Annotated in this window: 52 protein-coding genes and 3 pseudogenes (2 of these 55 only partly in view); 38 read left to right on the top strand and 17 right to left on the bottom strand. The window is 70.0% G+C overall.

The genetic code is table 11. The annotated features are described in order from the left end of the window. Window positions 1–641 carry the 5' portion of an IclR family transcriptional regulator gene (locus M2165_RS11305; RefSeq protein ID WP_280814728.1) on the bottom strand. It extends 217 nt beyond the left edge of the window, so the window shows 641 of its 858 coding nt (coding positions 1–641); its start codon is at window positions 639–641; its stop codon lies beyond the left edge, outside the window. Window positions 642–847: 206 nt separating this feature from the next. On the opposite strand from M2165_RS11305, the gene M2165_RS11300 reads away from it, so the two are divergent. From M2165_RS11300 to M2165_RS11270, 7 genes and pseudogenes are all read left to right on the top strand, one after another. Beyond that, window positions 848–1,918, top strand: coding sequence for an ABC transporter ATP-binding protein (locus M2165_RS11300; RefSeq protein WP_280814727.1), 1,071 nt, complete (start codon window positions 848–850; stop codon window positions 1,916–1,918). Next, window positions 1,915–2,772, top strand: a complete 858-nt coding sequence (locus M2165_RS11295; RefSeq protein WP_280814726.1) for an ABC transporter permease — start codon at window positions 1,915–1,917, stop codon at window positions 2,770–2,772. The genes M2165_RS11300 and M2165_RS11295 overlap by 4 nt, the downstream gene beginning before the upstream one ends. A 3-nt stretch (window positions 2,773–2,775) precedes the next feature. After that, entirely contained in the window at window positions 2,776–3,570 is a 795-nt protein-coding gene (locus M2165_RS11290) for an ABC transporter permease (RefSeq protein WP_280814725.1), read from the top strand. Beyond that, window positions 3,571–3,876 (top strand): (2Fe-2S)-binding protein, encoded by a 306-nt coding sequence (locus M2165_RS11285; RefSeq protein WP_280814724.1) that lies wholly within the window; start codon window positions 3,571–3,573, stop codon window positions 3,874–3,876. Further along, window positions 3,873–5,267 (top strand): FAD/NAD(P)-binding oxidoreductase, encoded by a 1,395-nt coding sequence (locus M2165_RS11280; RefSeq protein WP_280814723.1) that lies wholly within the window; start codon window positions 3,873–3,875, stop codon window positions 5,265–5,267. The genes M2165_RS11285 and M2165_RS11280 overlap by 4 nt, the downstream gene beginning before the upstream one ends. Continuing rightward, window positions 5,264–6,443: pseudogene (locus tag M2165_RS11275) on the top strand (FAD-dependent oxidoreductase). Before M2165_RS11280 ends, M2165_RS11275 begins: the two are co-directional and overlap by 4 nt. 13 nt (window positions 6,444–6,456) lie before the next feature. After that, a complete protein-coding gene (locus M2165_RS11270) occupies window positions 6,457–7,506 on the top strand; it encodes an ABC transporter substrate-binding protein (protein ID WP_280814722.1) in 1,050 nt (349 codons plus the stop codon). Window positions 7,507–7,808: 302 nt separating this feature from the next. Here the strand turns inward: M2165_RS11270 and M2165_RS11265 are convergent, their stop codons facing one another. After that, the gene (locus M2165_RS11265; protein WP_280814721.1) at window positions 7,809–9,440 is read right to left on the bottom strand and encodes a GMC family oxidoreductase N-terminal domain-containing protein; all 1,632 of its coding nucleotides are present in this window, start codon (window positions 9,438–9,440) and stop codon (window positions 7,809–7,811) included. A gap of 132 nt (window positions 9,441–9,572) precedes the next feature. On the opposite strand from M2165_RS11265, the gene M2165_RS11260 reads away from it, so the two are divergent. The 6 genes from M2165_RS11260 to M2165_RS11235 all read left to right on the top strand — a co-directional run bounded on the left by M2165_RS11260 (window position 9,573) and on the right by M2165_RS11235 (window position 14,545). Beyond that, window positions 9,573–10,490 carry a LysR family transcriptional regulator gene (locus tag M2165_RS11260; protein ID WP_280814720.1) on the top strand — a complete coding sequence of 306 codons (918 nt, stop codon included), beginning with the start codon at window positions 9,573–9,575 and terminating at the stop codon, window positions 10,488–10,490. Between the two features lie 143 nt (window positions 10,491–10,633). Continuing rightward, a complete protein-coding gene (locus M2165_RS11255) occupies window positions 10,634–11,800 on the top strand; it encodes an ABC transporter permease (protein WP_280814719.1) in 1,167 nt (388 codons plus the stop codon). Between the two features lie 2 nt (window positions 11,801–11,802). Further along, complete coding sequence (locus M2165_RS11250; protein ID WP_280817515.1) at window positions 11,803–12,615, top strand: ATP-binding cassette domain-containing protein; 813 nt, start codon at window positions 11,803–11,805, stop codon at window positions 12,613–12,615. 14 nt (window positions 12,616–12,629) lie between these two features. Further along, a complete protein-coding gene (locus M2165_RS11245) occupies window positions 12,630–13,595 on the top strand; it encodes an MlaD family protein (protein WP_280814718.1) in 966 nt (321 codons plus the stop codon). A 17-nt stretch (window positions 13,596–13,612) separates the two neighbouring features. After that, window positions 13,613–14,281 (top strand): ABC-type transport auxiliary lipoprotein family protein, encoded by a 669-nt coding sequence (locus M2165_RS11240; protein WP_280814717.1) that lies wholly within the window; start codon window positions 13,613–13,615, stop codon window positions 14,279–14,281. Window positions 14,282–14,323: 42 nt separating this feature from the next. Beyond that, complete coding sequence (locus M2165_RS11235) at window positions 14,324–14,545, top strand: hypothetical protein (RefSeq protein WP_280814716.1); 222 nt, start codon at window positions 14,324–14,326, stop codon at window positions 14,543–14,545. A gap of 7 nt (window positions 14,546–14,552) precedes the next feature. Here the strand turns inward: M2165_RS11235 and M2165_RS11230 are convergent, their stop codons facing one another. Beyond that, window positions 14,553–15,341, bottom strand: a complete 789-nt coding sequence (locus M2165_RS11230) for a Sir2 family NAD-dependent protein deacetylase (protein WP_280814715.1) — start codon at window positions 15,339–15,341, stop codon at window positions 14,553–14,555. After that, window positions 15,338–16,198 (bottom strand): IclR family transcriptional regulator, encoded by an 861-nt coding sequence (locus M2165_RS11225; RefSeq protein ID WP_280814714.1) that lies wholly within the window; start codon window positions 16,196–16,198, stop codon window positions 15,338–15,340. The genes M2165_RS11230 and M2165_RS11225 overlap by 4 nt, the downstream gene beginning before the upstream one ends. A 143-nt stretch (window positions 16,199–16,341) precedes the next feature. Here M2165_RS11225 and M2165_RS11220 point away from each other — a divergent pair, with 143 nt between their 5' ends. The 6 genes from M2165_RS11220 to fahA all read left to right on the top strand — a co-directional run bounded on the left by M2165_RS11220 (window position 16,342) and on the right by fahA (window position 23,028). Then, the gene (locus tag M2165_RS11220; protein WP_280814713.1) at window positions 16,342–17,301 is read left to right on the top strand and encodes an MBL fold metallo-hydrolase; all 960 of its coding nucleotides are present in this window, start codon (window positions 16,342–16,344) and stop codon (window positions 17,299–17,301) included. Window positions 17,302–17,348: 47 nt separating this feature from the next. Then, entirely contained in the window at window positions 17,349–18,992 is a 1,644-nt protein-coding gene (locus M2165_RS11215) for an FAD-dependent oxidoreductase (RefSeq protein ID WP_280814712.1), read from the top strand. 14 nt (window positions 18,993–19,006) lie between these two features. Further along, entirely contained in the window at window positions 19,007–19,204 is a 198-nt protein-coding gene (locus M2165_RS11210) for a DUF2783 domain-containing protein (RefSeq protein ID WP_280814711.1), read from the top strand. Between the two features lie 163 nt (window positions 19,205–19,367). Then, on the top strand, window positions 19,368–20,657 hold the full coding sequence (gene hmgA / locus M2165_RS11205; protein ID WP_280814710.1) for a homogentisate 1,2-dioxygenase: 1,290 nt from the start codon (window positions 19,368–19,370) through the stop codon (window positions 20,655–20,657). Next, complete coding sequence (locus tag M2165_RS11200; protein ID WP_280814709.1) at window positions 20,654–21,625, top strand: tripartite tricarboxylate transporter substrate binding protein; 972 nt, start codon at window positions 20,654–20,656, stop codon at window positions 21,623–21,625. Before hmgA ends, M2165_RS11200 begins: the two co-directional genes overlap by 4 nt. Before the next feature lie 137 nt (window positions 21,626–21,762). Further along, window positions 21,763–23,028 carry a fumarylacetoacetase gene (gene fahA, locus M2165_RS11195; protein WP_280814708.1) on the top strand — a complete coding sequence of 422 codons (1,266 nt, stop codon included), beginning with the start codon at window positions 21,763–21,765 and terminating at the stop codon, window positions 23,026–23,028. On the opposite strand, the gene mrdA is transcribed toward fahA, so the two are convergent. From mrdA to M2165_RS11175, 4 genes are all read right to left on the bottom strand, one after another. Continuing rightward, complete coding sequence (gene mrdA, locus M2165_RS11190; RefSeq protein ID WP_280814707.1) at window positions 23,029–24,996, bottom strand: penicillin-binding protein 2; 1,968 nt, start codon at window positions 24,994–24,996, stop codon at window positions 23,029–23,031. A gap of 65 nt (window positions 24,997–25,061) precedes the next feature. Next, complete coding sequence (gene mreD / locus M2165_RS11185; RefSeq protein WP_280814706.1) at window positions 25,062–25,583, bottom strand: rod shape-determining protein MreD; 522 nt, start codon at window positions 25,581–25,583, stop codon at window positions 25,062–25,064. Next, complete coding sequence (gene mreC / locus M2165_RS11180; RefSeq protein WP_280814705.1) at window positions 25,580–26,536, bottom strand: rod shape-determining protein MreC; 957 nt, start codon at window positions 26,534–26,536, stop codon at window positions 25,580–25,582. Before mreC ends, mreD begins: the two co-directional genes overlap by 4 nt. A gap of 164 nt (window positions 26,537–26,700) precedes the next feature. Beyond that, the gene (locus M2165_RS11175; protein ID WP_007833435.1) at window positions 26,701–27,744 is read right to left on the bottom strand and encodes a rod shape-determining protein; all 1,044 of its coding nucleotides are present in this window, start codon (window positions 27,742–27,744) and stop codon (window positions 26,701–26,703) included. 215 nt (window positions 27,745–27,959) lie between these two features. Between M2165_RS11175 and gatC the strand changes: the two genes are divergently transcribed. Genes gatC through gatB form a run of 3 tightly spaced genes read left to right on the top strand, consistent with a single transcriptional unit; the run spans window position 27,960 to window position 31,232 of the window. Next, window positions 27,960–28,259 (top strand): Asp-tRNA(Asn)/Glu-tRNA(Gln) amidotransferase subunit GatC, encoded by a 300-nt coding sequence (gene gatC, locus M2165_RS11170; RefSeq protein WP_280814704.1) that lies wholly within the window; start codon window positions 27,960–27,962, stop codon window positions 28,257–28,259. Next, a complete protein-coding gene (gene gatA / locus M2165_RS11165) occupies window positions 28,256–29,740 on the top strand; it encodes an Asp-tRNA(Asn)/Glu-tRNA(Gln) amidotransferase subunit GatA (RefSeq protein WP_280814703.1) in 1,485 nt (494 codons plus the stop codon). Before gatC ends, gatA begins: the two co-directional genes overlap by 4 nt. Before the next feature lies 1 nt (window position 29,741). Beyond that, complete coding sequence (gene gatB, locus M2165_RS11160) at window positions 29,742–31,232, top strand: Asp-tRNA(Asn)/Glu-tRNA(Gln) amidotransferase subunit GatB (RefSeq protein WP_280814702.1); 1,491 nt, start codon at window positions 29,742–29,744, stop codon at window positions 31,230–31,232. 22 nt (window positions 31,233–31,254) lie between these two features. Here the strand turns inward: gatB and M2165_RS11155 are convergent, their stop codons facing one another. Both M2165_RS11155 and pyrE read right to left on the bottom strand, forming a co-directional pair. Further along, on the bottom strand, window positions 31,255–31,944 hold the full coding sequence (locus M2165_RS11155) for a DUF4124 domain-containing protein (RefSeq protein ID WP_280814701.1): 690 nt from the start codon (window positions 31,942–31,944) through the stop codon (window positions 31,255–31,257). Between the two features lie 35 nt (window positions 31,945–31,979). Further along, complete coding sequence (gene pyrE / locus M2165_RS11150) at window positions 31,980–32,663, bottom strand: orotate phosphoribosyltransferase (protein ID WP_280814700.1); 684 nt, start codon at window positions 32,661–32,663, stop codon at window positions 31,980–31,982. Window positions 32,664–32,675: 12 nt separating this feature from the next. Here pyrE and M2165_RS11145 point away from each other — a divergent pair, with 12 nt between their 5' ends. Then, window positions 32,676–33,479, top strand: a complete 804-nt coding sequence (locus M2165_RS11145; RefSeq protein ID WP_280814699.1) for an exodeoxyribonuclease III — start codon at window positions 32,676–32,678, stop codon at window positions 33,477–33,479. A 433-nt stretch (window positions 33,480–33,912) separates the two neighbouring features. Further along, a complete protein-coding gene (locus tag M2165_RS11140) occupies window positions 33,913–36,375 on the top strand; it encodes a hypothetical protein (protein ID WP_280814698.1) in 2,463 nt (820 codons plus the stop codon). A 46-nt stretch (window positions 36,376–36,421) separates the two neighbouring features. Here M2165_RS11140 and M2165_RS11135 read toward each other — a convergent pair whose 3' ends face one another. Continuing rightward, window positions 36,422–37,288 (bottom strand): M48 family metallopeptidase, encoded by an 867-nt coding sequence (locus M2165_RS11135; protein ID WP_280814697.1) that lies wholly within the window; start codon window positions 37,286–37,288, stop codon window positions 36,422–36,424. Window positions 37,289–37,353: 65 nt separating this feature from the next. Here M2165_RS11135 and M2165_RS11130 point away from each other — a divergent pair, with 65 nt between their 5' ends. From M2165_RS11130 to M2165_RS11105, 6 genes are all read left to right on the top strand, one after another. Further along, the gene (locus M2165_RS11130) at window positions 37,354–38,724 is read left to right on the top strand and encodes an AmpG family muropeptide MFS transporter (RefSeq protein WP_280814696.1); all 1,371 of its coding nucleotides are present in this window, start codon (window positions 37,354–37,356) and stop codon (window positions 38,722–38,724) included. A gap of 99 nt (window positions 38,725–38,823) precedes the next feature. Continuing rightward, window positions 38,824–40,026, top strand: coding sequence for a beta-ketoacyl-[acyl-carrier-protein] synthase family protein (locus M2165_RS11125; protein ID WP_280814695.1), 1,203 nt, complete (start codon window positions 38,824–38,826; stop codon window positions 40,024–40,026). Next, window positions 40,023–40,859 carry a beta-ketoacyl synthase chain length factor gene (locus M2165_RS11120; RefSeq protein ID WP_280814694.1) on the top strand — a complete coding sequence of 279 codons (837 nt, stop codon included), beginning with the start codon at window positions 40,023–40,025 and terminating at the stop codon, window positions 40,857–40,859. Before M2165_RS11125 ends, M2165_RS11120 begins: the two co-directional genes overlap by 4 nt. Before the next feature lie 6 nt (window positions 40,860–40,865). Further along, entirely contained in the window at window positions 40,866–42,509 is a 1,644-nt protein-coding gene (locus tag M2165_RS11115; protein ID WP_280814693.1) for an NAD(P)/FAD-dependent oxidoreductase, read from the top strand. A 58-nt stretch (window positions 42,510–42,567) separates the two neighbouring features. Beyond that, window positions 42,568–43,290, top strand: a complete 723-nt coding sequence (locus M2165_RS11110; protein ID WP_280814692.1) for a response regulator transcription factor — start codon at window positions 42,568–42,570, stop codon at window positions 43,288–43,290. 12 nt (window positions 43,291–43,302) lie between these two features. Continuing rightward, window positions 43,303–44,481, top strand: a complete 1,179-nt coding sequence (locus M2165_RS11105; protein WP_280814691.1) for an ATP-binding protein — start codon at window positions 43,303–43,305, stop codon at window positions 44,479–44,481. A 73-nt stretch (window positions 44,482–44,554) separates the two neighbouring features. Here M2165_RS11105 and M2165_RS11100 read toward each other — a convergent pair whose 3' ends face one another. Further along, window positions 44,555–45,124, bottom strand: coding sequence for a hypothetical protein (locus tag M2165_RS11100; protein ID WP_280814690.1), 570 nt, complete (start codon window positions 45,122–45,124; stop codon window positions 44,555–44,557). On the opposite strand from M2165_RS11100, the gene M2165_RS11095 reads away from it, so the two are divergent. After that, the gene (locus tag M2165_RS11095) at window positions 45,105–45,812 is read left to right on the top strand and encodes an O-antigen ligase family protein (protein ID WP_280814689.1); all 708 of its coding nucleotides are present in this window, start codon (window positions 45,105–45,107) and stop codon (window positions 45,810–45,812) included. The genes M2165_RS11100 and M2165_RS11095 overlap by 20 nt on opposite strands. Here M2165_RS11095 and M2165_RS11090 read toward each other — a convergent pair. From M2165_RS11090 to M2165_RS11080, 3 genes are all read right to left on the bottom strand, one after another. After that, window positions 45,778–45,987, bottom strand: coding sequence for a zinc-finger domain-containing protein (locus M2165_RS11090; RefSeq protein WP_280814688.1), 210 nt, complete (start codon window positions 45,985–45,987; stop codon window positions 45,778–45,780). The genes M2165_RS11095 and M2165_RS11090 overlap by 35 nt on opposite strands. Window positions 45,988–45,992: 5 nt before the next feature. Continuing rightward, window positions 45,993–46,940 (bottom strand): branched-chain amino acid transaminase, encoded by a 948-nt coding sequence (locus M2165_RS11085; RefSeq protein WP_280814687.1) that lies wholly within the window; start codon window positions 46,938–46,940, stop codon window positions 45,993–45,995. A gap of 91 nt (window positions 46,941–47,031) precedes the next feature. Next, complete coding sequence (locus tag M2165_RS11080; protein WP_280814686.1) at window positions 47,032–47,463, bottom strand: MarR family transcriptional regulator; 432 nt, start codon at window positions 47,461–47,463, stop codon at window positions 47,032–47,034. Between the two features lie 232 nt (window positions 47,464–47,695). On the opposite strand from M2165_RS11080, the gene M2165_RS11075 reads away from it, so the two are divergent. The 3 genes and pseudogenes from M2165_RS11075 (at window position 47,696) to M2165_RS11065 (ending at window position 50,818) form a co-directional block, all read left to right on the top strand. After that, complete coding sequence (locus M2165_RS11075; protein ID WP_280814685.1) at window positions 47,696–48,190, top strand: tripartite tricarboxylate transporter TctB family protein; 495 nt, start codon at window positions 47,696–47,698, stop codon at window positions 48,188–48,190. A 13-nt stretch (window positions 48,191–48,203) separates the two neighbouring features. Beyond that, window positions 48,204–49,719 (top strand): annotated as a pseudogene (locus tag M2165_RS11070) (tripartite tricarboxylate transporter permease). A gap of 124 nt (window positions 49,720–49,843) precedes the next feature. Continuing rightward, window positions 49,844–50,818 carry a recombination-associated protein RdgC gene (locus M2165_RS11065; protein WP_280814684.1) on the top strand — a complete coding sequence of 325 codons (975 nt, stop codon included), beginning with the start codon at window positions 49,844–49,846 and terminating at the stop codon, window positions 50,816–50,818. A gap of 144 nt (window positions 50,819–50,962) precedes the next feature. On the opposite strand, the gene M2165_RS11060 is transcribed toward M2165_RS11065, so the two are convergent. Together M2165_RS11060 and radA are read right to left on the bottom strand one after the other, a co-directional pair. Continuing rightward, complete coding sequence (locus M2165_RS11060; RefSeq protein WP_280814683.1) at window positions 50,963–51,385, bottom strand: glycerate kinase; 423 nt, start codon at window positions 51,383–51,385, stop codon at window positions 50,963–50,965. A gap of 218 nt (window positions 51,386–51,603) precedes the next feature. Beyond that, a complete protein-coding gene (gene radA, locus M2165_RS11055) occupies window positions 51,604–52,992 on the bottom strand; it encodes a DNA repair protein RadA (RefSeq protein ID WP_280814682.1) in 1,389 nt (462 codons plus the stop codon). Window positions 52,993–53,090: 98 nt separating this feature from the next. Here radA and hpaR point away from each other — a divergent pair, with 98 nt between their 5' ends. The 4 genes and pseudogenes from hpaR to hpaE form a co-directional block, all read left to right on the top strand. Then, complete coding sequence (hpaR, locus tag M2165_RS11050; protein WP_280814681.1) at window positions 53,091–53,525, top strand: homoprotocatechuate degradation operon regulator HpaR; 435 nt, start codon at window positions 53,091–53,093, stop codon at window positions 53,523–53,525. Beyond that, window positions 53,522–54,160 (top strand): fumarylacetoacetate hydrolase family protein, encoded by a 639-nt coding sequence (locus M2165_RS11045; RefSeq protein WP_280814680.1) that lies wholly within the window; start codon window positions 53,522–53,524, stop codon window positions 54,158–54,160. Before hpaR ends, M2165_RS11045 begins: the two co-directional genes overlap by 4 nt. Continuing rightward, a pseudogene (locus M2165_RS11040) lies at window positions 54,157–54,913 on the top strand (fumarylacetoacetate hydrolase family protein). The gene M2165_RS11045 and the pseudogene M2165_RS11040 overlap by 4 nt, the downstream one beginning before the upstream one ends. A 39-nt stretch (window positions 54,914–54,952) precedes the next feature. Further along, a protein-coding gene (gene hpaE, locus M2165_RS11035) for a 5-carboxymethyl-2-hydroxymuconate semialdehyde dehydrogenase (RefSeq protein WP_280814679.1) crosses the window boundary here: on the top strand, window positions 54,953–55,559 show its 5' end (the start). The gene runs 857 nt beyond the window's last position; the window shows 607 of its 1,464 coding nt (coding positions 1–607); its start codon is at window positions 54,953–54,955; the stop codon falls past the right edge of the window.

Genomic DNA, 55,559 nt, shown 5'->3' with positions numbered 1-55,559 from the left:
TCGCGGTCGAGGATCGGCACCGCCACGCCGGCCATGCCTTCGAGCAGCCCGGTGTTGCGGCCCGCGTAGCCCGACTGGCGCACGCGCTCGATCTCGGTGCGCAGGTAGACCTCGTCGTAGACGCCGTACTCGCGCACCCGCGAGAGGTTGAAGCGGATCACCTCCTCGCGCTCCGCCTCGGGCAGGAAGGCCAGGATCGCGAGCGCGCCCTGCCCCACGCCGAGCGCGATGCGCCCGCCGACGTCGCCCGTGAACGAGCGGATCGGGAACGGCCCCTCGCTGCGGTCGAGGCAGACCGCATCGAAGCCGCTGCGCGCCAGCAGGAAGATGCTGTCGCCGAGGCTCGCGCAGAGGCGCAGCAGCACCGGCCGGCAGATCGAGCGCAGGTCGCCGGGATTGCCCGCACTGGCCGCGAGTGCGAAGAAATCGATGCCGAGCCGGTAGAGCTTGGTGCGCTCGTCCTGCTCGACCACGCCCTCGGCGATCAGCGACTGCAGCAAACGGTGCGTGGTCGCCTGCGTGAGGCCCACCGAACGTGCGATCTGCGTCACCCGCCCGCCCTCGGCCTGCACCGCGGCGAGCGCGCGGATCACTGCGAAGACGCGCGGCACGCCGCCGCTGGCCGCCTGGGAAGTCTCCATGCCCTGCTCCTGTGGAATTCGTCCGGCCGATTTTACGATTCATATTCCATTGATCGGAATAAATCGGAAAAAGATTCTGATTAATGGAATACCCGAGGCGGCCTGGCGCGATCGTTGCAATAGAGTGAATCGAACTTACCCGGCGATTCAGCGCCCGTACCACGTGGCGGCGCGACCCGTCGCCACGGCAGAAAGGCTGTTGTTCCATGTCATTTCTACGGCTCACCGACGTGAGCAAGTTCTACGGCGCGACCCGTGCGGTCTCGGCCATGAACCTCGCGGTGGAAAAAGGCGAATTCGTCTCGCTGCTCGGCCCCTCGGGCTGCGGCAAGACCACCACGCTGCAGATGATCGCGGGCTTCGAGGCGGTGAGCAGCGGGCGCATCGAGCTCGCGGGCCGGGACATCACCCATGCCAAGGCCAACACGCGCGGGCTGGGCATCGTGTTCCAGAGCTATGCGCTGTTCCCGCACATGACCGTGGCCGACAACGTGAGCTTCGGGCTGGAGATGCGCCGCATGCCGAAGGCCGAGCGCAGCGAGCGCGTGAAGCAGGCGCTGGCGCTGGTGCACCTGGAGGCGCATGCCGCGCGCTACCCGCGCGAGCTCTCGGGCGGCCAGCGGCAGCGCGTGGCGCTGGCGCGCGCACTGGTGATCGAGCCGCCGGTGCTGCTGCTCGACGAGCCGCTGTCGAACCTCGACGCCAAGCTGCGCGAGGAAATGCAGTTCGAGCTGCGCCAGATCCAGCGCAAGGTCGGCACCACCACGGTGATGGTCACGCACGACCAGAGCGAGGCAATGTCGATCAGCGACCGCGTGGTGGTGATGGAAGGCGGCTGCGCCACGCAGATCGACCATCCGCACCGCGTGTACGAACATCCGCGCACGCGCTTCATCTCCACCTTCGTGGGCAAGGCCAACCTGCTCGACGGCCGCGTCACGGCCTGCGGCGGACGCAGCTGCCGCGTCGAGGTGGGCCCGCTCGCGCTCGAGGCCGAAGGCACCGCCTTCCGCCCGGGTTCGCCGGTGCTCGTGAGCGTGCGGCCCGAGAAGCTGCAGCTCGTGGCGCCCGGCCGCGGCCGCATCGACGGCACGGTGCGCGAGAGCTTCTTCCTCGGCAGCCAGTGGCTCTACCGCCTGGCCACGCCCGCAGGCGCGCTGATGGTGCTCTGCCCCAACGACGGCCGCGAACCGCTCGCCGAAGGCGACGCCGCGGGCATCGACTGGCCCGCGCACTGCACGCGGCTGCTGCCGGCCGAGGAGGCGGTGGCGGCATGAGCACGACGGCCAAGACCGCGCCGTGGTGGCTCTCCGGGCCCGCGCTGCTGCTGTTCACCGCGCTGCTGGTGGTGCCGCTCGCGCTCACCGCGGTGCTGTCGTTCAACGTCTACGACCCGGCGACCGGCCCGAAGGCGGGCGAGTTCACGCTCGCGCACTACGCGCAGGTGTTCACCGATTCCTACTACCACGGCATCTTCTGGCGCACCTTCTGGATCTCGGCGCTGGTCACGCTGATCTGCGTGCTGGTCGGCGCGCCCGAGGCCTACGTGCTGAGCCGCATGCGCAACCCGTGGCGCTCGATGCTGCTGCTGGTGGTGCTGGCGCCGCTCTTGGTGTCGGTGGTGGTGCGGGCCTTCGGCTGGAGCATGCTGCTCGGGCCCGAGGGCGCGGTGAACGCACTGCTGCAGCTCGTGGGCATCGGCCCGGTGAAGATCCTCTACACCAGCGCCGCGGTGGTGATCGCGCTGGTGCACGTGATGCTGCCGTTCATGGTGATCCCGGTGTGGACCTCGCTGCAGAAGCTCGACCCCGGCGTGGAGAACGCGGCGCTGTCGCTCAACGCCACGCCCTTCACCACGCTGCGGCGCATCGTGCTGCCGCAGGTGATGCCGGGCATCCTCTCGGGCAGCCTGATCGTGTTCGGCCTGGCGGCGAGCTCGTTCGCGATCCCGGGCCTGCTCGGCGGGCGGCGGCTCAAGATGGTCGCGACGGTGGTCTACGACGAATACCTGCACGAGCTCAACTGGCCGCTCGGCGCGGCCGTGGCGCTCACGCTGCTCGCCGCCAACCTGGTGGTGATGCTCAGCTACAACCGCCTGGTCGAAGGCCGCTACAAGAAAGCGCTGGGCTGAACGATGCGCCAGAACGGTCCCCTCGCCCTCGCGTTCAACGCGCTCGTCATCGCCTTCATGCTGGCGCCGCTCGCGGTGGTGTGCATCGTGGCGTTCACGCCCGAGAACACGCTCACCATCCCGACCACGCGCTTCTCGCTGCGCTGGTTCGAGGCGGTGTTCGCGCACCCCGACTTCATGCAGTCGTTCCGCAACAGCCTCTGGCTCGCGCTGGCCTCGGCCACCATCGCCACGCTGCTCGCGGTGCCGGCCGGCATGGCGATCACGCGGCACGACTTCCGCGGCCGCGACTTCCTCAACGGCCTCTTCCTCTCGCCGCTGATCATTCCGCACCTGGTGCTCGGCGTGGCGCTGCTGCGCCTGTTCGCGCTGGTGGGCGGCACCGGCAGCTTCGGCTGGCTGGTGCTGGCGCATGCGCTGATCGTTACGCCCTACACGCTGCGGCTGGTGGTGGCCGCGCTGGTGGGCTTCGACCGCAGCGCCGAGCAGGCCGCGCTCTCGCTCGGCGCGAGCCAGGCGACGGTGTTCCGCCGCATCACGCTGCCGATGATCCTGCCGGGCGTCACCGGCGGCTGGCTGCTGGCCTTCATCAACAGCTTCGACGAGGTGACGATGTCGATCTTCGTGACCTCGCCGAGCACGGTCACGCTGCCGGTGCGCATGTACATGTACGCCACCGAGTCCATCGATCCGCTGATGGCCGCGGTGTCGGCGCTGATGGTGGCGCTCACCGCCGTGGCGATGGTGGTGCTCGACCGCGTCTACGGCCTCGACCGCGTGCTGGTGGGGCGCCGCTAGATGGCCGCGAACGCCCTGCCCCTGCTGCACCGCGTGGCCGAGCAGACCGGCCGCGAGGCCGTGCACTTCACGCTCGACGGCGCACCCGCGCGTGCGCTCGCGGGCGACACCGTGCTGACCGCGGTGCTCACGCACGGCACCCGGCTGCGGCGCAACGAGTTCAGCGGCCTGCCGCGGGCGGGCTTCTGCATGATGGGCGCCTGCCAGGACTGCTGGATCGCCACCGAGGCGGGCGAGCGGCTGCGCGCCTGCTCGACCTTCATCGCGCCGGGCATGGCGCTGGTCACCGGGGGGCGCGGCGCATGACGCTTCGTCCCGTGATCGTCGGCGCCGGCCCGGCCGGGGTGCGCGCGGCCCAGACGCTGGTGGCGCACGGCCTGCGGCCGGTGGTGGTCGACGAGGCGCCGCGCGCCGGCGGCCAGATCTACCGCCGCCCGCCCGAGCGGCTCGCAGCGCGCAGCGCGCGCACGCTGTACGGCTTCGAGTCGCAGCGCGCCGAGGCGCTGCACGCCGCCTTCGACGGCCTCGCCGGCCGCATCGACCACCGGCCCGACAGCCTGGTGTGGAACGCGCAGGACCGCTGCCTCGACGTGATGCACAACCCGACGCAGAGCAACCGGCGCGTGCCCTACACGCACCTGCTCGTGGCGACGGGCGCGACCGACCGCGTGCTGCCGCTGCCGGGCTGGACGCTGCCGGGCGTCTACACGCTCGGCGGCGCGCAGGTGGCGCTCAAGTTCCAGGGCTGCGCGATCGGCCGGCGCGTGGTGTTCATGGGCACCGGTCCGCTGCTGTACCTGGTGGCCTGCCAGTATGCGAAGGCGGGGGTGGACGTGGCCGCGGTGCTCGACACCGCGCGCCTGGCCGACCAGGCCGCCGCCGTGCCCGCGCTGCTCTCGCAGCCGGCCGTGTTCGCGAAGGGCCTGTACTACGTGGCCTGGCTGCGCGCGCACGGCGTTCCGGTGCACCGCGGCGTGCGACCGCTGCGCGTGACCGGCGACGAAGGCGAATCCCGCGTGGCGGGCGTGGCCTGGCACGACGGGCATGCCGAACGTTCGATCGAGTGCGACGCGGTGGGCCTGGGCCATGCGCTGCGTTCCGAGACCCAGCTGGCCGACCTGCTCGGCTGCCGCTTCGCCTTCGCGCCGCTGCAGCGCGCGCACCTGCCGGTGCGCGATGCGGCGGGCCGCGCCAGCGTCGAGGGGGTGTACCTCGCGGGCGACGGCGCCGGCATCATGGGCGCCGATGCGGCCGAATGGGCCGGCGAGCGCGCGGCGCTGGCGCTCCTGGCCGACAGCGGCATCGCGGTCGACGGCGCACGCGCCGCCGCGCTTGAACGCCGGCTGGCGCGGCTCGCGGTTTTCCGAAAGGGCCTGGAGCGCGCCTTTCCGCTGCCGCCGGACTGGGCGGCGCAGGCCGACGACGCGCTCGTGATCTGCCGCTGCGAGAACGTGACCGCCGGCGACCTGCGCGAGGCCGTGGCCGGCTGCGGCGCGGACGAGCTGAACCGGCTCAAGGCGCTGTCGCGCGTGGGCATGGGCCGCTGCCAGGGCCGGATGTGCGGCGCCGCGGCGGCCGAGATCCTCGCGCATGCGACCGCGCAGCCGCTGGCGCAGGTCGGCCGCCTGCGCGGGCAGGCGCCGATCAAGCCGATCCCGATCCGGCTGGCGCAGGCCGGCGAGGGAGGCGGCGCATGAGCGGCGGCCCGAAGAAGAAGCTGCGCACCGACGTGACGATCGTCGGCGGCGGCATCGTCGGCGCCTCGGCCGCGCTCGCACTGCGCCGCATGGGCCTGGGCGTGGTGCTGCTCGAACGCGACCTCTGCGGTTCGCGCTCCAGCGGCGTGAACTTCGGCGGCGTGCGGCGCCAGGGGCGGCCGCTCGCGCAGCTGCCGCTGGCGCAGCGCGCGCACCGCCTCTGGGGCCGGCTGCCCGAACTGCTCGGCACCGACGGCGAATACGTGCGCTCGGGGCATTTCAAGATCGCGCGCAGCGAATCGGGACATGGCCTCGCTCGAGCGCTACCGCGCGCTCTGCAGCGACTTCGACCTCGGGCTCGAACTGATCTCCGGCGCACGGCTGCGCGCGCAGTGCCCCTGGCTCGGCGCGCGCGCGGTGGGCGGCTCGCTGTGCGTGGAGGACGGCCAGGCCAATCCGCGGCTCGTGTCGCCGGCCTTCGCGCGGGCCGCGGAGCGCGCGGGCGCGCAGGTCTTCGAGCGCCACCGCGTCGACGAGGTGGCGCACGACGGCGCGCACTTCATGGTGCGCTCGGGCAATGCGCTCGAGGTGCAGTCGCCGGTGCTGCTCAACTGCGCGGGCGCCTGGGCCGGCGCGATCGCGGCGCAGTTCGGCGAGGCGCCGCCGATGTTCTCGCGCAGCCCGCTGATGGCCGTGACCGAGCCGCTGCCGAACTTCCTCGGCTGGAGCCTCGGCGTCGAAGGCGGCGGCATCTACTGCCGGCAGGTCGCGCGCGGCAACCTCGTGCTCGGCGGCGGCACCGGCCTCACGCTCGATGCCGACCGCGCGCGCGCCGAACGCGAAGCCATCGCCACGCTGGCGCAGCAGGCCGTCGAGCTGCTGCCCGGGCTGGCGCACGCGCACATCATCCGTACCTGGGGCGGCACCGAGGGCTACCTGCCCGACCGCGAACCGGTGCTCGGCCCGAGCCGCACCACGCGCGGCCTGTTCCACGGCTTCGGCTTCGCGGGCGCGGGCTTCCAGATCGGCCCGGCCGCCGGCGAGGTGCTGGCCGAGCTCGCGCGCGACGGCCGCAGCGACACGCCGATCGAGGCCTTCGCGATCGACCGCTTCGGCGACGCGGCGCCGCCTTCGCCTTCTTCCTCTTCCCCCGCCACCGTTTCAACCCCCACCTGACTGGAGCGCTCCCATGCCACGCACCGCCAAGCCCCTCGCCTTCCTCGCCCCGCTCGTGCTCGCCCTCGCCGCCGGCGGCGCCCACGCGCAGACCAAGACGCTCTACATCGGCATGAACGGCGGCACCATGGAGAAGGCGTACACGCAGTACGTGTTCCCCGCCTTCGAGAAGCTCCACGGCGCCAAGGTGGTGGTGGTGCCCGGCACCTCGTCCGACATCCTCGCGAAGGCGCAGGCCAACAAGGACAAGCCGCAGATGCACGTGATGTTCCTCGACGACGGCGTGATGGTGCGCGCCATCGGCATGGGCCTGTGCGAGAAGCAGAAGCCCAATCCGTCGCTGGCCGAGATCTACCCGGCCGCGCGCTTCAAGGACGACATGGCGAGCGGCGTGAGCCTGGGCATGACCGGGCTGGCCTACAACGCGAAGATGTTCAAGGAGAAGGGCTGGGCACCGCCCACCTCGTGGCTGGACCTGGCCGATCCGAAGTTCAAGGGCAAGGTGGTGTTCCAGTCGATGTCGTCCTCGTCCTTCGGGCTGCACGGCTTCCTGATGTTCAACCGCATCCAGGGCGGCAACGACAAGAACGTCGAGCCCGGCTTCAAGGCCTGGCCGACCACCATCGGCCCGAACGTGCTCGAGTACATCCCGAGCTCGGCCAAGCTCTCGGAGATGGTGCAGACCGGCGAGGCCGCGATCTTCCCGCTCACCCCCACGGCCGTGGCCGCGCTCAAGACCAAGGGCATTCCGGTGGAGTACGCGCCGCCGAAGGAAGGCGCGGTGGTGCTGATGGTGGGCCAGTGCGTGATCGCGAACAACAGCGAGCCCGAACTGTCCCAGAAGCTCGCCGAGTTCCTGCTGAGCCCGCTCGCCCAGGCCAACGTGCTGCAGTACGGCGCGCAGATCCCCACCAACCCCAAGGCGCCCGCCGTGGGCGACGGCGTGAAGCAGGTGGCCGACATCACCCAGTGGATGAAGACCGCGGTCACCATCGACTGGGAGAGCATCAATGCGAACCGGCCTGCATGGAATGCGCGCTGGAACAAGACGATCGAGAAGTGATTCGCGTTGGTTGTTGTCCGGGGTGCGCTCACGCCGACGGGGTGCCTTGCTCCGCGAATGTCCCCCGGCCTGCGGCCTCCTCCTTTATTTCGCTGCGCAAGGCACCCCATCGGCGTGAGCGTGTTCAGAGCACCGGTTGATCAGCGATGCACCAGCAGCGTGCCTCGTGCACAGGGCACCGGGTGCTCCCCGCAGCGAAATAAAGGAGGAGGGGCGCAGCCCCGGGGGACATTCGCGGAGGGGAGTACCCGGTGCCCTGTGCACGCGCCCCGAACAAACGACAGCGCGGTCGTACCGCCGCCTCAGCCCTCAGCCTCCAGCACCCACCCCGCAGCCTTCTCGGCCATCATCAAGGTCGGGCTGTTGGTGTTGCCGCTCGTGATCGTCGGCATCGCGCCCGCGTCCACCACGCGCAGCCCCTGCACCCCCCGCACCCGCAGGCGCGCGTCGAGCACCGCCATCGGATCGTCGTCCGCACCCATCTTCGTCGTGCCCACCGGATGGAAGATCGTCGTCGCGATGTCGCCCGCCAGGCGCGCCAGGTCCTCGTCGCTCTGGTACTGCACGCCCGGCTTCCATTCCTCCGGCCTGAACTTCGCGAGCGCCGGCTGCGCCGCGATGCGGCGCGTCACCCGCAGCGAATCGGCCGCCACCTTGCGGTCGGCGTCGGTGCTCAGGTAGTTGGGCGCGATCGCCGGCGCGTCCTCGAAGCGCGGGCTCTTGATGCGCACCGTGCCGCGGCTCGTCGGATTCAGGTTGCACACGCTCGCGGTGAAGGCCGGGAAGCTGTGCAGCGGCTCGCCGAAGGCGTCGAGCGACAGCGGCTGCACGTGGTATTCGAGGTTCGGCCACGCGTGCTCCGGCGAACTGCGCGTGAAGGCGCCGAGCTGCGAAGGCGCCATGCTCATCGGCCCGCTGCGCTTCATCAGGTATTCGAGGCCGATCTTCGCCTTGCCGTACATCGACGAGGTCAGCACGTTGAGCGTCGGCGCGCCGTCGATCTTGTAGACCGCGCGGATCTGCAGGTGGTCCTGCAGGTTCGCGCCCACGCCGGGCGCATCCACCTGCACCTCGATCCCGTGCCGGCGCAGCAGCTCGGCCGGACCGATGCCCGAGAGCTGCAGCAGCTGCGGCGAGCCGATCGCGCCGCCGCACAGGATCACCTCGCGCGTGGCGCGCGCCGTCACCATCTCGTGCCCGTCCCACACCTGCACGCCGGTGCAGCGGCGGCTGCCGTCGGCCTGCGTCTCGACGATCAGCTTCGCGGCGTGCGCATTGACCCACATCTCGAAGTTGGGGCGCCCGTAGCACACCGGCCTCAGGAAGGCCTTGGCCGTGTTCCAGCGCCAGCCGTTCTTCTGGTTGACCTGGAAGTAGCCCACGCCCTCGTTGCTGCCGCGGTTGAAGTCGGTGCTGTGCGGAATGCCGGCCTGCACCGCGGCCTCGGCGAAGGCGTCGAGGATGTCCCAGCGCAGCCGCTGCTTCTCGACCCGCCATTCGCCGCCCGCGCCGTGCAGTTCGTCGGCGCCGAGGTAATAGTCCTCGTGCTTCTTGAAGTCGGGCAGCACGTTGTCCCAGCGCCAGGCCTCCTCGCCCGTGAGCTTCGCCCACTGGTCGTAGTCGCGCGACTGGCCGCGCATGTAGATCATGCCGTTGATGCTCGAGCAGCCGCCCAGCGTCTTGCCGCGCGGATAGCGCAGCGTGCGGCCGTTGAGGCCGGCGTCGGGCTCGGTGTTGTAGAGCCAGTCGGTGCGCGGGTTGCCGATGCAGTAGAGGTAGCCGACCGGGATGTGGATCCAGTGGTAGTCGTCCTTGCGGCCGGCCTCGATCAGCAGCGTGCGCCGCTGCGACTTGCGCGTGAGCCGGTTGCACATCAGCGCGCCGGCCGTGCCGCCGCCGATGACGATGTAGTCGAAGGTGTTGTCGTCGCTCATGCGCTGCCTTTTGTCTCTGTCGATATTTTGGGTGCTCATGGGCCGTTCCGGCGCCCGCCGACCGCAGTTTCACTCAAGGCAGGCGAAGAAAGCCAATGATTTCGGCGCGGCTCGCTTATAAAGCGAACTTATATGACTGCCGCCGCCCCGATGGACCTCCAGCTGCTGCGCGCCTTCGTGCTCGCGGCGCGCGAGGGCAACGTGTCGCGCGCGGCCGAGCGGCTGCACCTCACGCAGCCCGCGGTGAGCCTGCAGCTGAAGCGCTTGGCCGAGGAGACCGGGCTCCAGCTCTTCACGCGCACGCCGCACGGCCTGGCGCTCACGGCCGACGGCGCCGCGCTGCTGCCGCAGGCCGAGCGCGTGCTGGCCGCCGTGGGCGACCTGCAGCAGGCCGCGCGCAACCTGCAGGGCACGGTGCGCGGGTCGCTGCGCATCGGCACCATCCTCGACCCCGAGTTCACGCGGCTCGGCGTGTTCCTGCGCGAACTGGTGGAATCGGCGCCGCAGATCGAAACCGAGCTGCGCCACGGCATGAGCGGCACGGTGCTGGCGCAGGTGCTGCGCGGCGAGCTCGACGTGGGCTTCCACCTCGACGCCGACGGGGGCGAAGCCGCCGCCGCCAGCCCCCCCGCGCCGCTGGCCGCGCGCACGCTCACGCGCTTCACCTACCGCGTGGTCGCGCCCGCGGGCTGGGGGCCGCAGGTGCTGGGCCGCGACTGGAAGGCGCTGGCCGCCCTGCCCTGGCTGGCCACGCCGCCCGAGTCGGCGCACCACCGGCTGCTGGAGCGGGTGTTCGGCCCGCTCGGGCTGTCGCCGCGCCGCGTGGCGCTGGTGGACCAGGAGGCCTCCATGCTCGACCTGCTGAAATCGGGCGTGGGCCTGAGCCTGCTGCGCGACTCCATCGCGATCCGCGAGAGCCAGTCGCACGGCCTCGTGATGGCCGACCGCGTGCAGCTCGACTGTGCGCTGCGCTTCGTCTCGCTCGCGGCCCGGCGCAACGAACCCGTGATCGCGAGCGCCTGGAACGCGCTCTCGCGCGCCTGGAACTGAGCCGGAAAGCGCCGCAAGTGGTCGCCGAAACGGCATGACGCCCTACGCGAAGCGCCGCCGCGGCGTCACCGGAACGCCGATTCACCCGGTTACGATGCGCGCTCCGACCTGAGTCTTTCTTCTTCGCCCTGCACAGCCCGCCCATGTCCACCGCAACCTCGCCTGCCGACGCGACCGCCGCCGACAGCGTGTTGCCGCGCATCGAAGAGCACGAGCAGGACGGCCGCCGCTGGACCGTGGCGAGCGGCCGTTGGACGACGCTCGCGATGTCGTCGCGCAACGCGTGGCAGGCGCTCGCGCGCGACCTCGCGAAGGCGCCGCCCGCCGACGACCGCGCCTGGGACCTGCGGCCGATCGAGCAGCTCGACCACATCGGCGCGCAACTGCTCTGGGAGCACTGGCGCCACGACTGGCCGGCCACGCTCGAGATGTCGCCGCAGCACAAGGCGGTGCTCGACCAGGTGGCGCAGTACACCGTGGGCACGCCCGACGAGCCCTCGCCCACGCTGGCCGAGCGGCTGCGGCATTTCTCGCACACCGGCGCCCGCGCGCTGCAGACGATGCGCGACTACGTCGGCTTGATCGGCCAGCTCGCGCTCGACGTGGCGACGCTCCTGCGCGCGCCGCACCGGGCGCCCTGGCGCGACTTCTCGGGCCACCTCTACCAGTTCGGCGCCACGGCGCTGCACATCACCGCGCTCGTGGGCCTGCTGATCGGCGTGGTGCTGGCCTACCTGATCTCGCAGCAGCTGCGGCAGTACGGCGCCGAATCCTTCGTCGTCAACATCCTCGGGCTGTCGCTGATCCGCGAGCTCGGGCCGGTGCTGGCGGCGGTGCTGATCGCGGGGCGCTCGGGCTCGGCGATCACGGCGCAGATCGGCGTGATGCGCGTGACTGAGGAGCTCGACGCGATGCGCGTGATGGGCATCCCGCACGGCTTCCGGCTCGTCATGCCGCGCGTGATGGCGCTCGCCATCGCGATGCCGCTGATCAGCCTCTGGACCTCGATGGCCGCGCTGCTGGGCGGCATGCTCGCGGCCGATGCGGCGCTCGACATCTCGCCGGCGTACTTCCTCTCGGCGCTGCCGCGCGCGGTGCCGATCGCCAACCTGTGGCTCGCGCTCGCGAAGTCGGCGGTGTTCGGCATCCTGATCGCGCTGATCGGCTGCTACTTCGGCATGAAGGTCAAGCCCAACACCGAAAGCCTGGGGCGCGGCACCACCTCGTCGGTCGTGACCTCGATCACCGCGGTGATCCTGGTCGATGCGCTGTTCGCGGTGCTGTTCAAGGGCGTGGGGTTCAGGGCATGAACATGGCGTCCGACAGCGACACCGCGGTGGTCGACATCCGCAAGCTCTGGACGGTGTTCAAGGGCGCCGACGGCGAGGTCGTGGTGCACCGCGACCTGGACCTGCGCATCGCGCGCGGCGAGGTGCTGTCGCTGGTCGGCGGCTCGGGCACCGGCAAGACGGTGCTGCTGCGGCAGATCCTCGGGCTCGAAAAGCCCTCCAAGGGCACGGTCGAGGTGCTGGGCCGGGCGCCGGGCGAGCTCAGCGCCAAGGGCGCGGCCAACGTGGGCATGCTGTTCCAGCACGGGGCGCTGTTCTCGGCCTTCAGCGTGCTCGAGAACATCGCCTTTCCGCTGCGCGAGCTGAAGCTGCTGCCCGACGAACTGATCCGCAACGCCGCACTCGTGAAGCTGCAGATGGTGGGCCTCGAGCCCCGGCACGCCAACATGAGTCCGGCCGATCTCTCGGGCGGCATGATCAAGCGCGTGGCGCTGGCGCGCGCGCTGATCATGGACCCGCCGCTGCTGCTGCTCGACGAGCCCACGGCCGGCCTCGACCCCGAGGCCTCCGACAGCTTCTGCGACCTGCTGCGCGGGCTGCACCGCGAGCTCGGGCTCACGGTGGTGATGGTCACGCACGACCTCGACACGCTGTTCGACCTGAGCACGCGCATCGCGGTGCTGGCCGACCAGAAGGTGATCGTCAGCGGCTCGGCGCGCGAGGTGATCGCCTATCCGCATCCCTTCATCCACGAATACTTCCTGGGCGGGCGCGGCCAGCGCGCCCTCGAGGCCCTGCACGACAAGAAACCCGCCGACGCCGGCGCGGGCCACTGAAAGGTAGCCACATCATGGAAAACAAAGCCCATGCCCTCGCCGCCGGCGCCTTCGTGCTCGGCCTCCTGGCCGTGCTCGTGGGGCTGGTGGTCTGGCTGACGCGCGACAACACGGTGCGCAACATCTACGAACTCTCCACGCGCGACCCCGTCAGCGGGCTGCAGCCGCAGGCGACGGTGCGCTACCGCGGCATCGCGGTCGGCAAGGTGACCTCGATCGACTTCGACCCCAAGACCAAGGGCAACGTGCGCGTGCGCATCACGGTCGACCAGCGCGTGCCGCTCACCACCTCCAGCTTTGCCACGCTGAGCTACCAGGGCGTGACCGGCCTGGCCTTCATCGCGCTCGACGACAAGGGCGAATCGCAGGTCGCGCTGGTGCCCAACAACGACGACCCGCCGCGCATCCCGCTCAGGCCGTCGATGCTCGCGCAGCTGCAGGACCGCGGCGAGGCCATCATCAACCAGGTCGAGGAGGCCACGAAGCGCGCCAACACCCTGCTCGGCGACGACAACCAGAAGCGCGTGGCCGATGCGCTCGAGAACATCGCGGCCGCCTCGGCGAGCGCCAACACGCTGCTCAAGCAGCTCGACAACACGGTGAAGACCGGCCTCAACCCCACGCTCGCGGCACTGCCCGAGGCGGTGGGCTCGGTGAAGAAGGCGGCCGGCGACGTCTCGCGCGTGGCCAACAACTTCAACACCACGGTCAACCGCCTCAACGCCGAGGACGGCCCGATCCAGCGCCTGAGCGACGGCACCAAGTCGCTCGCGCAGGCGGTCGATTCGTTCAACGCCGCCACCCTGCCGCGCGTGAACCGGGTGGCCGACGACACCTCGCGCGCGGTGCGCCGGCTCGGCCGCGCGGCCGACGGCATCAACGACAACCCGCAATCGCTGCTGTTCGGCAACGGCGGCACGGCCGCGGGGCCCGGCGAGCCGGGCTTCACGCCGCCGGCCGCCACCGCGGACCGCCCCTGAACGTGAGGACGACGATCATGACCCCCCATGCCCTTCGACATGCCGGTGCGCCGCTGCGGGCCGCCGGCCTCGCGCTCGCGCTGCTCGCCGCCGGTTGCGGCGCCCTGCCCGACAAGCCCGCGCGCGCCACGCTGTACGACTTCGGCCCCGGTCCGGTCGGCGCCGCGGCGGCGCAGCCCCCGGCGGCCGCACTGCCGATGCTCGCGCTGGCGGAGATCGAGAGCAACACGCGGCTCGACGGCACGCAGATCCTCTACCGCCTCGGCTATGCCGATGCCAACGAGCTGCGGCCCTACGGCCAGTCGCGCTGGAGCCTGCCGCCCGCGCAGTTGCTGCGCCAGCGGCTGCGCGATGCGCTCGCCGAGCGCCGCACCGTGCTCGGACCGGAAGAGGCCGCGACCATCGCGCGCGCCGAAGGCCGCGTGCCCGACACGCTGCGCATCTCGCTCGACGAGTTCAGCCACTACTTCGAATCGGCGAGCAGCAGCGTCGGGCTGGTGCGGCTGCGCGCGACGCTGATTCGCGGCACGCCGGGCGGCGACCGCGTGCTGGGCCAGCGCAGCTTCACCGTGCGCCGGCCCGCGCCCAGCGCCAACGCGCCCGGCGGCGTGAAGGCGCTGGCCACCGCCACCGACGCGGCCGTCGCCGAGGTCGTGCAGTGGGTGGACCAATTGCCGCGGCAGTAAGCTCGGCCCGGACCGACCATTCATCACCGAGGAGACCACAGCATGAATCCCACACGCATCGCCGGCATCGTGCTCATCGTCGCGGGCATCGCGGGCCTCGGGCTCGGCGGCTTCAGCTTCACGCGCGAGACGCACCAGGCCAAGCTCGGGCCGCTGGAGCTCTCGGTCAAGGAGAAGCAGCAGGTCAACTTCCCCGCCTGGGCCAGCGTGGCCGCGATCGTGGTGGGCGGCGCGCTGGTGCTGCTCGGCGGCAGGAAGGGCTGACGACGGCCTAACGCGCCGCCGCCGCGGCGCCGTCGAGCCCCGCGAGCAGCCTCGGCAGCAGTTCCTCCGACGGGCCGCGCAGCACCACCGCCGCCGCATCGTCGAGCTGCGGCAGCGGCTCCATGTTGAGCGTGATGAGACGGCTGCCGTGGGCCACGGCCAGCTGCGGCAGTTCGGCGGCCGGATAGACCACGGCCGTGCTGCCGACCACCATGAACACGTCCGACTCCTGCGCGGCCGTCTGCGCGTCGAGCAGCACGCCGGGGTTGAGCGCCTCGCCGAACATCACCACGTCGGGCCGGGCGCGCGAGGCGCAGCGCATGCAGCGCTGGAAGGGCCAGGGGCCCTGCCGGTTGCCGCAGTGGTCGCAGCGCCAGCGGCGCAGCGACCCGTGGAGTTCGAGCACCTCCAGCCCGCCCGCCAGCGTCAGCAGGCCGTCGACGTTCTGCGTGACCAGGCGCGTGGCGGGCCGCAGCCGCTGCAGCTGCGCGAGCGCCGTGTGGCCCGGGTTGGGCATGGCGGCCTCGACCACCGCGAGCCGCTGGGCCCAGAAGCGGCTGAAGCCCCGGGGGTCGCGCTGCAGGTCCTCGGCATGCGAGAACTGCAGGGCATCGCGGTTCATCCAGAGGCCGTCGGCGTCACGGTAGGTCGGAATGCCCGAGGCGCGCGACAGGCCCGCGCCCGAGAACACCACGATGCGCCGGGCCGCGCGCAGCAGGTCGACGGCGGCATCGATGGCGGAAGCGGGACCGGAAGAAGGAGACGAGGGAGAAGAAGGCGCGTTTCCCGGAATCATGGGTCGGTGGGCCGGTCGGCGGTCTTGGCAGCACCCGAGCCTGCGCCGAGCCGGGCCGACACCGTGCCCGCGCAGGCCTTGAGGGCGCGTGCGATTTCGCCGTCCCAGGCCGTGTCGAAGATGGCGGCGGGGCCGATCGCGGTGACCGAGAGCACGATCGCGCCCGTGTGGTCGAACACCGGCGCCGCCATGGCGCTGACGCCCTCGATCACCTCGCCTTCGGAACGGCTGAGGCCGTGGGCCCGCACCTCCTCGAGCTGGCGCTCGAAGGCCGTCCACGAGGGCAGCGGCGGCTGCGGCGGCATGCCGGCCTCGCCCGGCGCCGCGCCGCGCTGCCGCTGGCGCCCGCGCTCGGCCTCGAGCAGCTGCCGCACGGTGGCGGCGTCGAGGTAGGCGGCGAACACGCGGCCCGAGGCCGTGTTGGTGAGCGAGAACACCGTGCCGTGGCGCATGTTGACGTGCACCGGTGAGGGCGACTCGGCCGTGCGCACGATGGTCGCGCCGCGCGCGCCCCAGACCGCCAGCGCCACTGTGTGGCCGATGGCGCGCGCCACCTCGGCGATCAGCGGCGTCGCGATGTGCACCGGGTCGGCCTGCTGCAGGCTGATGAGCCCCAGTTGCAAGGCCAGCGGCCCGAGCAGATAGTGGCCGCTGGCGCGGTCCTGCTCGATCAGGCCGAGGCGCCCGAAGCTCACCATGTACGGATGGGCCTTGGCGGGCGTCATGTCGGCCTCGCGGGCCAGGTCCTTGAGCGCCATCGGCCGGCCGCGGTGCACCAGCGCGCGCAGCAGCTGGCCGCCCACTTCGATGCTCTGGATGCCGCGCTGCGCCGCGCGGTCGGTGTCATTGGCGGCCATGGCGCGGTCGGGCGTCGGATGCTTCGTTCATGGAGAAGGGATTAGACATGAACTGATTCAAGGTCTACACTGCGCGAATTCGTCAAACACAAACTCGTTTGCTTTAGACGAATCAGATTATCACCCCCGATGGAGACAACGCGATGAGCCAAGCCAAGAAGTTCGCCAGCCAGGCCGACATGGAAGAGAAGAAGGTCACCTTCAGCCAGATCTCCGAACACGCCTGGGCCTACACCGCCGAGGGCGACCCCAACACCGGCATCGTGATCGGCGACGACTGCGTGCTGGTGGCCGACACCCAGGCCACGCCCGCGATGGCCGCCGACGTGGTGCGCCGCATCCGCGAGGTGACCGACAAGCCCATCAAGTACGTGGTGCTGACCCACTACCACGCGGTGCGCGTGCTGGGCGCGGCCGGCTACGGCGCCGAGCACATCCTCGCGAGCGAGGACACGCGCGACCTGATCGTCGAGCGCGGCGAGGCCGACAAGGCCAGCGAGATCGGCCGCTTCCCGCGCCTGTTCCAGAACGTGGAGACGGTGCCGCCGGGCCTGACCTGGCCGACGATGACCTTCACCGGCAAGATGACGCTGTGGCTCGGCAAGCTCGAGGTGCAGCTGCTGCAGCTGGGCCGCGGCCACACCAAGGGCGACACGGTCGTGTGGCTGCCCCAGGAGCGCGCGCTGCTCTCGGGCGACCTGGTGGAGTTCGGCGCCACGCCGTATGCGGGCGATGCCTACTTCCAGGACTGGCCGCAGACGCTGGACAAGGTCGCGGCGCTGAAACCCAAGGCGCTGGTGCCGGGCCGCGGCGCGGCGCTGACCACGCCCGAGCAGGTGGCCGAGGGGCTGCGCGGCACGCGCGAGTTCATCGCCGACGTGTACGCGAGCGTGCAGGCGGGCGTGAAGGCCGGGCGCGACCTGAACGCGGTCTACAAGGAGACCTACGCGAAGCTCAAGCCCAAGTACAGCCAGTGGGTGATCTTCGACCACTGCATGCCCTTCGACGTGAGCCGGGCCTACGACGAAGCCTCGGGCCATGCCGATCCGCGCGTGTGGACGGCCGAGCGCGACGTCGAGATGTGGAAGGCGCTGGAAGGCTGATCGGTCTTGCGGGGGAAGGCGCAAGAAAAAAAGACACGGAGACAGACGTGATCGACTATCAAAGCCTGCGCTTCGACTACAAGCGCCACGCCGACCAGGACGCCGCCACGCCCGCGCGCCACCCGGTGGTGATCGTCGGCGCCGGCCCCGTCGGCCTCACGCTCGCGATCGACCTCGCGCTGCGCGCGGTGCCGGTGGTGCTGCTCGACAACGACAACACGCTTTCGACCGGCTCGCGCGCGATCTGCTTCGCCAAGCGCACGCTCGAAGTGTTCGACCGCCTGGGCTGCGGCGACCGCATGGTGGCCAAGGGCGTGTCGTGGAACATCGGCAAGGTGTACTTCCGCGACGAGCAGGTCTACCGCTTCGACCTGCTGCCCGAGCCCGCGCACGAGCGGCCAGCCTTCATCAACCTGCAGCAGTACTACGTCGAGGGCTACCTCGCCGAACGCGCCGCCGAGCTGCCGCTGATCGACCTGCGCTGGAACAACAAGGTCACGGGCATCGAACAGCAGGCCGACGGCGCCGTGCTCACCATCGAGACGCCCGAGGGCGACTACCGCCTCGCGGCCGACTACGTGTGCGCCTGCGACGGCTCGCGCTCGAACCTGCGGCAGCTGCTCGGGCAGGAGGCCAAGGGCCGCGTGTTCAGGGACCGCTTCCTGATCGCCGACGTGGTGATGGACGCGCACCTGCCCAGCGAGCGGCGCTTCTGGTTCAGCCCGCCCTTCCACCCCGGCCAAAGCGTGCTGCTGCACAAGCAGGCCGACGGCATGTGGCGCGTGGACTTCCAGCTCGGCTGGGAGGCCGATCCGGTGGAGGAGCGCAAGCCCGAGCGCATCGTGCCGCGCGTGCGCGCGCTGCTCGACAGCATCGGCCATGCGGGCGTGCAGTTCGAGATCGGCTGGGCCAGCGTCTACACCTTCGCCTGCCAGCGCATGCAGAGCTTCCGCCACGGCCGCGTGCTGTTCGCGGGCGATTCGGCGCACGGCGTGTCGCCCTTCGGCGCGCGCGGCGCGAACTCGGGCGTACAGGATGCCGACAACCTGGCCTGGAAGCTCGCGGCCGTGCTGAACGGCGAGGCGCCCGATGCGCTGCTCGACAGCTATGCGCGCGAACGCGAGTACGCGGCCGACGAGAACATCCGCCACTCGACGCGCGCCACCGACTTCATCACGCCCAAGAGCGAGGTCAGCCGCCTGTTCCGCGATGCGGTGCTCGAACTGACCAAGCGCCATGCCTTCGCGCGCACGCTGGTCAACAGCGGCCGGCTCTCGGTGCCCGCGGTGCTGCACGGCTCTACCCTGAACACGCCCGATGCCGACGGCGATTTCACGGGGCAGATGGTGCCCGGCGCCGCCGCGGCCGATGCACCCGTGACACGCGCCGACGGCAGCACCGGCTGGCTCCTGCGCGAGCTCTGCGCGCGGCGCGGCTTCACCGCGCTGGTGTTCGGCGCCGCGGGCGATGCCGCGGTCGCGCAGAGCCTGCGCGCCATTGACGCCTCGGGGCTGCCGCTCGCCATCGTGCGCATACTGCCGGGCGATGCGCTCGCCACCGCGCGCTACGGCGCGCGCGCCGGCACCGTCTACCTGCTGCGCCCCGACCAGCATGTGTGCGCCCGCTGGCGCGCCCCGTCGGCCGCGCAGCTGCGCGCCGCCCACGATCGCGCGCTCGCAAGGAAGGCCTGACCGGAGACAACCCCATGACCACCTCCACCCCCACGCTGATCACCGACGCCCACCTCGAGGCGCCCGACGATTTCTACGAGGCACTGATCGAGGCCCACCAGGGCCTGAGCGCCGACGAAAGCCACGCCTTCAACGCGCGCCTCGTGCTCGTGCTGGCGAACCACATCGGTTCGCTGGCCGTGCTGCGCGAGTCGCTCGCGGCGGCGAAATGAACACGGGAGCCGAACGCAGAGGGCGCGAAGATTTCGCAAAAGTCGCAAAAGAAAACCAGGAAAAGACTTCCTTGAAATTCTTCTGCGACCTCTGCGCAACTTTTGTATTTCTTCTGCGTTCGGCTGTCCGAATTCCTCTTTCCTTGAAACCCAGGACTTCACCATGACCACTTACCAGAGCGGCTTCGGCAACGAATACGCCAGCGAGGCCGTGCCCGGCGCCCTGCCGCAGGGCCGCAACAACCCGCAGCGTGCGCCTTTCGACCTCTACACCGAGCTGCTCTCGGGCACCGCCTTCACCGCGCCGCGGCACGAGAACCGCCGCACCTGGCTCTACCGGCGCCAGCCCTCGGTGGTCTCGGGCCGCTACCAGCCGTATGCGCAGGCGCACTGGCGCACCGGCGCCGACCGTGAGATCGCGCTCGCGCCCGAGCCGCTGCGCTGGCATCCGATGCCCTTCGACGAGGGCGCGGCCGAGGCCGACTTCGTCGACGGCATGCACACCGTCGCGGCCAACGGCGATGCCGAATCGCAGGTCGGCATCGGCGCGCTGATGTACCTCGCGGGCCGCTCGATGGACAAGCGCGCCTTCGTCAATGCCGACGGCGAGATGCTCGTCGTGCCGCAGCAGGGCCGGCTCGTGATCACGACTGAGCTCGGCGTGCTCGACGTGAAGCCCGGCGAGATCGCGGTGCTGCCGCGCGGCATGGTGTTCAAGGTCGCGCTGCCCGACGGGCTGTCGCGCGGCTACGTGTGCGAGAACTACGGCGCGCATTTCCGCCTGCCGGAGCTCGGCCCCATCGGCTCGAACGGCCTTGCGAACGCGCGCGACTTCCAGGCGCCCGTGGCGGCCTTCGAGGAAGACGGCGGCGCCTACGAGCTGGTCAAGAAGTTCGGCGGCCGCTTCTGGCGCGCGCCGACGACGCAGTCGCCGTTCAACGTGGTCGCCTGGCACGGCAACCTCGCGCCGGTGAAGTACGACACCGCGAACTTCATGGTCATCGGCTCGATCAGCTTCGACCATCCCGATCCCTCGATCTTCACGGTGCTGACCTCGCCGAGCGATACGCCCGGCACCGCCAACTGCGACTTCGTGATCTTCCCGCCGCGCTGGATGGTGATGGAGAACACCTTCCGACCGCCCTGGTTCCACCGCAACCTGATGAGCGAGTTCATGGGCCTGGTGCTCGGTGAATACGACGCCAAGCCCGGCGGCTTCAAGCCCGGCGGCGCGAGCCTGCACAACTGCATGGTGCCGCACGGCCCCGACGAGGAAGCCTTCGACAAGGCCACGAGCGCCGACCTGAAGCCGCACAAGCTCGACAACACGCTGGCCTTCATGTTCGAGAGCCGCTACCGCTTCATTCCGACCAACTTCGCGCTGCAGAGCCAGGCGCGGGACACCGACTACGCCGACTGCTGGGCCGGCCTGAAAGACCAATTCAAAAAATGACCTTCCTCCTCACGCGCCGCGCGGCGGCGATCGCGCTGCTGGCCGCAGCACCCCTGCTCGCACAGGCCGCCGACTATCCCGCGAAGCCGATCCGCTTCATCGTGCCCTACACCCCGGGCGGCACCACCGACCTGGTGGCGCGCACGGTGGGCCAGAAGGTGTCGGAGAAGCTCGGCCAACCGGTGCTGATCGACAACCGCGGCGGCGCGGGCGGCAACATCGGCATGGACGCGGTGGCCAAGGCCGCGCCCGATGGCTACACCATCGGCTTCGGCGCGATCTCGACCAATGCGCTGAACCCGCACATCTACCGCTCGATGGCCTTCGACCCGCGCAAGGACTTCACCGCGATCAGCCTGCTCGGCACCTCGACCATCGTGCTCGAAGTGCCCGCCGGCTCGCCGATCCGCTCGGTGGCCGACCTGATCGCCGCCGCGAAGAAGGCGCCCGGCCTGCCCTACGCCACCGCGGGCGCGGGCACCTCGATGAACCTGGCCGGCGTGATGTTCGCGCAGATGACCGGCACCGAGCTCACGCACGTGGCCTACAAGGGCAGCGGCCCGGCCATCACCGACATGCTCGGGAACAACATCGGCGTGATGTTCGATAACCTGCCCGCCTCGCTGCCGCACATCCAGGCCGGCAAGCTGCGCGCGCTCGCGGTGGCCGGCCCCGCCCGCTCGCCCGCGCTGCCCGAGGTGCCGACGATGGCCGAGGCCGGGCTCAAGGGCTATGCGCTCGAGCCCTGGTTCGGCGTCTATGGCCCCGCGAACCTGCCGGCGCCGGTCGTGAAGGCGCTGAACGAGGCCTTCGTGGAAGCGCTCGCGCAGCCCGAGGTGAAGGCCAAGCTCGCGCAGGCCGGCTTCTCGCCGCGCGGCTCGAGCGCGCAGGAGCTCGCCACGCTCACGCAGAACGAGTACCAGCGGCTCGGCGAGGTCGCTAAGAAAGCCGGCATGACGGCCGAATAAAGCTCGCCCCCAGGCTTGCCCACTTCGTGTGGCCGCCAACCCCCTACCGGGGGCAACACCTGCGGCCCGGCAAAGCCGGTTCCGCGGTGTTCCCCGAAAGAAACCGGATCCACAAGACCTTTGCCTGAAAGATATCCATGACGACACTGAACGCCACCCACGACCCGAAGCTGCGCAGCTGGGTCGCGTCGGCCAACGCGGCCGGCTGCGACTTCCCGATCCAGAACCTGCCCTTCGGCCGCTTCCGCGTCGCGGGCAGCGCCGAGCCGTTCCGCATCGGCGTCGCGATCGGCGACCAGGTGCTCGACCTGCGCGCCGCCGGCCTGATCGACACCGAGGACATGAACGTGCTGATGGGCGCGGCCCTGCAGGAGCGCCAGGCGCTGCGTGCGGCGATTTCGGCCGGCCTCGCCGAAGGCAGCGGCCAACAGGCCGCATGGGCTAAGGCGCTCGTCGCACAGTCGCAGGCCGAGATGACCGTGCCCTGCCGCATCGGCGACTACACCGACTTCTACACCGGCATCCACCACGCGACCACGATCGGCAAGCTGTTCCGCCCCGACCAGCCGCTGATGCCCAACTACAAGTGGGTGCCGATCGGCTACCACGGCCGCGCCTCGTCGATCGGCGTGAGCGGCCAGCAGTTCAAGCGCCCGCAGGGCCAGACCAAGGCGCCCGACGCGGCCGAGCCGAGCTTCGGCCCGTCGAAACGGCTCGACTACGAACTGGAGCTGGGCTTTCTCGTCGGGCGCGGCAATGCGCTCGGCGAGCCGATCGCCATGGCCGACGCCGAAGCGCACCTGTTCGGCGTGACGCTGCTCAACGACTGGTCGGCGCGCGACCTGCAGGCCTGGGAGTACCAGCCGCTCGGCCCCTTCCTGTCGAAGAACTTCGCGAGCACGCTGTCGCCGTGGATCGTGACGATGGAAGCGCTGGCGCCGTTCCGCGCCAGGTTCGAGCGGCCCGCGGGCGATCCGCAGCCGCTGCCGTACCTCGACGCACCCTCGAACCGTGCCCACGGCGCGCTCGACATCACGCTCGAGGTGCTGCTGCAGACGGCGAAGATGCGCGCGGCGGGCGAAGCGCCGACGCGCCTCACGCGCGGCAACACCACCGAGGCCGCCTACTGGACCGCCGCGCAGCTGGTCGCGCACCACACGGTCAACGGCTGCAACCTGCAGCCCGGCGACCTGCTCGGCTCGGGCACGCTCTCGGGCCCGCAACCCGACCAGGCCGGCTCGCTGATCGAGCTCACGCAGGGCGGCAGGCAGCCGGTGACCCTGCCCAACGGCGAGCAGCGTACCTTCCTCGAAGACGGCGACACGCTGGTGATCCGCGGCTGGTGCGAGCGCGCGGGCGCGGTGCGCATCGGCCTCGGCGAAGTCCGCGGAACGGTGGTCTGATCAGGGCGCGGGTGCAGTCGTCGCGCCCGCGGGCCACGCCACCTCGCTCGCGACGCGCGGCTTGCCGATCGGCGCGCCGGCCTTGCCGATGCGGACCGCCGCCATGTCGGCCTCGCTCGGGTACTGGTCCATGAGCCAGTAGTCGAACACGCGGCGCGCGATGGGCGCCGCGGCGCCCGCGCCCCAGCCGGCGTTCTCGACGATCACCGCGACCGCGATCTTCGGGTCGTTGGCGGGCGCGTAGGCCATGAAGAGCGCATGGTCGCGCTGGTGCTCCTCGAGCGCCTTGGCGTTGTACTTGGTGTTCTGCGCCATCGACACGGCCTGCGCGGTGCCGGTCTTGCCGGCCGCCTGGTAGGCGGCGCCCGCGAACACGCTGCGCGCGGTGCCGCTGGTGACCACGCTGGTCAGGCCCTCGCGGATGACCGCGACGTTGGACGGATTGAAGCCGAGGTTCTCGCCCGGGGGCTGCGGCAGCGGCACGACCTGGCCGCTGACGGTGTCGCGCGTGGCCAGCGCGATGTGCGGCTGGTGCTTGACGCCGCCGTTGGCGACGATGGCGGTCGCCTGCGCGAGCTGCAGCATGGTGAAGTTGTTGTAGCCCTGGCCGATGCCCAGCGAGATGGTCTCGCCGGCATACCACTTCTTCTGCTCGGGCCGCTTGTAGGTCTTGCGCTTCCACTCGGTGCTCGGCAGCACGCCGCGCACTTCGCCGCCCAGGTCGACGCCGGTGATCTGGCCGAAGCCCAGCGGCTTCATGAAGTCGTGGATCATGTCCACGCCCATCTCGTTGGCGAGCGAGTAGTAGTAGATGTTGCTCGAGACCTGGATCGAGCGCCGCATGTCCACGCCGCCGAGGTAGCCCTCGGGGCTGCCGAAGCGGTGGCCGCCGAAGTTGAAGTAGCCCGGGTCGTTGACCACCACGTTGGCGCCGCGCTTGCCGGTCTGCAGCGCGGCGAGCGCCATGAAGGGCTTGTAGGTGGAGCCGGGCGGATAGGTGCCGCGCAGCGCGCGGTTGAGCAGCGGCTTGTCGATCGACTCGCTGAGCTCCTTCCAGCTTTCGGTGTCGATGCCCTCGACGAACAGGTTGGGATCGAAGGTGGGCTTGCTCACGAAGGCCAGCACCTCGCCGGTCTTGGGGTCGATCGCCACCAGCGCGCCGCGACGCTCGCCGTACATGTCCTCGACCAGCTTCTGCAGCTTGATGTCGAGCGACAGCATCACGGTGTTGCCCGGCGTCGCCGGATGGCTCGCGAGCCGGCGTACCGCGCGCCCGCCGGCCGAGGTCTCCATCTGCTCGACGCCGGTCAGGCCGTGCAGCGTCTTCTCGTAGCTCTGCTCGATGCCGAGCTTGCCGATGTAGTCGGTGCCCTTGTAGTTGGCCTGGTCCTCCTCGGGCCATTCCTCCATCGCGGTCTTCTCGCGCTGGTTGATGCGCCCGATGTAGCCGAGCACGTGCGACGCCGTCTCGCCGTGCGGATAGTTGCGGAAGAGGCGCGCCTTGATCTCCACGCCCGGGAAGCGGTAGCGCTGCGCCGCGAAGCGCGCCACTTCCTCGTCGCTCAGCCGGGTGCGGATCGGAATCGAGTCGAAGCTGCGGGAGTCCTCGCGCAGGCGCTTGAAGCGGCGCCGGTCGCGCGGCGAGATCTCGAGCACCTGGGTCAGGCTGTCGATGGTCTGCTCCACGTCGCCCACCTTCGAGGGCGTGATCTCGAGCGTGTAGGCCGAGTAGTTCGAGGCCAGCACGATGCCGTTGCGGTCGAGGATCAGGCCGCGGTTGGGCACCACCGGCACGATCGCCGTGCGGTTGCTCTCGGCCTGCTCGGCCAGATCGTCGTGCCGCACCACCTGCAGGTAGAACAGCCGCGCGCCGAGCAGCCCGAAGGCGAACAGCACCACGAGGCCGATCACGACCACCCGGCGCTTGAAGCGCGCGAGGTCGGCGGCGACGTTGCGGATTTCGGTCATGGCGGCATGAGCTTAGGCGCGCAGGGATTCAAAGGCAAATGCCCTCGACCCGCCTGGGGAGGAACTCATAGCGGTCGGTTCTCGTCGGGCTCGGGCGTGCGCAGCTGCGGCGCCAGCAGCAGCGCGGTCGCGAGCGGCCACAGCGCGGCCTCGATCGCGGGCGAGGCCAGCACCCACCAGCCCGGGAACACGCCGCCGCCCACCAGGCGCGCGATCACCTCGATGAACTGCGAGAGCGCGAACAGCGGCAGCACCTGCAGCGCCTGCGACGCCACCGGATACCAGAGCAGGCGCCGATGGATGGTGATCGCGAAGAAGCCCAGCGTGGTGTAGGACAGCGCATGCTGGCCGAGCATCGCGGCCTGGTGCACGTCCATGCACAGGCCGAAGACGAAGGCCGCGCCGATGCCCACGCGCATCGGCTGGTGCACGCCCCAGAACACGATCGCGAGCGCGAGCAGGTCGGGCATCCAGGCGGCGCGGCCGATGGGGATCATGTTGATGAGCAGCGCCGCGACCAGGCTCGACCACATGAACAGCGGGTTGACGGGCAGCAGCAGCTGCTGTTGGCCGGGACGCTTGATCATCGGGCACGCTCCGCGGTCTTCTTGTCGGCCTTGGCGGCCGGCTTGGCTTCGTTCTTCTTCGCTGCCGGCGCATGGGCGGGTGCGGGCGGCGACGCCGGCGTGCCCGTGGGCGCGAGCACCAGCACGTAGCGCGCGGCCGTCACGTGGGCCAGCGGCACGCAGTAGATGCGTGCGAAGGCCGAATCGGCGCGGCGTTCGATGCGCTCGATCTTCGCCACCGGCAGGCCCGGCGGGTAGACGCCGTCCACCCCGCTGGTGGAGAGCAGGTCGCCCTCGCGCAGGTCGGCGTTGGCCGCCATGAAGCGCAGCTCCAGGCCGCCGCCGTGCGCCGAGGCATCGCCGAAAGCCACGCTGCGCACGCCGGTGCGGGTGTTCTGCACCGGGATGGAAAGATCGCGGTCGATCACCAGCGTGACCTCGCTCGTGAAAGGCAGCACCTGCGTGACCTGGCCGAGCACGCCGTTGGCGTCGATCACCGGCGAGCCGGGCGCCACGCCCTGCGTGAGCCCCTGGTCGATGACGATCTTGCGCGTGTAGGGGTCGGCGGCGTCGTAGAGCACCTCGGCCGCGCGGCTCGGCGCCAGCGTGGTCTGGCGCAATTCGAGCAGCGCGCGCAGCCGCGCGTTCTCCTGCGCGAGCGTGTCGGCCTGGCTCGCACGCTCGGCCTGGACCATGAGCGCGCGGCGCGCCGTGTCCTCGTTGCGCTGGGCGACCTGCAGGTCCTCGAAGTAGCGGTTCGCGCCGCTCACGAACTGCACCGGCTTGAGCGCGAGCCACTGCACCGGATAGAGCACCGCGCCCACCGCCGCGCGGATCGGCTGGACCAGATTCAGGCGCGCGTCGGCCACCATCAGGAACAGCGAGAGCGCGCCGAAGAAGATCAGCTTGCTCAGTGCCGACTGCCCCTGGTTGAACAGGGGTGGCGCTGTGCGATCGAGCGTGCCCAGGGGCATGGATTCGGCCTAGTTTTCAGCGCGCCTTGCGGGACGCAACGAAGGAAATCAACACTCACCCATTGCCGGGAATACCGCGGAACCGGCTCTGCCGGGCCGCTGGTATTGCCCCCTGCAAGGGGGTTGGCGCAGCGACACGAAGTGCGCGAAGCCTGGGGGTGTACCTATTCACTCGTGAAGATGCTGCCCAGCCGGTCCATGCGCTCGAGCGCGATGCCGCAGCCGCGCACCACGCAGGTCAGCGGGTCCTCGGCCACCAGCACCGGCAGGCCGGTTTCCTCGGCCAGCAGGCGGTCCAGGTCGCGCAGCAGCGCGCCGCCGCCGGTCAGCATCATGCCGCGCTCGGCGATGTCGGCGCCGAGTTCGGGCGGCGTCTGCTCGAGCGCGTTCTTCACGGCCGAGACGATGTTGTTGAGCGGATCGGTCAGCGCTTCCAGCACTTCGTTGCTGCTGATGGTGAAGCTGCGCGGCACGCCCTCGGAGAGGTTGCGGCCCTTGACCTCCATCTCCTTGACCTCGGAGCCCGGGAAGGCGGAGCCGATGTTCTTCTTGATGACTTCGGCCGTCGGCTCGCCGATCAGCATGCCGTAGTTGCGGCGGATGTAGTTGATGATGGCTTCGTCGAAGCGGTCGCCGCCCACGCGGACCGAGCCCTTGTAGACCATGCCGCCGAGGCTGATGACGCCCACCTCGGTGGTGCCGCCGCCGATGTCGACCACCATCGAGCCCGAGGCCTCGCTGACCGGCAGGCCCGCGCCGATCGCCGCGGCCATCGGTTCCTCGATCAGGTAGACGGAGGTGGCGCCCGCCGCCTCGGCCGCGTCCTTGATGGCGCGGCGCTCGACCTGGGTCGAGCCGCAGGGCACGCAGATGATGATGCGCGGGCTCGGCGTGAGCAGCGTGCGCGGATGCACCATCTTGATGAACTGCTTGATCATCTGCTCGGTGATCACGAAGTCGGCGATCACGCCGTCCTTCATCGGGCGGATCGCCTCGATGTTGCCGGGCACCTTGCCCAGCATGGCCTTGGCCTCGCGGCCCACGGCCTGGATCACCTTCTTGCCGTGCGGGCCGCCTTCATGGCGGATGGCGACGACCGAGGGCTCGTCCAGCACGATGCCCTTGTTGCGGGCGAAGATCAGGGTGTTGGCAGTACCGAGGTCGATGGCCAGGTCGGTGGAAAAGTACCGACGGAAAGCTCCGAACATGTGTGGAATCCTCTGGAGCACGCCTGCGCGTCGGCAGGTTCGTCGCTCTGTTTTTGGGTCGTTTGATGGGGTGAATTGATCGTTTTTGGCGCAAAAGCCGGCGCGTTCGCGGGGGTTGCGGCAAAGGCGGGATAATACCCGAATCCCCCTCGGAATCCCGTGTCGGCACCCGCTTCGGCGTGCGAATTACCTCCGGTTTGTGAACCGGCCTGCTCATGTCACTTTCCACTTCAGATATTGCTCGCATTGCCTCGCTGGCAAGGCTGCAGCTCGCGCCCGACGAAAGCGAGCGCATGCTCAGCCAGATCAACGGATTTTTCGACCTGGTCGAGCGCATGCGGGCGGTCGACACCGCCGGCGTCGAGCCGCTCGCCCACCCGGTCGCGGCCCTCGAGGACGTCACGCTGCGCCTGCGCGACGACGTGGTGAGCGAGCCGAACAACCGCGAAGCCAACCAGAAGAGCGCCCCGGCCGTCGAGGCCGGCCTGTTCCTCGTGCCGAAGGTGATCGAATGAGCGCGCTGCACCAATGGAGCGTGGCCGAGCTGGCCGCGGCGCTGGCCGGCCGCAAGCTGTCGGCCGTCGAGGCGGCGCAGCACTTCCTCGGCCGCATGAAGGCCCATGAAGCGCTCGGCACCTTCCTCGACGTGAACGAGGAGGTCACGCTGGCCCAGGCCCGCGCGGCCGACGAACGCATCGCCACCGGCGCCGCGCCCGCGCTGGCGGGCGTGCCGATCGCGCACAAGGACATCTTCGTCACCACCGACTTCGCCACCACCGCGGGTTCGAAGATGCTCGCGGGCTACCGCTCGCCCTTCGACGCGACCGTGGTGCGCCGCCTCGCCGAGGCCGGCGCGGTCACGCTCGGCAAGCTCAGCTGCGACGAGTTCGCGATGGGCTCGGCCAACGAGAACGTCGCCGTGCCCCCCGTGGGGTACGAGAAGGCCGTGCCGGTGCGCAACCCCTGGAACCTGGAGCGCATCCCCGGCGGCTCCTCGGGCGCCAGCGCCGCCGCCGTGGCCGCGCGCCTCGCGCCCGCGGCCACCGGCACCGACACCGGCGGCTCGATCCGCCAGCCGGCTTCGTTCTGCGGCGTGACCGGCATCAAGCCGACCTACGGCCGCGCCTCGCGCTACGGCATGGTGGCCTTCGCATCGAGCCTCGACCAGGCCGGGCCGATGGCGCGCTCGGCCGAAGACTGCGCGCTGCTGCTGTCGGCCTTCTGCGGTCCCGACCTCGACCGCGATTCGACCTCGCTCGACCGCCCCGCGGAGGACTTCGGCCGCTCGCTAAACGACTCGCTCGAGGGCCTGCGCATCGGCGTGCCGAAGGAGTTCTTCGGCGAGGGCGTGGCGCCCGGCGTGCGCGCGGCGATCGACGCGGCGCTGGCGCAGTACGAGAAGCTCGGCGCGAAGCGCGTCGAGGTCTCGCTGCCGCGCACCGAGCTGTCGATTCCGGTGTACTACATCCTTGCCGCGGCGGAAGCGTCGAGCAACCTGAGCCGCTTCGACGGCGTGAAGTTCGGCCACCGCGCGAAGCAGTACAAGGACCTCTCCGAGATGTACGAGCGCACGCGCGCCGAAGGCTTCGGCGACGAGGTGAAGCGCCGCATCATGATCGGCACCTACGTGCTCTCGCACGGCTACTACGACGCCTACTACCTGCAGGCGCAGAAGGTGCGGCGCATGATCGCCGACGACTTCCAGCAGGCCTTCCGGCAGTGCGACCTGATCGCCGGCCCGGCCGCGCCGAGCACCGCCTGGAAGATCGGCGCGCACAGCGACGATCCGGTGGCCGACTACCTGGCCGACATCTTCACGCTGCCCGCCTCGCTCGCCGGCCTGCCCGGCATGAGCGTGCCCGCGGGCTTCGACGGCGGCATGCCCGTGGGGCTGCAGCTGATCGGCAACTACTTCGGCGAAGCGAAGCTGCTCAACGCAGGCCACCGCTTCCAGCAGGCGACCGACTGGCACATGCGCACGCCCGAGGGCTTTTGAGATGAGCGAGACAGTGAACACCTTCGAAGCACAGCAACAGGGCCGCCCGACCGGCCCGCTGGTGCGCGGCTATGAAGTCATCATCGGCTTCGAGACCCATGCCCAGCTCTCGACCGCGAGCAAGATCTTCAGCCGCGCCGCCACCGCCTTCGGCGCCGAGCCCAACACGCAGGCCTGCGCGGTCGACCTCGCGCTGCCGGGCACGCTGCCGGTGATGAACAAGGGCGCGGTCGAACGCGCGATCAAGCTCGGCCTCGCGCTCGGCTCGCACATCGCGCCGCGCAGCGTGTTCGCGCGCAAGAACTACTTCTATCCCGACCTGCCCAAGGGCTACCAGATCAGCCAGTTCGAGATCCCGGTCGTGCAGGGCGGCAGCGTGAGCTTCCTGCTCGGCGAGGAGACCAAGACCGTGCGCCTGGTGCGCGCGCACCTCGAGGAGGACGCGGGCAAGTCGCTGCACGAGGACTTCGTCGGCCAGAGCGGCATCGACCTGAACCGCGCGGGCACGCCGCTGCTGGAGATCGTGACCGAGCCCGACATGCGCTCCACCGCCGAGGCCGTGGCTTATGCGCGCGAGCTGCACAAGATCGTGACCTGGATCGGCATCTGCGACGGCAACATGCAGGAAGGCAGCTTCCGCTGCGACGCCAACGTGTCGGTGCGCAAGCCGGGCGAGAAGCTCGGCACGCGGCGCGAGATCAAGAACCTCAACAGCTTCAAGTTCATGCAGCAGGCGATCGACTACGAGATCCGCTGGCAGATCGAGGAGATCGAGGACGGCCGCCGGATCGAGCAGGCCACGGTGCTGTTCGACCCCGACACCGGCGAGACGCGCGCGATGCGCGCCAAGGAAGACTCGGCCGACTACCGCTACTTTCCCGACCCGGACCTGCCGCCGCTGGTGATCGCGGCCGACTGGATCGAGCGCGTCAAGGCCACGATGCCCGAGCTGCCGCGCGCGATGGCCGAGCGCTACGTGCGCGAGCACGGCCTGTCGGAATACGACGCCGCGCAGCTCACGCAGAGCGCCGCGCTGGCCGGCTACTTCGACGAGGCGGTGAAGGCCGGCGCCGCGCCCAAGCTCGCGAGCAACTGGATCACGGGCGAGATGGCGCGCCGACTGAACGCCGCCGAGATCGGCATCGAGGCCGCGCCCGTGAAGGCGCCGCAGCTCGCCGCGCTGGTGCGGCGCATCGCCGACGGCACGCTGCCCAACAACGCCGCGCGCCAGGTGTTCGAGGCGCTCTGGACCGGCGAAGGCAGCGACGTGGACGCGATCATCGAGGCCAAGGACCTGAAGCCGATGAACGACGCGGGCGCGCTCGATGCGATCCTCGACGAGGTGATCGCGAAGAACGCGAAGAACGTCGAGGAATACCGCGGCGGCAAGGAGAAGGCGCTCAACGGCCTGGTCGGCCAGGTCATGAAGGCGAGCGGCGGCAAGGCGAACCCGGCGCAGGTCACCGAACTGCTCAAGGCAAAACTCGGTTGAATGCGCCCGCGGCGCGCCGCGCTCAGCGCGCGGTGCCGCCGTTCTGCGGCGTCCAGAGCTGCTTCAAGCGGGCGCGCTCTTCGTCGAAGCGCGCATTCACGCGCTTCTTTTCTTCTTCCTGCTCGCCGATGAAGCGGTTCTGCACCGCCACGCTCTGCTGGTTGTCCTCGAGCTTGCGGCGCACCGCGCCCGGCGCCTTGCTCAGGTCGGCCTTGTAGAACTCGAGCTCCTCGTCGATCTTCTTCCGGTCCTCGGCGAGTTCGCCCAGGCGCTTCTTCGCGGCCTGGATCACGGCGTCGATCTGCACCAGCGCCTCGGCGCGCTCGCGGTCGTGCACCGTGGCATTCGGATACCGCACCAGCAGCGCACGTTCGCGCCGACGCTCGTCGAGCAGCCGCGCGGCCTGCAGCGCGGCCTCGCGGGCGCGGTCCTCGCGCTCGGCCTGTTCGCGCGCGGTGTAGGTCGGCTCGATGAGCCGGCGCGTGGTGCCGCTCGGGCTCAGCTCGCGCTGCTCGCGGTCGCGGCATTCGGCGATCGGGCGGTCGGCGGTGAGCGTGCGGCCGCGCGCGTCGGTGCATGAGTAGATGGCCGGGGGCGGCGGCGCCGGCTGGGCCAGCGCGGCCGCGGGCGCGAGGCCCAGCAGCGCCGCGAGCAGCAGCAGCGCCCCGTGGACGGGCGCCGGATCGGCAAGGGGGCGTCGGAGGGCTCGCATGGCGTCTTCGGTGTGGCGGAGGACGATCTATCGACTTACTTCGCGCCGTAGCGCGCGCGGTAGGCGAGCACCCGCTCGCGGTGCACGCCGAGCTCCGGTGCGGCCTGGCCCGACAGGTAGCTCAGCAGGTCGTCGAGCGTGGCGATCGCCGCCACCTGCAGGCCGAGCTGGTGGCGCACGTACTGCACCGCGCTGTGGTCCACGTCCACGCCGTTCTCGGTGGCCTTTTCCTGCCGGTCGAGCGCGATCGCCACGGCCTGCGGCGTGGCGCCGGCGGCTTCGATGGCGGCGATCGATTCGCGCACCGCGGTGCCGGCGGACATCACGTCGTCGACGATCAGCACACGGCCCTTGAGCGGCGCACCGACCAGCGCGCCGCCTTCGCCGTGCGCCTTGGCTTCCTTGCGGTTGTAGGCGAAGGGATAGTTGCGGCCGCGCCGCGCCAGTTCGGCCGCCACCGTGGCGCCGAGCGGGATGCCCTTGTAGGCGGGGCCGAAGATCATGTCGAACGCGATGCCGCTCTCGATCAGCCGGTCTGCATAGAATCCCGCGAGCCGCGCGATCTTGGCGCCGTCGTCGAAGAGGCCCGAATTGAAGAAATAGGGGCTCAGGCGGCCGGCCTTGGTCTTGAATTCGCCAAAACGCAGCACGCCCGCGTCGAGCGCGAACTGGACGAAGTCCTGCGCCACCGCGCTGCTTTCCACACCATCTACAGCCATCGGAATTCCCTCGTGTTCAAACTGACCAGTCTCAATCTCAATGGCCTGCGTTCGGCCGCCACGAAAGGGGTGGCGGACTGGGTGGCCGAACTTGCGCCGGATTGTATTTGCATGCAGGAGATCCGGGTCCAGGCGAGCGACATCGAGGGCCGGTTCGAGGAAATGGCCGGCCTGAAGGGGTACTTCCACTTCGCCGAGAAGAAGGGCTATGCCGGCACCGCGATCTACACCAGGCACGCGCCGAGCGACGTGGTCGTGGGCTGGGGCGACGCGGAATTCGACGCCGAGGGCCGCTACCTCGAACTGCGCTTCGACACCCCCGCGCGCAAGCTCTCGATCATCAGCTGCTACTTCCCGAGCGGCAGCTCGGGCGAGGAGCGGCAGGCGGCGAAGTTCCGCTTCCTCAAGGGCTTCTTCCCGCACCTGGTGGCGCTCAAGAAGGAGCGCGAATTCATCCTCTGCGGCGACATCAACATCGCCCACAAGGAGATCGACCTCAAGAACTGGCGCGGCAACCAGAAGAACAGCGGCTTCCTGCCCGAGGAGCGCGCCTGGATGACGCGGCTGCTCGACGCCGGCACCGACGGCGCGGGCATCGTGGACGTCTACCGCATGCTCAAGCCCGAGACCACCGCCGAGGCCTACACCTGGTGGAGCAACCGCGGCCAGGCCTACGCGAACAACGTGGGATGGCGGCTCGACTACCACCTCGCCACGCCGCAGACCGCGGCGCTCGCACGCACCGAGCAGATCTTCAAGACGATCAAGTTCAGCGATCACGCGCCGATCACGGTGGAGTACGACTTCACGCTCTGAGCCGCAGACGGGCGCCGGGCTGCCGACACAGCCGCCTGGCTGCGCAACCACTTCTTCCGCTCGCCCTTGCGCCGCCTCGGGCATGTGCGGCCGGTGCACTCGATCGCCAAAGACCTGGCGGCGGCACCCTGGCGCGCCGGTGCCGTAATGACACGCGAAGCTGCGATACTTGCGGCACAAGTATCGAGAATTAGCCACCATGCAGCGCGGGTCGCTGCATGGCTTCGAGCCGGTAGAGGGAAAACGCGGGAGGAATATGACGCTGAGATTCGCGGCCGTCCTCGGCCTTTGTTTGGCGCTTGCCGCATGCGGGGGCGGGGGCGGAGGCGGTGGTGGCGCAGGCGGGTCGGGTTTCCCTGGCGCAGTCGGCGCCGGTTCGGAAGCCGCGGCGCCGGCCGACACGGGCACCGCCCCGTCCGAGGTTCGATTTTCCGTGGCGCCGCTCGCCGGCAACCAGCGGCCCGGCACCAGCGTCAGCCACGTGGTGAAGGTCGACATCACCAGCCCAGGCGCTCTCGATGGCCCGCTCTATCTGTCGGTGGACGATCCGCAGCAGATACTGAGTCAGGGCACTGGCATCGGCCTGACACGCATCGACGCGTCGAGCTACGCCGCTGTCCTGAACACCTCGGCCAGCCTCGCGCCGGGCAAGTACCAGGGGACGTTCCCGGCCTTGCTGTGCAAGGAGCCGGCCTGTGCCGGGCACTCCGTGGCCTCTCGGGTTTCTCTGCCGTACCTCGTCAACATCACGGACCAGCCGCTGACGACCTTCACGCGGATGAGCACCCGCGCGACCGCTCACGTGGGCGCAGCCGATCCGCCCCCCGTCGACGTGCAGATCTATGGGCCGCCCGGCGGCTGGAACGCGAGCGCCAGCAGCAGTTGGCTCCAACTCACACCATCGGAAGGCCGGCTGCCCGCCACCGTCAGAGTCCGGTTCGCCATCCAGGGCATGACGCCCGGCCTCTATCAAGACCAGATGGTCGTGCGTTCGGCGGATGGCCAGGAGGCCCGGGTCGGGTTCACGCTGGAACTGCTGCCCACGCAGTTCCGGGTCAGCACCGAGTACTTCTATTTCACGGGCGTGAACGGTGCGAGCATCCCGTCGCAGACGCTGACATTCGATCTGAACAACGGCGTATCCACGAACTGGACGGCGAGCGCCGCCGCGCCATGGCTGCTCCTCACGCCAGGGTCGGGCACCACTCCGGGCTTGCTGATGGCGCGACCCGACGCGAGCAAGTCCAGCCTGGCCTCGGGTGCCCACGCCACGAGCATCGTGCTGGCCTCGGCCGGGTACCCGAGCAAGACCGTGAACGCCGCGCTCATGCTCACGAAGCCGACCTTGTCGGCCTCGTCCACGACGGTCACGCTGGGTGGCCCCAAAGGTCGCGACGAGGTCGCGCAATCGACCTCGGTGAGCCTGAACACCGGCGCCAACCCGTGGCCCTGGACCCTGTCTGCGCCGCTCATCACGTGGGCTGCCGTGGCGCCCACGTCCGGCAGCGTCGACGCGAGCGGCGCGCCGCTGAGCTTCTCGCCGGTCTTCAGTGCCGCCGCACCTGGCACCCATTCCGGCGTTGCGACGGTCACGGCAAACGTCAACGGCGACACGGTCACGCTGCCGCTGACGGTGGTTCTGAACCGGGACAAACGGCAGCTGCTGCCCTCCGAGTGGGGCATCGGCTTCGCCAGTACGCCGGCGGGATCGGTCCTCGCCAGAACCCTGCGGGTCACCGACAACTTCGGCGCCGCGCTGCCATGGACCGCCACCTCCAGCGCGCCATGGCTCTCGGTGACGAGTAGCGGCACGACCGGCACCGGGCCGGATCTGACGCTCGTCGCCGATCCGGCGCTGGCAGCGGCCGATGCGATCAGCTACGCGACGGTCACGCTGAAGACCTCGAGCCCCGACGTGTCGGAAGCGACCATCCGCGTCGGCCTGTGGCGTTCCAGCGGAGGCCTGAGCGCGCTGACCACGCTGCCGACCGACTATGTGAACGCCGTCGCCGACACGATCCGGCCCTACGTCTATGCACACAACGGGGGGAGCGCCATCGACATCTACAACGCCCACCTCGGCACCAAGGTCGGCACCATCGCCAACGCGGGGGCCGCGTTGGCCGAGATGGCCGTCGCACCCGATGGAAGCAAGCTCTACGCGGTGGACACGAGCAGCAAGACCATCGTGGTGGTCGATCTGGCGACCGCATCGAAGACCGAAGCCTGGCCGCTGCAAGGGAGCGTCTATTCGAGCCTGAGCCTGCTGGCGGTCCGCACCAACGGCAAGGACATCGTTCTGGCCGGCGGCGGCGAGGCCTACGCGGATGGACGGCGGATTGCCACGCTGCCGTCTTTTGGCAACGTGGTGTACGCAGCATCGTCCGACGGCCGCAGGCTCTTCTCCCACAACCGAGGCCTCAGCCCTTCGGGCGTGCAGGCGTTCGATCTCGACTATTCGGCCATGGGGGGCGGGACCCTGATGGCAAAAGCCACCGCCGCGGCCAGCTTCATCAACGGCAGCAGCAACGGACAGGACATTGCGGTGAACGCCGACGCGACGGCGCTCTACATCGCATCGGGCGCGCCGTACCGTTGCTCCTCCGTGAATCCCGTCGACCTGGCCTTCATTGCAAGCCTTCCGGGCGGAGATCCCTATCCCAACAACATCAAGGTCACGCGGGACGGCCGTGCGATCTGCGGCATCAGCGGCTGGTACTCGAGTGCCGACATCTGGGTCCACGCGCCGAATGGAACCCTGTTGAAGTCCTTCAAGTTCGCGGGCTACGCGAAAAACCTCCTCGAGCGCCAGCTCGTGGTGACGCCGGATGGTATGACTGCCGTCGGTCTGACCAACGACCCGCGGATGGCATTCATTCCCCTCGGCGCTCCGTGATCGCCTGGCACCCGCGCCCGCGGGTGCCGCCTTCCACGAGGGCCGCTCAGCTGCCGCGCCGAGCGGCCCTGTACAGCCCGTCGACCTTCGGCAGATTCGCCTCGAGCTTCTGGATCCGGTCCGAGCCGCTCGGGTGCGTGGACAGGAAGCTCAGCCCGCCCTGGCTCTTCGAGGCCGCGGCCATCTTCTTCCAGAGCGAGGCCGAGGCCTTGGGGTCGTAGCCGGCGCGGGCGGCGAGTTCGAGGCCGACGAGGTCGGCCTCGGTTTCGTCGCTGCGGCTGAACTTGAGCGTGAGCAGCTGGGTGCCGGCGCGCGCGGCCAGGTCGCCCACCTGCCCCCAGCCGAGCATCTGCGAGCCGAGCGAGAGCAGCGCGCCGGTGCCCGCGCTCTTGGCGAGGCGGGCGCGCGCATGTTCGCGCAGCGCATGGGCCATCTCGTGGCCCATCACCATCGCGACCTCGTCGTCCGTGAGCTTGAGCTGGTCGAGGATGCCGGTGAAGAACGCGATCTTGCCGCCGGGCATGCAGAAGGCGTTGATCTGCTTGCTGCCGATCAGGTTGACCTCCCACTTCCAGTCGCGCGCGCGCGAGTTCCAGGGCGTGGCGAAGGGGATCAGCCGCTGGGCGATCGTGCGCAGCCGCTGCAGCTGCGCGTTGCCGTCGCCCGCGAGCGCGCCCTTGGCCCGCGCCTGCTGGAGCAGCTGGCCGTACTGCTGCACGCCGGCGGCCTCGATGCGGTCGGCCGGCACGAGGTTGCGCGCCGCCGAGGCACTGCCCACGTTGACCTGCGCCAGCGCCGGCCCCGCGAGCACGGCGCCGGCCGCGGCCAGCAGGAAGGCGCGCCGCGGCTGCCACGGCGAGGCCGGCGCGGGCGATGCCAGGGAAGGGGCGGTGAGGTCGCATCGGATGCACATGCGCGGATCATAGGAACAATCCGCCGGGAGAGGGGGCCGGAGGATGCGTGGACAATCCGGGGTCCATGTCCGCCCAGCCCGCCGAAACGCCCACCCCTCCTTCCTCCGTGCCCTGGCGCGATGCGCTGAAGGTGTACCTCGAACCCGCCACGCTGCGCATGCTGGCGCTCGGCTTCTCGGCCGGGCTGCCGCTGCTCCTGGTGCTGGGCACGCTGAGCTTCCGCCTGCGCGAGGCCGGCATCGACCGCACCACCATCGGCTACCTGAGCTGGGTGGGGCTGGCCTACGGCTTCAAGTGGGTCTGGGCGCCGCTGGTCGACCGGCTGCCGCTGCCGCCGCTGACCACGCTGCTCGGGCGCCGGCGCGGCTGGCTGCTGCTGGCGCAGGGGCTGGTGATCGCGGGGCTGATCGGCATGGCGCTCAACGATCCGCGCCAGGGGCTGGCGCCGCTGGTCTGGTGCGCGCTGCTGGTGGCCTTCGGCTCGGCCACGCAGGACATCGCGCTCGACGCCTTCCGCATCGAATCCGCCGAGACGCGCAAGCAGGCCGCGCTGGCCGCGGCCTACCAGACGGGCTACCGGCTCGCGATGATCTGGGCCGGCGCCGGCGTGCTGTGGGTCGCGGCCTGGGCCGAGGTGGCGCCGGCGGCCGCCGTCACGGGCGCGGCGGCCTACCAGAACGGCGCGTGGAAGACGGCCTACCTCGTCATGGCGGCGTCGATGGCGGTCGGGGTGCTGACGGTGCTGCTGTCGCCCGAGCCCGCCCGCCGCACGCTGCCCAGGGCCCGCAACGCGGCCGAGTGGCTGCAGAGCGTGCTGATCGAGCCGTTCGCCGATTTCATCCGCCGCTACAAGTGGCAGGCCGCGCTGATCCTCGCGCTGATCGCGGTCTACCGCATCAGCGACGTGGTGATGGGCATCATGGCCAACCCGTTCTACGTCGACATGGGCTTCACCAAGGACGAGGTGGCGACGGTCAGCAAGATCTACGGCGTGGTCATGACGCTCGCGGGCGCCTTCGTGGGCGGGGTGCTCTCGATGCGGCTGGGCGTGATGCGCGTGCTGATGCTCGGCGCGGTGCTCAGCGCCGCGAGCAACCTGCTCTTCGCCTGGCTGGCCTCGCGCGGGCACGACCTGACGGCGCTGATCGCGGTGGTGTCGGCCGACAACCTCGCGGGCGGCATCGCCTCGGCGGCCTTCATCGCCTACCTGTCGAGCCTCACGAACATCAGCTACTCGGCCACGCAGTACGCGCTCTTCAGTTCGCTGATGCTGCTGCTGCCGAAGTTCATCGCCGGCTATTCGGGCGCCTTCGTGGACGCCTACGGCTACTCGAACTTCTTTCTCGGCACCGCCCTGCTCGGCGTGCCGGTGCTGCTGCTGGTGGCGCTGGCCAGCCGCAGCACGGCCATCCGGGGCCCCGCCGCGGCGCCGTGAACCCGCCCCGGTAGGGGAAAACAGATGACGCCGGAAGCCCCGCGCAACTGGTAGGCTGTCGCTTTCCCGAATTTGTTACGCCTTCGCCATTCAAGCAACGTGCCGACCCGCATTCCTCCCCTTCAGATCAGCGCCTTCACGGCCACCTCGGCCGTCGGCGCCGGCAAGGCGCCGCTCGCCGAGGCGCTCGCGCAGTCGCGCAGCGGCCTGCGCGCCAACGATTTCGGCCCCGCGCCGCTGCCCACCTGGATCGGCCGCGTCGAAGGCCTCGAAGACATCCGCCTGCCCGAGCCGCTCGCCCACTGGGACTGCCGCAACAACCGCCTCGCCTGGCTCGGCCTGCAGGCCGACGGCTTCCTCGAGGCCGTGGCGGCCGCGCGCCAGAAGTACGGCGCGTCGCGCATTGCGCTGATCCTCGGCACCTCCACCTCCAGCATCGGCGAGACCGAGCTGGCCTACACCCAGCTCGACGCCGAGGGGCGCTTTCCCGAGGACCAGCGCCGCCCGGCGGTGCACTCGCCGCATTCGCTCGCGATGTTCGTGCAGCAGGCGCTCGGGCTCACCGGGCCGAGCGAGACCATCTCCACCGCCTGCTCGTCGAGCGCCAAGGTGTTCGCCTCGGCCGAGCGGCTGATCCGGCTCGGCCTGGCCGACGCGGCCGTGGTCGGCGGCGCCGACACGCTCTGCGGCAGCGTGCTGTTCGGCTTCAACTCGCTCGAACTGGTGTCGAGCGAACCCTGCCGCCCCTTCGATGCCGACCGCAAGGGCATCAGCCTGGGCGAGGCGGCCGGCTTCGCGCTGGTCGAGCGGGTGCAGGACGACCCGGCCGCGCCGCTGCGCCTGCTGGGCTACGGCGAGGCCAGCGATGCGCACCACATGTCGACCCCGCATCCCGAAGGCCTGGGCGCCGAGCGCGCGCTCGACGACGCGCTCGCGCGCGCGGGTCTCGCGCCCGAGGCGATCGACTACATCAACATGCACGGCACCGCGAGCCAGAAGAACGACGAGGTCGAGGGCGCGCTGATCGCGCGCCGCTTCCCGGCGCGCACCCACGCCAGCTCGACCAAGGGCTTCATGGGCCACACGCTGGGCGCGGCGGGCATCGTCGAATCGGTGATCAGCCTGCTCGCGATCGAGCGCGGCCTGATGCCCGGCACCGTCAACACCACCACGCTCGGCGAAGGCTTCGGCCCGCAGATCCGGCTCGAACCGGCGCAGGGCGAGGTGCGGTACGCACTCACCAATTCCTTCGGCTTCGGCGGCAACAACTGCTCGCTCGTCTTCGGCAGGGCCAGCGCATGACGACGGCCCGCCCCACGCCCCCGACCCTGTACCTCGAAGGCCCGGCCTTCTGGACCCCCACGCTGCCCGGCTGGGACGCCGCGCGCGCGGCCTTCCGCGGCGAAGGCGCGCTCGCCGATCCGCCGGCGAAGCGCCCCGCGCCGCAAGTGCTGGCCCCGGCCGAGCGCCGCCGCGCGCCCGACACCGTGGCGCTCGCGCTCGAGGTGGCGGCCGCGGCCATGGCCGGCGCGGGCCGCAACGCGGCCGACCTGCCCTGCGTGTTCGTCTCGGCGCATGGCGACCTGTCGATCAACGACTACATGTGCAGCACGCTCGCGAGCGATCCGACCGTGCTGTCGCCCACGCGCTTCCACAACTCGGTGCACAACGCCGCCGTGGGCTACTGGACCATCGGCACCGGCTGCATGGCCGCGAGCAACTCGGTCTCGGCCTACGACCACAGCTTTGCCGCCGGCCTGCTCGAAGCCGCGGTGCAGAGCGCGGCCGACGGCGCGCCGGTGCTGCTGGTGGGCTACGACACGCCCACCGTCGGCGCGCTGACCTCGGTCACCGACAGCCGCGGCCTGCTGGCCGTGGCGCTGGTGATCGCCCCCGAGCGCACCGAACGCAGCGTGGCGCGCTTCGACTGGTCGCTCGAAAGCGGCGACGGAAGCTTCCCGGCGCCGCGGTCCGAGGCCGCGAAGACGCTGGCGCAGATCAATCCGATGGCCCATGCGCTCGGGCTGTTCGAGACGCTGGCGCGCCTGCCGGACGACGATCCGCCGCCGCGCATCGACCTGCCGCTGTCGTCGGCGCTGTCACTGCGGCTCTCGCTGCAGCCGATCCGGGACTGAGGCGCCATGAGCACTGCGCATGCAACTTGCGACGCAGTGATCATGGGTGGCGGGCTCGCGGGCCTGACGCTGGCGCTGCAGCTCAGGCAGCGCTTTCCGGACCTGGACGTGCGGGTGCTCGAACGGCGCCGCCATCCGGTGCCCGAGGCGGCGCACAAGGTGGGCGAATCGTCGGTCGAGATCGGCGCGCACTACTTCGACACGGTGCTCGGCCTCAAGCCCCACATGGACGGCGCGCAGCTGCGCAAGTTCGGCTTCCGCTTCTTCTTCAGCGAGGGGCGGCGCGACATCGACCGGGTCACCGAGATCGGCGCGAGCCGCTACCTCTCGGTGCCGAGCTACCAGATCGACCGCGGCATCTTCGAGAACTACCTGGCCGAAGAGGCCGTGCGCCGCGGCGTGCGCTTCGACGACGGCGCGCTGGTGCGCCGCATCGAACTGGCGCCGGACGACCGCTCGCCGCACCGCATCGAATGGACGCGCGGCGACACGACGCATGCAGTCGAGGCGCGCTGGCTCGTCGACGCCTGCGGCCGCGCCGGCATGCTCAAGCGCAAGCTGGGGCTGGCCGAGGCCAACGCCCACGACGTCAATGCCGTGTGGTTCCGCATCGCCGAGCGCATCGCCATCGACGAATGGAGCGACGACCCGGCCTGGCGCGGACGCTGCGACCCGCAGGCGCGCTGGCTCTCGACCAACCACCTCGTGGGCGCGGGCTACTGGGCCTGGCTGATTCCGCTCGCCTCGGGCTCGCACTCGGTGGGCATCGTGGCGGATCCGAAGCTGCATCCGCTCGACACCATCGACACCTTCGAGAAGGCGATGCAGTGGTTCGCCACCTACCAGCCGCGCCTGTACGACGCGCTCGACGGCAAGCGGCATCTGCTGCAGGACTTCGCCTTCCTCAAGCACTTCTCGCACGGCTGCAGGCAGGTGTTCTCGGGCCGGCGCTGGGCGCTCACCGGCGAGGCGGGGCTGTTCCTCGACCCCTTCTATTCGCCCGGCAGCGACTTCATCGCGATGAGCAACACCTACATCACCGACCTGGTCGCGCACGACCGCGCGGGCCGCTCGGTGGAGGCGCGGGCGCAGCTCTACGACCAGATCTACCATTCGTTCTACGAGAGCACGCTCGCGCTCTACCAGGACCAGTACCCGCTGTTCGGCGACCCCGAAGTGCTGCCGGTGAAGGTGATCTGGGACTACGCCTACTACTGGGGCGTGCTGTCGCAGATCTTCTTCCAGCAGCGGCTCACCGACCTGATGCTGCTCGGCAGCCTCAAGGAGGAGCTGCAGCACTGCCAGCGGCTGAACGTCGCGGTGCAGCAGCTGCTGCGCGCCTGGTCGGCCGCGAGCGCGAAGCGCAACGTGGCCGTGATGCTCGACCAGGCCGCAATGCCCTGGTTCGCCGAACTCAACAGGAGCCTCAAGGACCCGCGGCTCGACGACGCGGCGTTCAAGGCACGCATCCGCACCTCGACCGCGCAGCTGCGCCAGCTGGCGCAGGAGATCCTCGACCGCGCGCGCGCCGATGGCGCCGACCTTGCGGACTGCGCGGTGCCGGCGATGCTCGCGCAACGCATGGGCACGCCTTCCACCGCGCTGCCCGCAGGCGCTATGCTTTTCGCGCCCGCTCCGTTGACAGACTGAAGCGCGGTTTACCCAACTTTACGGAGCGTTCAAGCCCCGTTGCCTCCCGTGGACGACCATGAAGCGCATGAGCACCCCCCATCTCCTGATGATCGAAGACGACGCCCGCCTCGCGCAGATGGTGAGCGAGTACCTGACGCAGTCGGGCTTCCTCGTCACCCATGCCGGCGACGGCGCGAAAGGCCTCGAGCAATTGCAGCAGCAAGTGCCCGACCTCGTGATCCTCGACCTGATGCTGCCCGACACCGACGGCCTCGAGATCTGCCGCCGCATCCGTTCGCTGCCGCCGCCGGCGTCGAAGGTGTCGGTGCTGATGCTCACGGCCAAGGGCGATCCGATGGACCGCATCATCGGCCTGGAGATCGGCGCCGACGACTACCTGCCCAAACCCTTCGAGCCGCGCGAACTGCTCGCGCGCATCCGCGCGGTGCTGCGCCGGCGCAGCGAGAACGCCACCGACACCGAGGCCAGCTCGGTGATGCGCTTCGGCACGCTCGAGATCGACCGCAACGCGCGCACCGTCTCGGTGGCCGGCGCGGTGGCCGACCTGACTTCCTACCAGTTCGACCTGCTGGTCGCGATGGCCGAGCGCGCGGGCCGGGTGCTCACGCGCGACCAGATCATGGAAGCCGTGCGCGGCCGCGAGCTCGAGGCCTTCGACCGCTCGATCGACGTGCACATGGGCCGCATCCGCGCGGCCATCGAGGTGGACGCGAAGAACCCCAAGCGCATCCTCACGGTGCGCGGCGTCGGCTACGTCTTCGCCAAGCAGCAGGACTAGGGCCGCCCCGCGATGCTGCGCAACCTCTACTCGCGCCACCTCTACGTCCGGATCTGGCTCGCGGTGGTGGCCGGCGTCGTCATCCTGACGCTGATGGCCAACTGGATCGTGCGCGAGGCGGCGCAGGCCGAGCGCGAGCGGCTCGCGCCGGTGCCGCGCAACGTGGTGGTGCTCGACGAGAACGACCGGACCATCGGCACCGGCAAGGCGCTGCGCGTGCCGGGCCAGGGGCTGGAATTCGACGTGACGCTGAGCGACGGCAAGGCGATCACGCTGCGCGTGGCGCCGCGCGACCGGCGCCCGGGCGAGTTCTCGCCCTGGCGCACGCCGTTCGGACTGGGCTGGATGATCGCGCTCGTCGGCATCGCCGTGGCGCTGGGCGTCTATCCGATCGTGCGCCGGCTCACGCAGCGGCTGGAGGCGCTGCAGCGCGGCGTGAAGCAGTGGGGAGAGGGCGATCTGTCGGTGCGCATCACCGAGGAAGGGCAGGACGAAGTGGCGGATCTCTCCAAGCGTTTCAATGCATCGGCCGAACGCATCGAACAGCTGGTGCGCTCCCACAAGTCGCTGCTCGCGAATGCCTCGCACGAGCTGCGCTCGCCGCTCACGCGCATCCGCATGGGCCTGGAGCTCATGGGCGAGCGCCCGAGCCCCGCGGCGCGCGAGGAGATCTCGCGCAACATCGGCGAGCTCGACCAGCTGATCGACGAGATCCTGCTCGCGAGCCGGCTCGATGCGCGCGAGGCCGACATGGGCACCATCGAGGCCGTCGACCTGACCGGGCTCGCGGCCGAGGAATGCTCGCGCGTGGACGCCGAGCTCGACCTGGTGGAAGGCACCGACAACGCCAAGCTCACCGTGCCCGGCGTGCCGCGGCTGCTGCGCCGCGCGGTGCGCAACCTGCTCGAGAACGCGCGCCGCTACGGCGCGGGCGAGATCTCGGTGGAGCTCGGCAGCGCCGACGGCTTTGCCACGGTGCGCGTGAACGACCGCGGGCCCGGCGTGCCCGCCGCGCTGCGCGAACGCATCTTCGAGCCCTTCTACCGGCTGCCGGGCGCGAGCGAGCGCAACGGCGGCGTGGGCCTCGGGCTGGCGCTGGTGAAATCGATCACCGAACGCCACGGCGGCAGCGTGCACTGCGAGGACCGCTCGGGCGGCGGCGCGAGCTTCGTGATCCGGCTGCCGCGCTGAGGGCTGCGGCGGCGTTGCCGCCGGTCAGGTTCTCGCGCCGGGGCCGCCTCTAGAATTCCGCCCCATGTTCCGTTCAAGACTCGGGCGCCATGCGGCCGCCTTCTGGGGCTTCGTGGTCTACATGCCGGTCGGCGTGAACTACGCGGCCTTCCTGCTCCTCATGCTCGCGATGGCCGTCGGCGGCAACTGGCGCGAGCGCGCCGCGCGCGTGCGGGCCCATCCGCTGTGGTGGCCGATCATGGCCTACGTGGGCTGGACCTTCGTGGTGCTGGCCGTGTCGCCGCATTTCAAGGAAACCGGCACCGAGCTGTTCCACGGCCTGCGCATCGCGCTCACGATGCTGCTGGCGCTCGCGCTCACGCGCGACGAATGCGTGTGGGCGCTGCGCGCCTTCCTGCTCGCCTCGGTGCTCGGCCTGGTGCTGATCGCGCTCTTCCACACCGTCGGCCTGCCCGACCTGCAGATCTGGCGCGCCGTGACCGTCATGCAGGGCAACAAGTCGATCAACGACGCGCTGCTGTTCGCGACCATCGGCGCCGCGGCCGCGGTGCTGGGCCTCGCGCACCTCGGCGATGCGCGGCGCTGGCAACTGGGCCGGGCCGGCCTTCGGCGTGGCGGCGGTGATGGCGATCGTGGTGAGCATCGCGCTGCCCTCGCGCACCTCGCTGGTGGCGATGCTGGGCTGCGTGTTCGCGGCCTGCTTCCACCAGTGGCGCAGCCATCCGCGCGGGCTGCTGGCGGGGCTCGCGCTGGCGACGGCGATCGCCGCGCTCGGCGCATGGCAGCTGCCGGCCTCGATCAAGAGCAAGTTCGAACTCGGCGTGCAGGAACTGGAGCAGGCGCAGGCCGGCGTGGCCTCCGAGGCGAGCTGGATCTCACGCTACTACATGTACCGCGAGACCGGCCGCATGATGCTCGACGCGCCCATCGCGGGCCAGGGCATCGGCGCCTGGACCAGCGAGTGGAAGCGGCGCGCGCCGAAGGTGATCGACTACAAGAACATGCCGCACAACGACTACCTGTGGATGGGCTCGCAGGCCGGCATCCCGGGCTTCCTGGCGCTGCTCGCGATCATGCTGGGCGGCGTCTGGGTGTGCTGGCGGCGCGCCGACCTGACGGGGCGCATCGGCTTCGTGGCGATGCTCACGATGCTGGTCGCGGCGAGCCTGAACTCGGCCATGCGCGATGCGCAGATCGGCCTGTCGCTGCTGTTCGTGACCTTCCTGTTCCTGCGCATGGTGCAGGAAAGCGGCAGCCCGTGGCGTTCGGTGCTGCCGCCGCGCCTGGGCGGCGCCTTCAGTGGTGGCCGGCCACCTGCTCACCCGCTTTGAGGCGGTAGACGGTGCCGCAATAGGGGCACTTGGCTTCGCCGGTGCGCGCCACGTCGAGGTAGACCTTCGGGTGGCTGTTCCAGAGCTTCATGTCGGCCTTGGGACTGGGGCAGAACACGCCGCCCTGATGGTTGAGCTCCTTCGCGAGGAGTTCGACGACTGCTTGGGTGGGCATGGGTTTCAGACCTTCGTGAGCCAGTGGGCGTACTTGGGATTCTTGCCGTTCACGATGTCGAAGAAGGCCGCCTGGATCTTCTCGGTGACCGGGCCGCGCGAGCCGCCGTCGCCGCGGTTGCCGATCTCGATGCGGTCGAGCTCGCGGATCGGCGTGACCTCGGCCGCGGTGCCGGTGAAGAAGGCTTCGTCGGCGATGTAGACCTCGTCGCGCGTGATGCGCTTCTGCACCAGCTCGATGCCGAGATCCTTGCAGACGTGCAGGATGGTGTTGCGCGTGATGCCGTTGAGCGCGCCGGCCGACAGGTCGGGCGTGTAGACCACGCCGTTCTTGACCACGAAGATGTTCTCGCCCGCGCCCTCGGAGACGAAGCCGCTCGCGTCGAGCAGCAGCGCCTCGTCGTAGCCGTCGTCGAGCGCCTCCATGTTGGCGAGGATCGAGTTGGTGTAGTTGCTGACCGACTTGGCCTGCGTCATCGTGATGTTGACGTGGTGGCGCGTGTAGCTCGAGGTCTTCACGCGGATGCCGCGCTTCAGGCCTTCCTCGCCGAGGTAGGCACCCCAGGACCAGGCCGCGACCATCGCGTGGATGCGGTTGCCCTTGGGGCTCACGCCGAGCTTCTCGGAGCCGATCCAGATCAACGGGCGCAGGTAGCAGCTCTCGAGCTTGTTCTCGCGCACCACCTGCTTCTGGGCCTCGTTCAGCTCTTCGGGCGTGAACGGGATCTTCATGCGCAGGATCTTGGCGCTGTTGAACAGGCGCTCGGTGTGCTCGGCCAGGCGGAAGATCGCCGTGCCTTCGGGCGTCTTGTAGGCGCGCACGCCTTCGAAGGCGCCGCAGCCGTAGTGCAGCGTGTGGCTCAGCACGTGGATCTTGGCGTCGCGCCAGTCCACGAGTTCGCCGTCCATCCAGATCTTGCCGTCACGGTCGTCCAGAGAGGGAAGCGCGCTCATGTGTGGTCCTTGGGGAAAGAGGAAAGCAAAGCGCGGATTTTAGCGGGCCGGGCATCTCCCGTGGCGCGGCCCGAAGTGCCCGCGGGGCGGCTCAGTGCGCCTCGATGCTGCCCTGGATGGCGTGCGCGAGGCGCACCGCCTCCGCGAGTTCGGACAGCTCGGTCAGATGGCGCTCGGCGAGCTTCGCGAGCACCTTGCGGCCCTTGGGCAGCAGGTGCACCTCGACCTGGCGCCGGTCGACGGTGCTCGGCTGGCGGCGCACCAGCCCCGCCTCCTCGCAACGCGAGACCAGCGCCACCGCGCCGTGCGGCTGGGCCTGCAGCCGCTCGGCCAGTTCGCTCACCGACGCCCACTGGCGCCCGGGGAAGCCCTGGGTGTGCAGCAGCAGCTGGTACTGCAGCGCCGTCACGCCCGCTTCGCGCGCGGCGTCCTCGCTGAAGCGCAGGAAGCTGCGCAGCCGGTAACGGAATTCGGAGAGCGCCTCGAGGCGCCGCTTGGAAGCGCTATCCAGGGAATTGGACATGGTGTGCGTTGTGGTGGCCCGGCAGCGAATGTAGCAAGGCAGGCCGGCCGGACCACGCGCCGTCCCAGGGAAATCGATAGGTTCATGTGCCGGATGTTTACATCACAACATGATATAAATCTTCGCACCAGGGCCGCGGCTTCCCCGCCCGGCCGTTCCCCCAACCGATCGCGCCGCCCTTCTCGCGGCCGGCGCCGCCCGGTTCTCACCCTCTCCGAAAGTGCACCCCACCATGAAGATCAGGAGTCAGAAGGACTTTTTCTCCGGACTGATGTTCGCCGCCACCGGCGCGGCCTTCGCCGTCGGCGCCTTCAACTACAACATCGGCACCGGCGCCCGCATGGGTCCGGGCTACTTCCCGCTGATGCTCGGCATCCTGCTGGCCGTGATGGGCCTGGGGGTGCTGGCGAGTTCGCTTTCGCTGCGCGGCGACGAGGGCGACAGCAACCCGGTCGGTGCGATCGCGTGGAAACAGCTCGGCTTCATCATCGGCGCCAACCTGTTGTTCGGCGTGCTGCTCGGCGGCATGCCGAGCATGGACGTACCTGCGCTCGGCCTGGTGCTCGCGATCTATGCGCTCGTGATCGTCGCCAGCATGGCCGGCACGCAGTTCAGGTTCAAGGGCTCGCTCGTGCTCGCCACCGTGCTGGCCATCGGCAGCTATCTCGTCTTCATCCTCGGCCTGAGCCTGCAGTTCCAGGTCTGGCCCAGCTTCATCGCCGGTTGAGAGGACACGACACATGGAACTGCTCGAACACCTCTCGCTGGGTTTCGGCGCCGCCTTCACGCTGCAGAACCTGCTCTATGCCTTCTTCGGCTGCCTGCTCGGCACGCTGATCGGCGTGCTGCCCGGCATCGGCCCGGTGACCACCGTGGCGCTGCTGCTGCCGGCGACCTATGCGCTGCCGCCCGTGGCGGCGCTGATCATGCTCGCGGGCATCTACTACGGCTCGCAGTACGGCGGCTCGACCACCGCGATCCTGGTCAACCTGCCGGGCGAGTCGTCCTCCGTGGTGACGGTGATCGACGGCCACCAGATGGCCAAGCAGGGGCGGGGCGGCGCCGCGCTCGCGGCGGCGGGCCTCGGCTCCTTCTTCGCGGGCTGCGTGGGCACGCTGGTGCTTGCGGCCTTCGCGCCCGCGCTGACCGAACTGGCCTTCAAGTTCGGTCCCGCCGAGTACTTCGCGCTCATGGTGCTGGGCCTGATCGGCGCGGTGGTGCTGGCCTCCGGCTCGCTGCTGAAGGCGATCTGCATGATCGTGCTGGGCCTCTTGATCGGCCTCATCGGCACCGACGTCAACTCGGGCGTGGCGCGCTATTCCTTCGACATTCCCGAACTCACCGACGGCGTGAGCTTCATCGCGGTGGCGATGGGCGTGTTCGGCTACGGCGAGATCATCGCCAACCTCGCCAAGCCCGAGGAGCAGCGCGAGGTGTTCACGGCCAAGGTGTCGAGCCTGTTCCCGACGCGCGAGGACTTCCGCCACATGATCCCCGCGGTGCTGCGCGGCACCGCGCTGGGCTGCGCGCTCGGCATCCTGCCGGGCGGCGGCTCGCTGCTGTCGGCCTTCGCCTCGTACACGCTCGAGAAGAAGATGCGCCTCGGCAAAGAACGAGATTCCCTTCGGCCAGGGCAACATCCGCGGCGTGGCGGGCCCCGAGTCGGCCAACAACGCGGGCGCGCAGGCCTCGTTCATTCCGCTGCTCACGCTCGGCATCCCGGGCAATGCGGTGATGGCGCTGATGGTGGGCGCGATGACGATCCACAACATCCAGCCCGGTCCGCAGGTGATGACCAGCGACCCCGAGCTGTTCTGGGGCCTGATCGCCTCGATGTGGATCGGCAACGCGATGCTGGTGGTCCTGAACCTGCCGCTGATCGGCATCTGGGTCAAGCTGCTGACCATTCCGTACCGCTGGCTGTTCCCGGCGATCGTGCTGTTCTGCGCGATCGGCGTGTACTCGACCAACAACAACACCTTCGACGTCTGGATGGTGGGCCTGTTCGGCATCGTCGGCTATGCCTTCCACAAGCTCGAATGCGAGCCCGCGCCGCTGCTGCTGGGCCTGATCCTCGGGCCGATGATGGAAGAGAACCTGCGCCGCGCGCTGCTGCTGTCGCGCGGCGACTGGAGCGTGCTGGTCACGCGGCCGATCTCGGCGAGCCTGCTGGTCGCGGCCGCGGTGCTGCTGGCGGTGGTGCTCATGCCGGCGGTGCGCAGCAAGCGCGAAGAAGCCTTCGTCGAGGAAGGCTAGCACGCCGTCTTCGCACGCGCTTTTTTCCCCAAGGGCCGGCAGGCCCTTTTTTCATGGCCGGCCGCGCGCCCTGTGACAATGGCGGGCTTCGGCGTCTGCCGCAGAGTGCAACAAAAGGGTTTCCGTGTCCGTATTCAAGAACGTCATCGTCTATCGCATCGAACCCGCCTGGTCGCAAACGCTGGCCGAGGCGGAAGAAGGTCTGGGCAAGCAGCGCTTCGAGCCCTGCGGCCCTTCGCAGGAAAAGTCCGCCGGCTGGATCGAGCCGCGCGGCGAGGCCAACGGGCCGCTGGTCGAGTCCATCGACGGCCAATGGCTGGTCGAGTACATGATCGAAAGCAAGGCCGTGCCCGGCTCGGTGGTGCGCCGCAAGCTCGAGGAGCGCTGCGCGCAGATCGAGACCGCCACGGGCCGCAAGCCCGGCAAGAAGGAGAAGAAGGAGCTCAAGGAGGACATCACCCTCGAGCTGCTGCCGATGGCCTTCACGCGCAGCGCGCGCGTGGCCGTGTGGATCGACCAGGCCGAGCGCCGCCTCGTGATCAACAGCGCCAATGCCGCGCGCGCCGACGAGGTGGTCACCAGCCTGGTGAAGGCGCTCGACGGCTTCGCCGTGACGCCGATCAACACGCAGGTCGAGCCGGCCGCGGCCATGGCCAACTGGCTGCTCACGCAGGAGCCGCCGGCCGGCTTCACCATCGACCGCGAGTGCGAGCTCAAGGCCTCGGACGATTCCAAGGCCGTGGTGCGCTATGCCAAGCATCCGCTCGACATCGACGAGGTCAAGCAGCACATCAGCGACGGCAAGCGGCCCACGCGGCTCGCGCTGACCTGGGACGACCGGGTCTCGTTCGAGCTCACGCACGGCATGCTGATCCGCAAGATCGTGTTCCTCGAGGGCACGGGCGACGGGGCCGCGGGCGGCAAGAAGGAAGACAACTTCGACGCCGACGTGGCGATCGCCACGGGCGAACTCGGCCAGCTGGTGCCGGCGCTGCTCGATGCGCTCGGCGGCGAGGCGGCGTTCGGCGCGGCGCCGGTGGAAACCGGCGCGAAGCCGGAGACGGAGACTGCGGCTGAAGAGGCGGACGCGCCTTTCTGAAATCGGACAGCCGGACGCAGAGGACCCGAAGGTTCCGCGAAGGGCGCGAAAGGAAAAACCTGAAAGATCAGGTCTTTTCTTCTTCTGCGACTTCTGCGCTTCTTTTGTCTTCCTTCTGCGTTCGGCTGTCCGCTCCCGCTCCCGCTACGGCTGCTCGCCGTCCGCGGTCGCTTCGGGGCGCGTCAGCGTCCAGCTCTGCAGCTTGCCGCCGTTGAACACGGCATCGACGTACGAGCCGCCGGCATCGGTCCAGCGGTAGAGCTCGGGCTGCTCGTCCTGCGGCGAGCGCAGTTCGCCGAGGGCGCGCGTCATCGCGATCACGTGCATCAGCGTCACGCCCTGCTTGAGCTTGGCGTTGAGCATCACCGCGCTCGCCACATGGCCGATCGGGCGGTCGCCCGCGCGCTTGAGCACCTGCATCATGCGGTTGAAGTGCATCAGCAGGAACATCACGATCACGCCGCCCGCGAAGGCGACGCCGCCCCAGCCGTGGCTGCGCCAGGCCAGCGCGAGAAGCACGATGGCGCCCACCGGCACCAGCAATTTCTGGAAATTCATGCCCCGCATTGTCGCTGCCCGCGGTAGCGGCCGCGGCTACCGCGGGGCGCGCCGCGCGGTACTCGCGATCCAAAGCACCCGGCGCGGCCGCGGCCGCAGGCACATTTCGCGTCGCCCGGAGAGAGGGAGAGAGAAGGAGGCAACCGGCAGGTTGCCGCACACGACGGGGAAACAGGGGGACTGGCCCGGCGCGCCACAGGCGTGCCGGGCATTTTTTCATCCGGCGCTCACTCGAGCCCGCGCACCACGTCCATCGCCTCCTCGATGCGGTCGACCGCATGGATGGTCAGGCCCTCGATCTCCTTCGCGCCCTTGCGCGGCGCGTTGGCCTTGGGGACGACCGCCACGCTGAAGCCCAGCTTGGCCGCCTCGCGCAGCCGCTCCTGGCCGCGCGGCGCGGGGCGCACCTCGCCCGCGAGGCCCACTTCGCCGAAGGCGATGAAGCCCTTGGGCATCGGCTTGCCGCGCAGGCTCGAGGTGATCGCGAGCATCACCGCGAGGTCGGCCGCCGGCTCGCTGATGCGCACGCCGCCGACCGCGTTGACGAACACGTCCTGGTCCATGCAGGCCACGCCCGCATGGCGGTGCAGCACCGCGAGCAGCATCGCGAGGCGGTCGCGCTCCAGGCCCACCGACAGCCGGCGCGGGCTCGGGCCGCCGTCGTCGACCAGCGCCTGGATCTCGACCAGCATCGGCCGCGTGCCCTCGAGCGTGACCAGCACCACGCTGCCGGGCACCGGCTCGGCATGCTGGCTCAGGAAGATCGCGCTCGGGTTGGCCACGCCCTTGAGGCCGCGCTCGGTCATCGCGAACACGCCGATCTCGTTGACCGCGCCGAAGCGGTTCTTGATCGCGCGCACCAGGCGGAAGCTCGAATGGGTGTCGCCCTCGAAGTACAGCACCGTGTCCACCATGTGCTCGAGCACGCGCGGACCGGCGAGCGCGCCCTCCTTCGTCACGTGTCCGACGAGCACCACCGCCGTGCCGCTGGTCTTGGCGAAGCGCGTGAGGTGCGCCGCGCATTCGCGCACCTGCGCCACCGAGCCGGGCGCGGAGGTGAGCTGGTCGGAATACACCGTCTGGATCGAGTCGATCACCGCGATCGCCGGCCGCGTGGCGTCGAGCGTGGCGATGATCTTCTCGAGCTGGATCTCGGCCAGCACCTGCACCTGCGAGTGGTCGAGCCCGAGGCGCCGCGAGCGCAGCGCCACCTGCGAGCCGCTTTCCTCGCCCGTGACGTAGAGCGCGTTCTGCCCCGCGCGCTGCAGCGCATCGACCGCCTGCAGCAGCAGCGTGGACTTGCCGATGCCCGGATCGCCCCCGATCAGCGTGACGCCGCCCGAGACGATGCCGCCGCCGAGCACGCGGTCGAGCTCGTCGATGCCCGTGGGCGTGCGCGCCACGTCGGTGGCCTCGATCTCCGACAGCGTGGCGAGTTCCGACGCGCCCGCGAGCGACGCGAACTGCGTGCCGAAGCGGTTGTTGGCCGGGCCGGCGCCGGCCGCCGCCTGCTCGATGAGCGTGTTCCACGCGCCGCAGCTCGGGCATTTGCCGAGCCACTTGGGACTGGTGCCGCCGCATTCGCTGCAGACGAAAAGTGATTTTTCCTTGGCCATCCAGGGAGTTTAGGCCCCGCACAAACCCTGATGCGCACGCCCTTGGAACGCACGATCGATTCATTTAACATCTTAACTAATCGAGAAAGGCCACGCGCTTGAGCACCACCTTCGCCCACCGCAACCTGCCGCGCCTGCTGCTGCAGGCGCGCGAAGCCGTGATGGCCCACACCCGGCCCAGCCTGCGCGAGCATGCGCTGTCCGACCAGCAGTGGCGCGTGCTGCGCGTGCTCGGCGAACACGGCGCGGTCGAAACCGGCCGCGTGGCGCGCGAGGCCTTCATCCTCGGGCCCAGCCTGACCGGCGTGCTCGCGCGCATGGAGCGCGACGAACTCATCAGCCGCAGCCGCGACCCCGAGGACCAGCGCCGCACCGTGGTGGAAGCCACGCCGCGCGGCATGCGGCTGGTGAAGAAGCTCTCCTCGAGCATCGAGGCCCACTACCAGTGGATGGAACAGTCGCTGGGCAAGAAGAAGCTCGCGCAGCTGTACGTGCTGCTCGACGAGCTGATCGCGCTGGAGCAGCCCTCATGAGCAGCCGCCACACACAGTTCATGCCCACGGGCACGGTCTACGGCACGCTGCTGAACTTCCGCGACGAGTTCGACGCGCTCGCGCCGCAGATGAGCGCGCCGCCCTACAAGGCACCGCCGCAGGCGCCCGTGCTCTACGTCAAGACCGCCAACACCTGGAGCCCGCACGATGCCGCGATCGCGGTGCCCGCCGACGTGCCGGCGGTCGAGGTCGGCGCCAGCATCGGCATGGTGGTCGGCGCCGACGGCGACATCGAGGGTTTCGTGCCGATGAACGACCTCTCCGTGCCGCACGCGAGCTTCTTCCGCCCGCCCGTGAAGTTCAAATGCCTCGACGGCTTCCTCGGCATCGGCCCGGCGCTGCGCGACGCGCAGGAGGTCGCCGACCCCGCCGGCTTCCGCATGGAAGTGCGCATCAACGGCGAACTGAAACAGACCCTCGACTTCGCCACGCTGGTGCGCCCCGCGCGCCAGCTGCTGGCCGACGTGGGCGAGTTCATGACGCTCGCGCACGGCGACGTGCTGATGCTGGGCTGCGGCGCGGGGCGGCCGCTCGCGCACGTGGGCGACCGCATCGAGATCTCGGCGCCGGGCTTCGAGACGCTGGTCAACACGCTGGTGGGAGAAGGCGCATGAAGCACGCACGCGTCCGCTTCGAGAACGCCGTGCACGAGGCCGTCGAGCGCGACGGTGCGCTGCTGCTGGCCGACGGCCGCGTGGTCGGCTTCGATGCCGTCGACTGGCTGCCGCCGCTCGCGCCCACCGCGCGGCCGCGCACCATCCTCGCGCTCGGCCTCAACTACGCCGACCATGCGAAGGAACTCGAATTCAAGGCGCCCGAGGAACCGCTGGTGTTCGTCAAGGGCCAGAGCACGCTGACCGGCCACCGCCAGAAGACCTTCCGCCCCGCGGGCGTGCAGTTCATGCACTACGAATGCGAGCTCGCGGTCGTGATCGGCCGCACCGCGCGCCACGTGAAGCGCGAGGACGCTTACGACTTCATCGGCGGCTACACGGTGGCCAACGACTACGCGATCCGCGACTACCCTCGAGAACTGGTACCGCCCCAACCTGCGCGTGAAGAACCGCGACACCTGCACGCCGCTCGGGCCCTGGCTCGTCGATGCGCAGGACGTGCCCGCCCCGATGGCGCTCGCGCTGCGCACCACGGTCAACGGCCAGGTCACGCAGCAGGGCCATACGCGCGACATGATCTTCGACGTGCCTTTCCTCATCGCGTACTTCAGCCGCTTCATGACGCTCTCGCCGGGCGACCTGATCCTCACCGGCACGCCCGACGGCGTGGTGGACTGCCGGCCCGGCGATGTGGTCGTGACCGAGATCGAGGGCATCGGGGCGCTCGAGAACACGATCGCCGCCGCGGGCTGAGCGCCGCGCCTCCCTTCGCCCGAACAAGGCTCTTTCCCCATGCAACAGATCCATCACCTCATCGACGGCAAGCCCGTCCAGGGCGCCGACTATTTCGAGACCCTCAACCCCGCCACGCAGGAAGTGCTCGCCGAGGTCGCCGCCGGCGGCGAGGCCGAAGTGAACGCGGCCGTGGCCGCCGCCAAGGCCGCCTTCCCGAAGTGGGCCGGCCTGCCCGCGCCCGAGCGCGCGAAGCTGATCCGCAGGCTCGGCGACCTGATCGCGAAGCACGTACCCGAGATCGCGCGGACCGAGACCGACGACTGCGGCCAGGTCATCGCGCAGACCGGCAAGCAGCTGGTGCCGCGCGCGGCCGACAACTTCCACTACTTCGCCGAAATGTGCACGCGCGTCGACGGCCACACCTACCTCACGCCCACGCACCTCAACTACACGCTGTTCCACCCGGTGGGCGTGTGTGCGCTGATCAGCCCGTGGAACGTGCCCTTCATGACCGCCACCTGGAAGGTCGCGCCCTGCCTGGCCTTCGGCAACACCGCGGTGCTGAAGATGAGCGAGCTCTCGCCGCTCACGGCCGCGCGCCTCGGCGAGCTGGCGCTCGAAGCGGGCATTCCGCCCGGCGTGCTGAACCTGGTGCACGGCTACG

The organism is Variovorax sp. TBS-050B, assembly GCF_029893635.1.
GTDB lineage: Bacteria > Pseudomonadota > Gammaproteobacteria > Burkholderiales > Burkholderiaceae_C > Variovorax.
Note: the sequence above shows the minus strand (reverse complement) of the source record. Positions and strands in the feature narration are given on the sequence as shown.

What these genes read in the sequence shown, in the direction of transcription:
- M2165_RS11300 (WP_280814727.1), top strand. Translation starts at nt 848, where the DNA reads ATGTCATTTCTACGGCTCACCGACGTGAGCAAGTTCTACGGCGCGACC.
- M2165_RS11295 (WP_280814726.1), top strand. Translation starts at nt 1,915, where the DNA reads ATGAGCACGACGGCCAAGACCGCGCCGTGGTGGCTCTCCGGGCCCGCG.
- M2165_RS11290 (WP_280814725.1), top strand. Translation starts at nt 2,776, where the DNA reads ATGCGCCAGAACGGTCCCCTCGCCCTCGCGTTCAACGCGCTCGTCATC.
- M2165_RS11285 (WP_280814724.1), top strand. Translation starts at nt 3,571, where the DNA reads ATGGCCGCGAACGCCCTGCCCCTGCTGCACCGCGTGGCCGAGCAGACC.
- M2165_RS11280 (WP_280814723.1), top strand. Translation starts at nt 3,873, where the DNA reads ATGACGCTTCGTCCCGTGATCGTCGGCGCCGGCCCGGCCGGGGTGCGC.
- M2165_RS11270 (WP_280814722.1), top strand. Translation starts at nt 6,457, where the DNA reads ATGCCACGCACCGCCAAGCCCCTCGCCTTCCTCGCCCCGCTCGTGCTC.
- M2165_RS11265 (WP_280814721.1), bottom strand. Translation starts at nt 9,440, where the DNA reads ATGAGCGACGACAACACCTTCGACTACATCGTCATCGGCGGCGGCACG.
- M2165_RS11260 (WP_280814720.1), top strand. Translation starts at nt 9,573, where the DNA reads ATGACTGCCGCCGCCCCGATGGACCTCCAGCTGCTGCGCGCCTTCGTG.
- M2165_RS11255 (WP_280814719.1), top strand. Translation starts at nt 10,634, where the DNA reads ATGTCCACCGCAACCTCGCCTGCCGACGCGACCGCCGCCGACAGCGTG.
- M2165_RS11250 (WP_280817515.1), top strand. Translation starts at nt 11,803, where the DNA reads ATGGCGTCCGACAGCGACACCGCGGTGGTCGACATCCGCAAGCTCTGG.
- M2165_RS11245 (WP_280814718.1), top strand. Translation starts at nt 12,630, where the DNA reads ATGGAAAACAAAGCCCATGCCCTCGCCGCCGGCGCCTTCGTGCTCGGC.
- M2165_RS11240 (WP_280814717.1), top strand. Translation starts at nt 13,613, where the DNA reads ATGACCCCCCATGCCCTTCGACATGCCGGTGCGCCGCTGCGGGCCGCC.
- M2165_RS11235 (WP_280814716.1), top strand. Translation starts at nt 14,324, where the DNA reads ATGAATCCCACACGCATCGCCGGCATCGTGCTCATCGTCGCGGGCATC.
- M2165_RS11230 (WP_280814715.1), bottom strand. Translation starts at nt 15,341, where the DNA reads ATGATTCCGGGAAACGCGCCTTCTTCTCCCTCGTCTCCTTCTTCCGGT.
- M2165_RS11225 (WP_280814714.1), bottom strand. Translation starts at nt 16,198, where the DNA reads ATGGCCGCCAATGACACCGACCGCGCGGCGCAGCGCGGCATCCAGAGC.
- M2165_RS11220 (WP_280814713.1), top strand. Translation starts at nt 16,342, where the DNA reads ATGAGCCAAGCCAAGAAGTTCGCCAGCCAGGCCGACATGGAAGAGAAG.
- M2165_RS11210 (WP_280814711.1), top strand. Translation starts at nt 19,007, where the DNA reads ATGACCACCTCCACCCCCACGCTGATCACCGACGCCCACCTCGAGGCG.
- hmgA (WP_280814710.1), top strand. Translation starts at nt 19,368, where the DNA reads ATGACCACTTACCAGAGCGGCTTCGGCAACGAATACGCCAGCGAGGCC.
- M2165_RS11200 (WP_280814709.1), top strand. Translation starts at nt 20,654, where the DNA reads ATGACCTTCCTCCTCACGCGCCGCGCGGCGGCGATCGCGCTGCTGGCC.
- fahA (WP_280814708.1), top strand. Translation starts at nt 21,763, where the DNA reads ATGACGACACTGAACGCCACCCACGACCCGAAGCTGCGCAGCTGGGTC.
- mrdA (WP_280814707.1), bottom strand. Translation starts at nt 24,996, where the DNA reads ATGACCGAAATCCGCAACGTCGCCGCCGACCTCGCGCGCTTCAAGCGC.
- mreD (WP_280814706.1), bottom strand. Translation starts at nt 25,583, where the DNA reads ATGATCAAGCGTCCCGGCCAACAGCAGCTGCTGCTGCCCGTCAACCCG.
- mreC (WP_280814705.1), bottom strand. Translation starts at nt 26,536, where the DNA reads ATGCCCCTGGGCACGCTCGATCGCACAGCGCCACCCCTGTTCAACCAG.
- M2165_RS11175 (WP_007833435.1), bottom strand. Translation starts at nt 27,744, where the DNA reads ATGTTCGGAGCTTTCCGTCGGTACTTTTCCACCGACCTGGCCATCGAC.
- gatC (WP_280814704.1), top strand. Translation starts at nt 27,960, where the DNA reads ATGTCACTTTCCACTTCAGATATTGCTCGCATTGCCTCGCTGGCAAGG.
- gatA (WP_280814703.1), top strand. Translation starts at nt 28,256, where the DNA reads ATGAGCGCGCTGCACCAATGGAGCGTGGCCGAGCTGGCCGCGGCGCTG.
- gatB (WP_280814702.1), top strand. Translation starts at nt 29,742, where the DNA reads ATGAGCGAGACAGTGAACACCTTCGAAGCACAGCAACAGGGCCGCCCG.
- M2165_RS11155 (WP_280814701.1), bottom strand. Translation starts at nt 31,944, where the DNA reads ATGCGAGCCCTCCGACGCCCCCTTGCCGATCCGGCGCCCGTCCACGGG.
- pyrE (WP_280814700.1), bottom strand. Translation starts at nt 32,663, where the DNA reads ATGGCTGTAGATGGTGTGGAAAGCAGCGCGGTGGCGCAGGACTTCGTC.
- M2165_RS11135 (WP_280814697.1), bottom strand. Translation starts at nt 37,288, where the DNA reads ATGTGCATCCGATGCGACCTCACCGCCCCTTCCCTGGCATCGCCCGCG.
- M2165_RS11130 (WP_280814696.1), top strand. Translation starts at nt 37,354, where the DNA reads ATGTCCGCCCAGCCCGCCGAAACGCCCACCCCTCCTTCCTCCGTGCCC.
- M2165_RS11120 (WP_280814694.1), top strand. Translation starts at nt 40,023, where the DNA reads ATGACGACGGCCCGCCCCACGCCCCCGACCCTGTACCTCGAAGGCCCG.
- M2165_RS11115 (WP_280814693.1), top strand. Translation starts at nt 40,866, where the DNA reads ATGAGCACTGCGCATGCAACTTGCGACGCAGTGATCATGGGTGGCGGG.
- M2165_RS11110 (WP_280814692.1), top strand. Translation starts at nt 42,568, where the DNA reads ATGAAGCGCATGAGCACCCCCCATCTCCTGATGATCGAAGACGACGCC.
- M2165_RS11105 (WP_280814691.1), top strand. Translation starts at nt 43,303, where the DNA reads ATGCTGCGCAACCTCTACTCGCGCCACCTCTACGTCCGGATCTGGCTC.
- M2165_RS11095 (WP_280814689.1), top strand. Translation starts at nt 45,105, where the DNA reads ATGGCGATCGTGGTGAGCATCGCGCTGCCCTCGCGCACCTCGCTGGTG.
- M2165_RS11100 (WP_280814690.1), bottom strand. Translation starts at nt 45,124, where the DNA reads ATGCTCACCACGATCGCCATCACCGCCGCCACGCCGAAGGCCGGCCCG.
- M2165_RS11090 (WP_280814688.1), bottom strand. Translation starts at nt 45,987, where the DNA reads ATGCCCACCCAAGCAGTCGTCGAACTCCTCGCGAAGGAGCTCAACCAT.
- M2165_RS11085 (WP_280814687.1), bottom strand. Translation starts at nt 46,940, where the DNA reads ATGAGCGCGCTTCCCTCTCTGGACGACCGTGACGGCAAGATCTGGATG.
- M2165_RS11080 (WP_280814686.1), bottom strand. Translation starts at nt 47,463, where the DNA reads ATGTCCAATTCCCTGGATAGCGCTTCCAAGCGGCGCCTCGAGGCGCTC.
- M2165_RS11075 (WP_280814685.1), top strand. Translation starts at nt 47,696, where the DNA reads ATGAAGATCAGGAGTCAGAAGGACTTTTTCTCCGGACTGATGTTCGCC.
- M2165_RS11060 (WP_280814683.1), bottom strand. Translation starts at nt 51,385, where the DNA reads ATGCGGGGCATGAATTTCCAGAAATTGCTGGTGCCGGTGGGCGCCATC.
- radA (WP_280814682.1), bottom strand. Translation starts at nt 52,992, where the DNA reads ATGGCCAAGGAAAAATCACTTTTCGTCTGCAGCGAATGCGGCGGCACC.
- M2165_RS11045 (WP_280814680.1), top strand. Translation starts at nt 53,522, where the DNA reads ATGAGCAGCCGCCACACACAGTTCATGCCCACGGGCACGGTCTACGGC.